The sequence below is a fragment of the Bradyrhizobium sp. sBnM-33 genome (assembly GCF_032917945.1).
Classification (GTDB): domain Bacteria; phylum Pseudomonadota; class Alphaproteobacteria; order Rhizobiales; family Xanthobacteraceae; genus Bradyrhizobium.
The window spans coordinates 2,746,069-2,803,739 of the sequence record NZ_CP136624.1 but is presented as its reverse complement, the minus strand read 5'-3'; the positions used below and the strand labels follow the sequence as shown (position 1 = coordinate 2,803,739).

At 58.9% G+C, this 57,671-nt stretch carries 48 protein-coding genes and 9 pseudogenes (1 of these 57 running past the window's edge); 28 read left to right on the top strand and 29 right to left on the bottom strand.

What is annotated here, in order from left to right:
* The first annotated feature begins 170 nt into the window (after positions 1 to 170).
* Entirely contained in the window at positions 171 to 1,256 is a 1,086-nt protein-coding gene (gmd, locus tag RX328_RS12920) for a GDP-mannose 4,6-dehydratase (RefSeq protein WP_213254894.1), read from the top strand.
* Positions 1,237 to 2,238: a GDP-L-fucose synthase family protein gene (locus RX328_RS12915; protein WP_283772421.1), complete on the top strand. Its 1,002-nt coding sequence runs from the start codon at positions 1,237 to 1,239 to the stop codon at positions 2,236 to 2,238. The genes gmd and RX328_RS12915 overlap by 20 nt, the downstream gene beginning before the upstream one ends.
* A gap of 151 nt (positions 2,239 to 2,389) precedes the next feature.
* Here RX328_RS12915 and RX328_RS12910 read toward each other — a convergent pair.
* Together RX328_RS12910 and RX328_RS12905 are read right to left on the bottom strand one after the other, a co-directional pair.
* A pseudogene (locus tag RX328_RS12910) lies at positions 2,390 to 2,650 on the bottom strand (6-pyruvoyl trahydropterin synthase family protein).
* Positions 2,651 to 3,066: 416 nt separating this feature from the next.
* Entirely contained in the window at positions 3,067 to 4,380 is a 1,314-nt protein-coding gene (locus RX328_RS12905; protein ID WP_213254892.1) for an LLM class flavin-dependent oxidoreductase, read from the bottom strand.
* Between the two features lie 2,215 nt (positions 4,381 to 6,595).
* On the opposite strand from RX328_RS12905, the pseudogene RX328_RS12900 reads away from it, so the two are divergent.
* The 9 genes and pseudogenes from RX328_RS12900 (at position 6,596) to RX328_RS12860 (ending at position 16,162) form a co-directional block, all read left to right on the top strand.
* Positions 6,596 to 7,344: pseudogene (locus RX328_RS12900) on the top strand (hypothetical protein).
* A 60-nt stretch (positions 7,345 to 7,404) separates the two neighbouring features.
* The gene (locus RX328_RS12895; RefSeq protein WP_213254890.1) at positions 7,405 to 8,076 is read left to right on the top strand and encodes a hypothetical protein; all 672 of its coding nucleotides are present in this window, start codon (positions 7,405 to 7,407) and stop codon (positions 8,074 to 8,076) included.
* A 482-nt stretch (positions 8,077 to 8,558) separates the two neighbouring features.
* Positions 8,559 to 10,772, top strand: a complete 2,214-nt coding sequence (locus tag RX328_RS12890; protein ID WP_249727017.1) for a hypothetical protein — start codon at positions 8,559 to 8,561, stop codon at positions 10,770 to 10,772.
* Positions 10,773 to 10,914: 142 nt separating this feature from the next.
* Positions 10,915 to 11,265, top strand: a complete 351-nt coding sequence (locus RX328_RS12885) for a DUF3363 domain-containing protein (protein WP_213254888.1) — start codon at positions 10,915 to 10,917, stop codon at positions 11,263 to 11,265.
* Between the two features lie 336 nt (positions 11,266 to 11,601).
* A pseudogene (locus RX328_RS12880) lies at positions 11,602 to 11,785 on the top strand (hypothetical protein); the annotation flags it as partial.
* A 1,206-nt stretch (positions 11,786 to 12,991) separates the two neighbouring features.
* Entirely contained in the window at positions 12,992 to 13,306 is a 315-nt protein-coding gene (locus RX328_RS12875; RefSeq protein ID WP_317258728.1) for a hypothetical protein, read from the top strand.
* Position 13,307: 1 nt separating this feature from the next.
* Entirely contained in the window at positions 13,308 to 13,997 is a 690-nt protein-coding gene (locus RX328_RS12870) for a response regulator transcription factor (RefSeq protein ID WP_213254886.1), read from the top strand.
* A 73-nt stretch (positions 13,998 to 14,070) separates the two neighbouring features.
* The gene (locus RX328_RS12865) at positions 14,071 to 15,486 is read left to right on the top strand and encodes a type II and III secretion system protein family protein (RefSeq protein WP_309142502.1); all 1,416 of its coding nucleotides are present in this window, start codon (positions 14,071 to 14,073) and stop codon (positions 15,484 to 15,486) included.
* Positions 15,487 to 15,496: 10 nt separating this feature from the next.
* A complete protein-coding gene (locus RX328_RS12860; RefSeq protein WP_213254884.1) occupies positions 15,497 to 16,162 on the top strand; it encodes a CpaD family pilus assembly lipoprotein in 666 nt (221 codons plus the stop codon).
* Positions 16,163 to 16,201: 39 nt separating this feature from the next.
* On the opposite strand, the gene RX328_RS12855 is transcribed toward RX328_RS12860, so the two are convergent.
* From RX328_RS12855 to RX328_RS12805, 11 genes are read right to left on the bottom strand one after another with little or no spacing between them, the layout of a single operon-like run.
* Positions 16,202 to 17,239 (bottom strand): EscU/YscU/HrcU family type III secretion system export apparatus switch protein, encoded by a 1,038-nt coding sequence (locus tag RX328_RS12855; RefSeq protein ID WP_213254882.1) that lies wholly within the window; start codon positions 17,237 to 17,239, stop codon positions 16,202 to 16,204.
* Positions 17,236 to 18,057, bottom strand: a complete 822-nt coding sequence (gene sctT / locus RX328_RS12850) for a type III secretion system export apparatus subunit SctT (protein ID WP_213254880.1) — start codon at positions 18,055 to 18,057, stop codon at positions 17,236 to 17,238. Before sctT ends, RX328_RS12855 begins: the two co-directional genes overlap by 4 nt.
* Positions 18,058 to 18,342, bottom strand: coding sequence for an EscS/YscS/HrcS family type III secretion system export apparatus protein (locus RX328_RS12845; RefSeq protein WP_213254878.1), 285 nt, complete (start codon positions 18,340 to 18,342; stop codon positions 18,058 to 18,060). It lies immediately after the preceding gene.
* A 2-nt stretch (positions 18,343 to 18,344) separates the two neighbouring features.
* Positions 18,345 to 19,010 (bottom strand): type III secretion system export apparatus subunit SctR, encoded by a 666-nt coding sequence (gene sctR / locus RX328_RS12840; protein ID WP_108523099.1) that lies wholly within the window; start codon positions 19,008 to 19,010, stop codon positions 18,345 to 18,347.
* On the bottom strand, positions 19,003 to 20,058 hold the full coding sequence (sctQ, locus tag RX328_RS12835) for a type III secretion system cytoplasmic ring protein SctQ (protein ID WP_213254876.1): 1,056 nt from the start codon (positions 20,056 to 20,058) through the stop codon (positions 19,003 to 19,005). Before sctQ ends, sctR begins: the two co-directional genes overlap by 8 nt.
* A 59-nt stretch (positions 20,059 to 20,117) precedes the next feature.
* The gene (locus RX328_RS12830; protein ID WP_213254866.1) at positions 20,118 to 20,648 is read right to left on the bottom strand and encodes a YscO family type III secretion system apparatus protein; all 531 of its coding nucleotides are present in this window, start codon (positions 20,646 to 20,648) and stop codon (positions 20,118 to 20,120) included.
* The gene (gene sctN, locus RX328_RS12825; RefSeq protein WP_213254864.1) at positions 20,624 to 21,973 is read right to left on the bottom strand and encodes a type III secretion system ATPase SctN; all 1,350 of its coding nucleotides are present in this window, start codon (positions 21,971 to 21,973) and stop codon (positions 20,624 to 20,626) included. Before sctN ends, RX328_RS12830 begins: the two co-directional genes overlap by 25 nt.
* Positions 21,970 to 22,593 carry a type III secretion system stator protein SctL gene (gene sctL, locus RX328_RS12820; RefSeq protein WP_213254856.1) on the bottom strand — a complete coding sequence of 208 codons (624 nt, stop codon included), beginning with the start codon at positions 22,591 to 22,593 and terminating at the stop codon, positions 21,970 to 21,972. Before sctL ends, sctN begins: the two co-directional genes overlap by 4 nt.
* Positions 22,583 to 23,221, bottom strand: coding sequence for a nodulation protein NolU (locus RX328_RS12815; protein ID WP_213254854.1), 639 nt, complete (start codon positions 23,219 to 23,221; stop codon positions 22,583 to 22,585). Before RX328_RS12815 ends, sctL begins: the two co-directional genes overlap by 11 nt.
* 10 nt (positions 23,222 to 23,231) lie before the next feature.
* Positions 23,232 to 24,098, bottom strand: a complete 867-nt coding sequence (gene sctJ / locus RX328_RS12810; RefSeq protein WP_375293226.1) for a type III secretion system inner membrane ring lipoprotein SctJ — start codon at positions 24,096 to 24,098, stop codon at positions 23,232 to 23,234.
* A gap of 5 nt (positions 24,099 to 24,103) precedes the next feature.
* Positions 24,104 to 24,628, bottom strand: coding sequence for a nodulation protein NolB (locus RX328_RS12805; protein WP_213254852.1), 525 nt, complete (start codon positions 24,626 to 24,628; stop codon positions 24,104 to 24,106).
* 177 nt (positions 24,629 to 24,805) lie between these two features.
* Between RX328_RS12805 and RX328_RS12800 the strand changes: the two genes are divergently transcribed.
* Complete coding sequence (locus RX328_RS12800) at positions 24,806 to 25,504, top strand: secretin N-terminal domain-containing protein (RefSeq protein ID WP_213254850.1); 699 nt, start codon at positions 24,806 to 24,808, stop codon at positions 25,502 to 25,504.
* A gap of 1,550 nt (positions 25,505 to 27,054) precedes the next feature.
* Here the strand turns inward: RX328_RS12800 and RX328_RS12795 are convergent.
* The 4 genes and pseudogenes from RX328_RS12795 to RX328_RS12780 form a co-directional block, all read right to left on the bottom strand.
* Complete coding sequence (locus RX328_RS12795; protein WP_312018101.1) at positions 27,055 to 28,479, bottom strand: pitrilysin family protein; 1,425 nt, start codon at positions 28,477 to 28,479, stop codon at positions 27,055 to 27,057.
* Positions 28,476 to 29,951 (bottom strand): M16 family metallopeptidase, encoded by a 1,476-nt coding sequence (locus RX328_RS12790; protein WP_249727016.1) that lies wholly within the window; start codon positions 29,949 to 29,951, stop codon positions 28,476 to 28,478. The genes RX328_RS12795 and RX328_RS12790 overlap by 4 nt, the downstream gene beginning before the upstream one ends.
* A 300-nt stretch (positions 29,952 to 30,251) precedes the next feature.
* Positions 30,252 to 30,404: pseudogene (locus RX328_RS12785) on the bottom strand (NUDIX domain-containing protein); the annotation flags it as partial.
* A 506-nt stretch (positions 30,405 to 30,910) separates the two neighbouring features.
* The gene (locus tag RX328_RS12780; RefSeq protein WP_317258655.1) at positions 30,911 to 31,876 is read right to left on the bottom strand and encodes an IS481 family transposase; all 966 of its coding nucleotides are present in this window, start codon (positions 31,874 to 31,876) and stop codon (positions 30,911 to 30,913) included.
* Between the two features lie 212 nt (positions 31,877 to 32,088).
* Here RX328_RS12780 and RX328_RS12775 point away from each other — a divergent pair, with 212 nt between their 5' ends.
* Positions 32,089 to 32,298 (top strand): hypothetical protein, encoded by a 210-nt coding sequence (locus tag RX328_RS12775; RefSeq protein ID WP_108522968.1) that lies wholly within the window; start codon positions 32,089 to 32,091, stop codon positions 32,296 to 32,298.
* Between the two features lie 747 nt (positions 32,299 to 33,045).
* Here the strand turns inward: RX328_RS12775 and RX328_RS12770 are convergent.
* Positions 33,046 to 34,464 carry a DUF1521 domain-containing protein gene (locus tag RX328_RS12770; RefSeq protein WP_213256169.1) on the bottom strand — a complete coding sequence of 473 codons (1,419 nt, stop codon included), beginning with the start codon at positions 34,462 to 34,464 and terminating at the stop codon, positions 33,046 to 33,048.
* A 636-nt stretch (positions 34,465 to 35,100) separates the two neighbouring features.
* Here RX328_RS12770 and RX328_RS12765 point away from each other — a divergent pair.
* From RX328_RS12765 to RX328_RS12725, 9 genes and pseudogenes are all read left to right on the top strand, one after another.
* The gene (locus RX328_RS12765; protein WP_108522969.1) at positions 35,101 to 35,388 is read left to right on the top strand and encodes a hypothetical protein; all 288 of its coding nucleotides are present in this window, start codon (positions 35,101 to 35,103) and stop codon (positions 35,386 to 35,388) included.
* A 372-nt stretch (positions 35,389 to 35,760) separates the two neighbouring features.
* Complete coding sequence (locus tag RX328_RS12760) at positions 35,761 to 36,648, top strand: hypothetical protein (protein WP_213256167.1); 888 nt, start codon at positions 35,761 to 35,763, stop codon at positions 36,646 to 36,648.
* Positions 36,649 to 36,678: 30 nt separating this feature from the next.
* Positions 36,679 to 37,206 (top strand): hypothetical protein, encoded by a 528-nt coding sequence (locus tag RX328_RS12755; protein WP_108522972.1) that lies wholly within the window; start codon positions 36,679 to 36,681, stop codon positions 37,204 to 37,206.
* A 1-nt stretch (position 37,207) separates the two neighbouring features.
* Positions 37,208 to 37,636 carry a hypothetical protein gene (locus RX328_RS12750; RefSeq protein WP_057850262.1) on the top strand — a complete coding sequence of 143 codons (429 nt, stop codon included), beginning with the start codon at positions 37,208 to 37,210 and terminating at the stop codon, positions 37,634 to 37,636.
* Between the two features lie 11 nt (positions 37,637 to 37,647).
* On the top strand, positions 37,648 to 39,765 hold the full coding sequence (sctV, locus tag RX328_RS12745) for a type III secretion system export apparatus subunit SctV (RefSeq protein ID WP_213256165.1): 2,118 nt from the start codon (positions 37,648 to 37,650) through the stop codon (positions 39,763 to 39,765).
* 32 nt (positions 39,766 to 39,797) lie between these two features.
* Positions 39,798 to 40,388, top strand: a complete 591-nt coding sequence (locus tag RX328_RS12740) for a tetratricopeptide repeat protein (RefSeq protein WP_213256163.1) — start codon at positions 39,798 to 39,800, stop codon at positions 40,386 to 40,388.
* A 146-nt stretch (positions 40,389 to 40,534) separates the two neighbouring features.
* Positions 40,535 to 41,401: an Effector protein NopP gene (locus RX328_RS12735; RefSeq protein WP_249727168.1), complete on the top strand. Its 867-nt coding sequence runs from the start codon at positions 40,535 to 40,537 to the stop codon at positions 41,399 to 41,401.
* 379 nt (positions 41,402 to 41,780) lie between these two features.
* Positions 41,781 to 41,927, top strand: a pseudogene (locus tag RX328_RS12730) (IS256 family transposase); the annotation flags it as partial.
* Between the two features lie 127 nt (positions 41,928 to 42,054).
* Entirely contained in the window at positions 42,055 to 43,443 is a 1,389-nt protein-coding gene (locus RX328_RS12725) for an IS1380 family transposase (RefSeq protein ID WP_213256161.1), read from the top strand.
* A gap of 298 nt (positions 43,444 to 43,741) precedes the next feature.
* On the opposite strand, the pseudogene RX328_RS12720 reads toward RX328_RS12725, so the two are convergent.
* Together RX328_RS12720 and RX328_RS12715 are read right to left on the bottom strand one after the other, a co-directional pair.
* Positions 43,742 to 44,024: pseudogene (locus RX328_RS12720) on the bottom strand (transposase); the annotation flags it as partial.
* Positions 44,025 to 44,044: 20 nt separating this feature from the next.
* Positions 44,045 to 44,410 (bottom strand): hypothetical protein, encoded by a 366-nt coding sequence (locus RX328_RS12715; protein WP_312018131.1) that lies wholly within the window; start codon positions 44,408 to 44,410, stop codon positions 44,045 to 44,047.
* A 105-nt stretch (positions 44,411 to 44,515) separates the two neighbouring features.
* On the opposite strand from RX328_RS12715, the gene RX328_RS12710 reads away from it, so the two are divergent.
* A complete protein-coding gene (locus RX328_RS12710) occupies positions 44,516 to 45,580 on the top strand; it encodes an IS630 family transposase (protein WP_213256157.1) in 1,065 nt (354 codons plus the stop codon).
* A gap of 331 nt (positions 45,581 to 45,911) precedes the next feature.
* Positions 45,912 to 48,188: a hypothetical protein gene (locus tag RX328_RS12705; RefSeq protein WP_213256173.1), complete on the top strand. Its 2,277-nt coding sequence runs from the start codon at positions 45,912 to 45,914 to the stop codon at positions 48,186 to 48,188.
* A gap of 474 nt (positions 48,189 to 48,662) precedes the next feature.
* On the opposite strand, the gene RX328_RS12700 is transcribed toward RX328_RS12705, so the two are convergent.
* The 9 genes and pseudogenes from RX328_RS12700 to RX328_RS12660 form a co-directional block, all read right to left on the bottom strand.
* Positions 48,663 to 49,103, bottom strand: a complete 441-nt coding sequence (locus RX328_RS12700; RefSeq protein ID WP_213256155.1) for a hypothetical protein — start codon at positions 49,101 to 49,103, stop codon at positions 48,663 to 48,665.
* Positions 49,104 to 49,580: 477 nt separating this feature from the next.
* Positions 49,581 to 49,862, bottom strand: a complete 282-nt coding sequence (locus RX328_RS12695; protein WP_249727167.1) for a DUF3141 domain-containing protein — start codon at positions 49,860 to 49,862, stop codon at positions 49,581 to 49,583.
* Between the two features lie 317 nt (positions 49,863 to 50,179).
* The gene (locus tag RX328_RS12690) at positions 50,180 to 50,389 is read right to left on the bottom strand and encodes a hypothetical protein (RefSeq protein WP_190242198.1); all 210 of its coding nucleotides are present in this window, start codon (positions 50,387 to 50,389) and stop codon (positions 50,180 to 50,182) included.
* A 14-nt stretch (positions 50,390 to 50,403) separates the two neighbouring features.
* The gene (locus tag RX328_RS12685) at positions 50,404 to 50,649 is read right to left on the bottom strand and encodes a hypothetical protein (protein WP_249727166.1); all 246 of its coding nucleotides are present in this window, start codon (positions 50,647 to 50,649) and stop codon (positions 50,404 to 50,406) included.
* Positions 50,650 to 50,944: 295 nt separating this feature from the next.
* A complete protein-coding gene (locus tag RX328_RS43550; RefSeq protein WP_375293252.1) occupies positions 50,945 to 51,553 on the bottom strand; it encodes a recombinase family protein in 609 nt (202 codons plus the stop codon).
* On the bottom strand, positions 51,550 to 51,759 hold the full coding sequence (locus RX328_RS43545) for a recombinase family protein (protein WP_375293251.1): 210 nt from the start codon (positions 51,757 to 51,759) through the stop codon (positions 51,550 to 51,552). Before RX328_RS43545 ends, RX328_RS43550 begins: the two co-directional genes overlap by 4 nt.
* Before the next feature lie 407 nt (positions 51,760 to 52,166).
* Positions 52,167 to 52,476, bottom strand: a pseudogene (locus RX328_RS12670) (HigA family addiction module antitoxin).
* Between the two features lie 31 nt (positions 52,477 to 52,507).
* Positions 52,508 to 52,783, bottom strand: a pseudogene (locus tag RX328_RS12665) (type II toxin-antitoxin system RelE/ParE family toxin); the annotation flags it as partial.
* Positions 52,784 to 53,137: 354 nt separating this feature from the next.
* The gene (locus tag RX328_RS12660; protein ID WP_213256153.1) at positions 53,138 to 53,365 is read right to left on the bottom strand and encodes a DUF3363 domain-containing protein; all 228 of its coding nucleotides are present in this window, start codon (positions 53,363 to 53,365) and stop codon (positions 53,138 to 53,140) included.
* 23 nt (positions 53,366 to 53,388) lie between these two features.
* Here RX328_RS12660 and RX328_RS12655 point away from each other — a divergent pair, with 23 nt between their 5' ends.
* The 4 genes and pseudogenes from RX328_RS12655 to RX328_RS12640 all read left to right on the top strand — a co-directional run.
* Positions 53,389 to 53,646: a hypothetical protein gene (locus RX328_RS12655; RefSeq protein ID WP_213256151.1), complete on the top strand. Its 258-nt coding sequence runs from the start codon at positions 53,389 to 53,391 to the stop codon at positions 53,644 to 53,646.
* Positions 53,647 to 53,855: 209 nt separating this feature from the next.
* A complete protein-coding gene (nodS, locus tag RX328_RS12650; protein ID WP_057850273.1) occupies positions 53,856 to 54,455 on the top strand; it encodes a nodulation methyltransferase NodS in 600 nt (199 codons plus the stop codon).
* Between the two features lie 145 nt (positions 54,456 to 54,600).
* Positions 54,601 to 54,883, top strand: a pseudogene (locus tag RX328_RS12645) (transposase); the annotation flags it as partial.
* 2,661 nt (positions 54,884 to 57,544) lie between these two features.
* Positions 57,545 to 57,671: the 5' portion of a hypothetical protein gene (locus tag RX328_RS12640; RefSeq protein ID WP_213256177.1), read on the top strand. Its footprint extends 53 nt past the window's final position; 127 of the gene's 180 nt are visible here — the first part of the coding sequence; its start codon is at positions 57,545 to 57,547; its stop codon lies beyond the right edge, outside the window.

Sequence of the window (57,671 nt, the reverse complement as noted above, 5' to 3'; positions counted from 1 at the left end):
GAATTGCAAAGTAGCTCGTCACAATCGCACCACAGCACAAGGCAAAGGGCGGGCTCCAGCTTTCATTGCCCCGGCCGATGCTGACTCGGCGGCCTAACCGCCTGATTTGAATCGACTTTCAGTTAGACTTCGCAAATGACGGCCTTCCCTTGCGCATAACCGGAGAGAGAATGACGGCTCAGGATTCACAGCGGCGCGTGGCGCTGATCACGGGCGTCACCGGCCAGGACGGTGCCTATCTGGCCGAATATCTGCTTGGCCTCGGCTATGAGGTCCACGGCATCAAGCGGCGGTCGTCCTCGTTCAACACGGCGCGGATCGATCACCTCTACCAGGACCCGCATGCCCGCAACGTGCCGTTCCTGCTGCATTACGGCGACATGACCGACTCGACCAACCTGATCCGGCTGATGCAGCAGATCAGGCCGACCGAGATCTACAACCTCGCTGCCCAGAGCCATGTCGGCGTCAGCTTCGAAAGCCCGGAATACACCGCCAACGCCGACGCGGTCGGCGTTCTGCGCCTGCTCGAGGCGATCCGCATTCTCGGCATGGAAAAGGAGACGCGCTTCTACCAGGCCTCTACGTCGGAATTGTACGGCCTGGTCCAGGAGGTGCCGCAGAAGGAGACCACGCCGTTCTATCCGCGTTCGCCCTACGGGGTCGCAAAACTGTACGGCTACTGGATTACGGTGAATTATCGCGAAGCCTACGGCATGTTCGCTTGCAACGGCATCCTGTTCAACCATGAGAGCCCGATCCGCGGCGAGACCTTTGTCACCCGCAAGATCACGCGCGGCGTTGCCCGCCTCGAGGTGGGGCTTGAGGACACGCTCTATCTCGGCAATCTCGAGGCCAAGCGCGACTGGGGGCATGCGAAGGACTATATCGAGGGCATGCATGCGATCCTGCAGGCGGATCAGCCTGACGATTTCGTGCTCGCCACCGGCGAGACGCGCTCGGTGCGCGAACTGATCGAAGTCGCCTTTGCCGAAGTCGGCCGCAGCATCGAATGGCACGGCAAGGGCGTCGAGGAGACCGGTGTCGACAAGAAGTCCGGCAAGACCGTGGTGCGCATCGATCCGGAGTATTTCCGGCCCACGGAGGTCGACCTTCTGATTGGCGACGCCAGCAAGGCGCGGGAGAAACTGGGCTGGAAGCCCAAGACGCCCTTTGCCCAGCTGGTCAAGGAGATGGTCGCGAGCGACCTCGAAGACGCGCGACGGGAGGCGGCTCATGGTAAGCATTCCCTTTGAGCTGAAGGGCAAGACCGTCTACGTCGCCGGCCATCGCGGCATGGTCGGTTCCGCACTGGCGCGCCGGCTGGGGCGTGAAGATGTCGAACTGCTGACAACGACCCGCAATGAGGTCGATCTGCGTGATCAGGGGGCGGTCAACCGGTGGTTCGCCGCCCACCGACCGCAGGTCGTATTTCTGGCGGCAGGCAAGGTCGGCGGCATCGTCGCCAACAACACGCTGCGCGCAGAATTCCTCTACGACAATCTGGCGATTGCGGCGAACGTGATCCATGCCGCGCATGTCCATGGCGCCGAGAAACTGATGTTTCTCGGCTCCTCCTGCATCTACCCCAAGCTGGCGCCGCAGCCGCTGCGCGGGGATTCCATGTTGACCGGCCCACTGGAGCCGACCAACGAGCCATATGCGATTGCGAAGATCGCCGGTATCAAGATGGTGGAGGCCTATCGGAGCCAGTATGGCACCGACTTCATCAATGTGATGCCGACCAATCTCTATGGCCCCGGAGACAATTATCATCCCGAATATAGCCACGTCGTGGCTGCGTTGATCCGCCGTTTCCATGAGGCGAAGGCATCCGGCGCCAGCGAGGTCGCGGTCTGGGGCACCGGCACGCCACGGCGCGAATTCCTCTATGTCGACGACCTCGCGGACGCCTGCATCCATTTGATGAAGACCTATTCGGATGACGAACTAGTCAATATCGGCACCGGCGAGGACACCACGATTGCCGAATTCGCCCGTGTCGCGGCCGCAACTGTCGGCTATACCGGCGAGATCAGCTTTGACACCTCGCGCCCCGACGGCACGCCGCGCAAGCTGCTCGATGTCTGCCATCTCACCGCGCTCGGCTGGCGAGCCCGCACCTCGCTGAGGGAGGGCATTGCGTTGGCGTACCGGGCATATCTAAACGAGAGCCACAGGTCGCGGCAGAGTAGTCCTCCGCGTGCCGAACAAGCGAGCGTGATCCGGGACCCATAAGCAATCGGCCTGTGAAGACTCTCCTAGCGCTTGAGCGGGAATCGATCGTTCGGGCAGAAGGGGTTTTAGATGCACGCTTTTTTCAAGCTATAGGGCTCGAAGGATTGCAAATTCGACGACGAGAAGCAGGCCAAACAAGGTGCTTTTCTTGTCATCGTCCCTCATATTCAGCCCAACAATCGGAGGTTTCGTAGGCTCGAACGGATAATATTTGATGAAGCTTGTGCTTCAATCTCTCCAAGATCAAAACGGCAATGTTCTCTGCCGTAGGATTCTCCAATCCCTCGACTTCGTTTAGGCATCAATGATCAAGTGCACTGATGATCTAGGTCAGAAAAGTCTACGACGAATCCGGTGACAGGATCCCTGGTCCATCGAGTTGCACCTCGACCCTATAGGAATGGCCGTGCACGCGGCTGCACCTATGTGTGGGCGGCACGTTCGGGAGCCGGTGAGCCGTTTCAAAAGGCTTGGGATATCTTCATCGAATGCGCAGATGCTTATAGGATTTCAATGCTCAGCCCAGTTCGGATAACTGAGTAGTACCCATGATTTCGCGTATGGATTGGGGCATCCATCAGCTAAAGGGGCAATTGGATTCAGGGGGTGAGGCATTCGGCATCTACCCCGATCAACGTAGTCACCCAGAAAACTTAGACGCATAGCTTTGGGTTCCCAGCTTCGCAGAGAAATCACTTGTAGGATTGGCGCGGCCAGCACACAAGCTTCTTAGGACTGTGAGCGATGCGTGGCCGATTTCCTCGGCCGTTGCCGGCCACTGAGGGCACCCGCCCATGAACTCGGCCAGATCCCATCGCGGCCCTCGCGTCAGTCGACCTTGGCCGACTTGGCGAAGGACTCGCGTGAAGCCATCGGAATGGCGCCTCCGCGGGTCGGGTCCGCGAAGGTGCCACCGGCCGAGGCGTAGTCCTTACCTGTACAACGCTCAAGGACGATGCCAATCGCCTCGACATTCGGGATGTCCGACTCGTGCAGCTCGGGCATCGAGGACTTGCGGGCAAGTGCCGCCTCTACGTAGGGAGCCAGCTCCTCTTCTTTACGTCGGACGCGCTCGTCTTCCCGCTCTTTCAGAGCAGGCATGACCTCTTTGGCGAACAGCTCAAGTGCCTCACAGATATGCTCGTGCTTATTCATGCCGCACTGCTGGATAAAGATCATCTGGTCGATACCGGCATCAGCATACCCCATGAGATGCTCGCGAACACTCCTGGGCTGTCCGATGCTGCCTGAGCCTGGCGTCTCCTTCATCTCGTCCTTGATCGCTTGGAAGCGCCGCCACAAATTCGTGCGCCCAGGACGGTGTTCGCCATATACCGCATAATGCGCGATCGAATAACCGAAGAACTTGAAACCATCGAGTCCTCGACGCATCGCTTCTTCGGCGTTCTCATGAACCATCATACCGTTGAGAGTGGCGATATTGGCGTTTACCGAATGCCCAATGGGCACGCACTCATTGGACTTGATGATCTGATAATACTCGTCGCGCCACACTTTCGCTTGCGACGCCTCCACAAATCCAAAAACCAGCGCCCCTACCCCGTAACGCGCGGCACGCAAAATACTGTCGCGCCGGGAACACGCCATCCAGATCGGTGGGTGCGGCTTCTGGACCGGCTTTGGCACGATGTTACGGGTCGGCATTGAGAAGAATTGCCCGTCGTACCCGGGATACGGCCGCATCGTCATCATATTGGCGGTCTGCTCGACCCCTTCCCGCCACATGGCATTTTTCTGCTCGGGCTCGATCCCAAAGCCATGCATCTCGATCAGCGACGCGGATTCTCCGGTCCCCCACTCGGCGCGCCCCCCAGAGATCAGATCGAGCGTCGCCAGGCGCTCCGCCACCCGCGCCGGATGGTTGTAATTCGGGGAGGACAGGCAAATGCCGTGACCAATGCGAATAGTCTTTGTACGCTGGGAGACGGCACCCAGAAAGACCTCGGGTGCGGATGAGTGGGAGTACTCCTCGAGGAAATGATGCTCAACCGCCCACATGTGATCGAATCGAAGCCGATCGGCCAGTTCGATCTGCTCCAGCGCATCACTGAACAATTTTCGCTCGCTGCCGTCCTCCCAAGGACGCGGCAACTGGTGTTCATAAAACAGTCCAAGCTTCATCCTTTTTCTCCTGGGGCACGATGGTCACCGAGCCGCTTCAAACATGGCGCCCAGCCCACTGTCGCAGGGTGGTTCTGCGCCGCGGCCAGCAAATGTACTTCGTTCTCTCGGTTCAAAGCTCTTGCGCGCCAATCGAGCTCTCTATCTTAACTCCAGCCGCCGATCTGCTGGAACGGCTCGCCGCCCCCTCCACGAAGGTAGTGCACTGCGCCTCATTCACGACCATTTCCGAAGCCACTGAAGGGCAGGCTCTCCCAGTTCGCCGCGACCGAGGCGCGATCTGGATGTGCCTCTCTGCCGACGATCAGACGCGACAGGACCAATGCCGCTGCTGGCCGAATGACAGCGGCACCACGACGGATGTGGCTTCAATCGGCGCTCCAGCACTCAACAGTACAGCAGTTATGGCATTGATTTGGATCAACTGAGCAAGCCTCATCTAAACTCCCGGGCCGGTGCCTGCGATACCGCCATTGTCGTGACGGATTCTTCACCGTCTCCCAGCAATCGGCGTGCCACAAGACCTTTTGTGCGAGGCTGCTTGAAGAAGACACACCATGTGCTTCGCGTCAACTACTAGCTGCGTAGTGTCGGGCCTGGAAATTACGTCTTCAACCGGACACGGCTGACCACGACAACACGTGCGTTAAACGACGACCCTGGGTCTCGTGCCGAACTCGAATGCCTGCTCGGGGATCATCTTGCCTCTGGCGACTTCACGGCCAGGGCGCTCGGCATCGCAGCATGATCTGGTATCTGGCAATTTGCGGCGGGGGCATCCAGTGGTGCTGGCGTTGGCCGTACAGGCTGCCGCATCACCGATGCTTGCCGGTTGCCGTCTCCAAGTTTGTTGGCGGCGAGTCCTCAAACGCGCTCTGAGCGAGCCCTACACGTCGGATCCGACGACGATGTCATGGGGCGCGGTCGCCGAGTGAGATTCCGACCTGACGGCGTTCGCATGTTGAGGACCGCGGTCATCGTCGCGCTCTGGGCATCCGCGCTGATGAAGAGAGCCGAAGGTGAGCCGTAAGCGGCCGGCCAGTCCTGCTGATCAAAGTGGGAGAGCCGGTCGCCGGGGCGAAGGACGTCACCCGCGATTGCGATCGTGGCTTGGCGAGAGGCCGCCTCTTCCGGCCACTTGCTGAAACCATTCACCAGCGATGCTAGACTTTGGCTGTTCAACTCCTGAAGCGCTCCGCTTTCATCGCCCGAACATGCGGCTATTCTGATCGTTGCATTACGGTATTCGGCCATCGTTGAAGTGTCGACCGAATGATGATGCGAAGAACGAAAGGGCTCTGAGCCCGACTTCCTTAATCAGAGGGTTATCAAGCCGCGACATACATGCAGCTATGCGCTCGCACGCTTCGATACCTGCCTGACCTCAGGCCTGCTGGCTCACCGCATTGCATGTCGTGGCGCACCCCCACGATATCCCGGCGCGGATGTCTTCTTCGAAGCATGGCACGAATCTCAGTTAGTATCTGCGGCGGCCTTTTACAGGAACGTTGCCTGGTCCACGCCGGCACCCCGGCCGGACACGACTGCCTATGCAGCGGGAGCGCGTCTCTTCGCGAGATTCTGGTAGCTTGATCGCAGCGCGGGCGGTGCGCGACCTGCGCAATTGCAACTTACATCACCAAGCATTCAGCATTCGTATCATCCGACACTCCCCAGGCCACATGCGACTTTGCCAGCTTTCAGTATCATTCCAATAACCGGCGAGAGCGCTTCCCATCCTTGTACAAGATGTACCCGAATGATCGGTCATCATCCGCAAGCGAGAAGGTCGACCTCGCAAGGCATGCCGCTCGAATTGATTGCTCAAATGAGCCATAGACGCCTGCGTGGTAGCCTTGGTCATCGTTCTTCCAAGCCTACAACCTGACGCTACGTGAGATTCAAGCTGTTTGATGCTCATCTATATACGGCGATGTACCGCTGATGGTGGTCGCGGTCATAATCGCCGCAGTCGGCTTTTTCCGAGAACGGCTCGTTCGCATGTTCACAAACCTGACGTGGAACACCGCACACAGCAACTAGTCGTCCGTATCCCACCGTCACTGATGGCCTCGCATCAAGAAATCCCCACCACGCGTTGGTGACGCGTCAAAGATTCCACTATCCCTTGTTTCTGCCATCTTCGCATCCAAAGCAGAGATTTGCTGATTGCACACGTCGCGGTCGGCGGTAGCGAGTGCTTTAAGGGGATTCCGTGACAAAGCCAGTTGTGATTGTGGTGGGTGCGGACAAGGGTGGGGTTGGCAAAACGACCGTATCCCGAACGCTTCTGGACTATTTCAATACCAATAACGTGCAGACACGCGCATTCGATACTGAGTCGCCGCGAGGAACGTTGAAGCGCTTCCATCCCGAGATGACCGAGATCGTCGACATGACCACGACTGCGGATCAGATGAAGATCTTCGACACACTTAACTCAGGGTTATCCATCACGGTGATCGACGCCCGCGCAGGCTTGCTGTCTCCGGCGCTGGCATCCTTGCGCGACATCGGCTTTTTGGATGCCGCGCGGTCCGGCCAGATCACCTTTGCCGTATTCCACATCTTGGGATCATCCATCGCTTCCCGGGACGAGATCGCCGAGACCGCCAGTTCCATGACTGGTGCAATGTATTTTCTGTTCAAGAACTTCATCAACGACACTCAATTCTTCCAGTGGGACGAGTCGACCTACAACTCCTATACCACCGTATCAAGAACGCGACCGAGCTGACGATCCCTAAGCTCAACGAGATGGCCTATGAGCAGGTCGAAGTTGCTTCCGTCCCGTTCGTCAACTTCGTAGCCAACAAGGATCGGCACGACGATGCCGCGAACCACTCCTTCGTGCTGCGCGGCTATGTTCGGCACTGGCTCGCGAATGTCTGGCGCGAATATGATCGCATTAACTTGACCGACTTGGCCGGCGCCAAGTCACTGACCCGCGGCGGCGAAAAATAGTCGCTCGTTCGGCGATTGAAGGACTGAACCACATACGAAGTTAGCTTGATATTACTGGCAATGTTAGCCACGCCCGTTTACATCATCTGCTCTCCTATCCCGCAGGTCGGCAATACCCTCGTCTCTCGCCTCATGAGCGAGTTCTCGCTGCTGAAGAACGGCACTGCGCTCTCGTTCGACATCAACCTGAAGGAGCCGTCACTGGTCGATTACCTGCCTAACATCACTGAGACGGCGGATGTGATCGACACCTACGGCAAGATGCAGCTGATGGACCGGCTTATCCTGCACGACCGGGTGGCCAAGGTAATCGACCTCGGCTTCCATGCCTTTGATGAATTCTTCAAGATGTGCGAGGAGATCGGCTTCATCAAGGAGGCGCTCCGCCGCCGTGTCGCCCCCGTCATCCTATTCGTCGCCGGCACCGACCGCGCCTCCTCGCGCAGCTATGAGATGCTGCGGTGGCGGATTCCGCCGTGGGCGCTAATCACCGTCCACAATGAATTCATGCTGCGCGGCGAGTTACCTGAAGCCATGCATGGCGCGCGCGTACTCCGCTTTTCAGCGCTACCGGCATTTCTAAAGACCTACATCGATCGACTGAGCTTTTCGTTCACCGGATATCTGCGCAAAGAGAAGGATACCTCCATCGAGTTGCATCAGTGGATCCGGCGGAACTACATCATGCTACGCGATCTCGAATTGATGGTGATGCCACAGCCGTCGTCTTGAGTCGGGCTCCACAGGTGGAGAATTCCCGCGATACAAGAATTCTTCAAGTCTGATCGTCTTGCTTTCAGACGTAATGTCCGAGCGCTTGGCAAGGCTGTTTGCCCGCTTCGTGTCGGGACGGCATCGTGCGTGGCTTGGTCCAAAAATCACGTGGCGAGTACGCGACAGAGTTCTGGAGAAATCAACGCGGTCGCCATTAGCTCGTTGTGACCTTCTGAGACTCGTCAGCTTCTCATCAGGTAACTCTCCTAGCATGAGAACCTCGATATCTAGACGGCGACGTCATCAGTAAATGAACACCCGATTGCTTGATCTCGGAATCGGAGGGGCGTGGCGAGCGGTCTCGGTCGCGGCAAACGATTGTTGGTTGTCAGTTGTCTTCAGGCTTCGACAGTCGGAATCTCGGCCGAAGGCTCCACCGCTTTCACTCGATCACCCTACCGTACGCCAGATACGAGCTTTGCTGTGGGATGTGAGGTGCCATGGAGCGAACGAATAACAATTTTAACCTGTTTGATTTTGATGTGGAAGGATTCGCACAAGCGTACTATCAACAGTCGCGCGCGGGGCAGCAATCGGGCAACACGAGGGAGCAAGCTAGCTTTGAGCAGCAGATGAACGAGTTACAACTCAACTCGTCTGATGAGAGCTCCGCAACGTCTAGTTCGCCTGATGAGAGTCCCGCAAAAGGCGATGGAGGACTCCGGCGCACTGACTTCGGCGGTTCGGTGCGGATGCCGCCACACTCCCGGCTGAGGGACACCTCGTTCAGCAGCACGCGCCACAGCGTAGACATCCCCCGAGCTCACTTTCGAGATTCGGCCCAAGTACCGCCGCAGTCCAATTTGCGGGATGATTTGTTCAGCAGTGCGCGCTACACTTTGCCATCTGAGGAGCAGCCCGCGATTCAGACGAAGAACAGCAAGGATCGCGGACTGTGGTCGCGTATCAAGTCAGGTGTCGGAAAGGCGTTTGGGACGAGTCGCAGCGAAAAGCCGTCCGGCTCCACGGCTCAGCAAGAGGTCTTTTCAACGAAGTTTCGCGTGGATTACGCCAAGCAGCCCGGCCGAACACGCGGGGTCCCTGAGGAGGACGAGGAGCTGTTTGAGGACTTCAAAAGCAAAGCCAAGGTCACCCGGGACGACGGCACCGGCAAAGTACTGGGCGACGGCACCATCAAAAATGCGATAGCCGATCTGCGCCATTTGAGCGGCCGACTTAGCCAGAACAGGAGGCCATCAATCGCGGATCGAATTGGCAACCCTGAGCTGGAAGCTGGGTTGGATGATGATGTGGAAACCTATGCGAAGGATCGCAGCGGGCGCATCAAAGCGGCATTGAAAAAGCTCCGGGACGTCGGCGCCGGAAAGGCCTTGTCAGCCGATATCCGGCGCTCGGCTCCTTATCCGGCAGACGCAACCCTCATCGACATGTGGGCCGCGGCGGAAAAGGCGACACGCAGGATTGAGCCGGAGACTGTCGATAGACAGGCTCGCCGCCTTTCCAGGTTGAGTGATTGGCTGCAAACGCGCGAAAAAGGGGCCATGGCTGGCCGACTGAATGACAATGGGCTGGCCCAAGATGTTGAGGAGTATAGGAACCAAACCGCGGACACCAAAATTAACGCCGATTTGCTCAGGCTTCGGCGCTACCAGCAAGTCCTCGAGGCGAACAGAGCGCTGGGGTTGCCTCCTCCTGAGAGCGCGCGTCCGCTCGCCGGGGAAGGCGCTCGGCAGCCCGGGTCGCCGCAGGAGCTTCCCGCAACGCCAGCTACCCCGAGCGAGGGAGCTTGGGATTGGTTTAGGAATCAGATGCAAGAACCCGCGTCGTCCACATTCACACCGCACCATGGCCCGCAGCCGAGCTCGCTTCAGGAGCTTCCGGCAACGCCAGCCACCCCGAGCGCGGGAGCTTGGGACTGGTTTAGGGAGCAGATGCAAGAACCCGCGTCATCCTCGTTCACACCGCACCGCGGCCCGCAACCGCGCTCGCTTCAGGAGCTTCCGGCAACGCCAGCCACCCCGAGCGCGGGCGCTTGGGATTGGTTTAGAGAGCAGATGCAAGAACCCTCGTCACTATCATCTGCGAGGCGTCCCTCGTCAGACGTCTACGGCGGTCTTGAGCCGCTAGTTAATTTGAATCCGCCCACACCGGATGAATTGCGTGACGACGCTCACTCTGTGCCGGCGCCTGACCTCGCCAGACCGCCGTCGTTCGTTGGGTCATCAGGGGCCCCTCAGGAGCGGCTGGATATCGGATCTATCGTCGGCGAGGGTTGGCACCACGGCTCCCAACCGGCCTCGGACGTCCTGATCGATGTACTGAGTAACATCAATCTCATGCCGAACCAGTTCGGCCCAAGCCAGTTCGCGATCAACGGTGAGCATTACTCGGCCACGTTTGGGCCGGGAGAGCACAGGGACGTTCGTCTCATCCATCATCCTCGCGCGAGGCCGATGAATGAAGCTGGGCCATCGCGGCAGCCCATAGCTGATCTTGGGTTTCTTATCCGCGGGGGATGGCAGCACCGCGAACGCTGGCTTCCGCCTTACCTTGTCCGTGCACTAGAGGGGGAGCACCTCTTGCCGGAAGCCGGGCGCCCGACGTATATCAACATCCGCGGCGTGCCTTACAGGGCCGAGTTGCTGGAAACGGACGGCGGCTCACGCGTTCGTGTTTATCCTGAAGCTGGTTGAAGAACGCGCTTGGGCTGCAATCTCGGGTCAGCGGGGCGGCGCATGGGGGGAAGTTTTACCGCACACCCAGCGGCATAGGCTTGCTCGCACCAGGGGCACCCACGGGAAATGCGCTGCGCAATATGAGTTTGGATAAAAGGAAATGGCGATCGCGAAATTCAACTTACTTATTGCCGAGGTCCGCGCGGCACTCGAGCGGCTGATCGATGGGCTGGCAGACCTTGGACTTGCCCACCGCCACGGCTACAAGGTTGAGCGCCCGCGCCGCCGTGAGCTCGACACCGGAAGCCGTCTCGCCGAGGATATGGGCCTTGCGTATTGCCCGCTGATGCAGGTGGGTAGATTGCGGGGGATCTATCGCCGAAGATTGTCGATCGCCTCGGGGCGCTTTGCCATGATGGCATCATTCTCGGTTCAGCTCGTGCCCCGCCCCTTCGCTCGAGCACGAATTGAGCAACTACGTGAGCGGCATAGCCGGTCCCGGCAGCGTTGACTGGACCCTTGGGCACAAACGCGGCCTTTCGCTCTGACCCGCCGATCTCTGGGCTGGGACGCGCGCGACTGCGATGCGCGGGCTGCGCCGTTGGTTGTACCCGCGTCGATGGACCTAAACCCGTGTCACTCTACCTCATTGTGGCGCCCATCGTTCGCAACCACCCTCGCCAGAAACTCATTGTGATGACTTTAATGAGCTCGCAGCACCTTGGCCGCTCTTCTTGAGAGGCGGCCTGCCTTCATGGCTGGCTCTGACATCCGCTGCTTCCGAATCAGCCCGGACCCTGAATCAGCTCGAACGGGCCTAGGGGCGGAACCACGATCCTCGACAATTGCCACCGATGACGAGCGCACCGTCAAGCGCGTAACCGACGCGCTTTGGGAAATGCGCCAAGTTGCGAGCCATGAAGAACTATGCCGGGCACCGATTGAGCCCATAGCTCGGACACATGGTGGTGAGCTGTCAGGAAACGTCGCGCCCCTTGCTTATCTCGGGTGAAGTGATGCAACTCTCACCCATGCGAAGGAGCTTATCAATTTTCGTCGGTGCACGAACGACGTCACCGGATATAAGACGGCAAACGTCGGACGAGAGTATGAATCGAGCGTCAGGGGGGTTGGCCGCTTATCTTCACGCAACGAGCTCTCGGAGGACTTAAATCGTATGCAGCGTAAGATTGTAGTGTTTCCGACACAGCTCGCGACAATACGTCCTGACAGATAGCAAAAAGCGCGAAATGTCTCAAACCCGCATGAGAGGCATCGATTTTCCGTCCAGATAACCACGAATGATGAGTCTCGGCGCCAGCGAAGGCCCTCTGGTTCGCGTAAGATGATTTGCTGTTTTGATGCGTCGCGGTGCTTTTTATCCAATTTCCCATGGTGGCTGCTTCAGCAAGCCTGCGATTTTTAGAATATTCATGCAACGAGCTCTCGAAGGGACTTGAATCGCACGTAGCGTCAGATTGTAGGGTTTCAGACACCAGTCGCGACAATGCGTCGCGCGCAACACTTCCTGACAAGGTAACAAGAATTGCGAATGTCTCCAACCCGTAGGGCCACACCGCTCGACCCCGTCACGCTCCTCGATCAGTCCACTCGAAAGCCTGTTGGCAACGTAGCCTACGCGCCGGACGGGGTACCCGCGCCGGCCAAGTTGAGGCTGCAACAGCACGAGGAGCTCAAGAGCAGTACTCGCTGTCGTCGCGTTCCCGTTGTCAGAGGGGAAATGAAGTTGAGTCCAAGTTCGGTATCCGCCGCCGTTCGTCCCGAGAGGTGGAATGCAGGCGGCGGAACCACCCGAACCACATGCCTGATTACGCCGCTGCGGGGACGGACTCGCCATTCTTCGGTGTGCCAGATGGGCCGCAGCCAAGCGGGCGCGTTGGATCTGTCTAAATGCCGGGTTTTCTCGCGCTCCCGATGCACGTCACCGCCCACCGAGACAATCTTTCATAGCCCGCGGCGCATTGGTTGTTTCGTCCCATGTTAGCGGCATCTAGAGCATCGGCCCGCTGCGGGGGTGCGATCTGTCTTCACGCGTTCAAGGTTGCATTTGCTATGACCAAACGACCTCACAGGTCGATGGCATATCAAGACTCACCGCAGAGTCAGGGCAACATGGGGAGATTCGAAATGTCTCGTTCAGTTCGGATGCCAATCCAGCCATTCTCTCTTGTGCTTTGGTTTCGATTGCGCGTGCTGGCAATGCGCTCGCCGAGCCGATGACCGGAAGCACTGCCGAGATTGGCGCGAAGATGCACGAGGGTCCTGCCACAGCGCTCAATGCTCTGACTAATTCTGACCTAGTTCCCGACATCAAGACCACGGTGACTGTCAAGGACGCATGCGATCCACAGCAAACGGCCGAAATTGCTAATCGGCTCTCAATGGGCGGAGCGATGTTGGCCGTTGGCAACATTGCTCTTCTTAGTCGGTACCGACTCCCGACGTTTACGTTGAAGCTGGAGAACTCAATTTCGCCCGACTTCATGGTCGACGGTGATCTGCTTGGTAGTTTTGGCATGAAGAGGCAATGAAATGCGAACGCTACTGGTTGATCATGATGCGGACCTTGCGCGCGCTGTGCAAGGAGCGCTCTCGGATTGCGGTTTCGCCGTTGATGTGGCGGGCACGCTGGATGAGGCGGCGACCGCTCTCGACTACGCCAAGTACGACGTTCTCCTGCTCGAGTTGGCCCTACCGGATGGAAACGGCCTGGACTGGCTGAAGCGGTTGAGACGCGACGGACATTTGATGCCTGCCATGGTGATGAGCAGCCGCAATGATCTCGATAGGCGGATCGCCATTTTCAATGGTGGTGCAGACGATTTTCTGCCCAAGCCCGTGTCTACTGATGAACTCATCGCTCGGATGCGAGCCATTCTGAGGCGATCAACGCAAATGACAGCCCCCGTCGTTGTGTTTGGCAATCTAAAATTCGATCCGATCGCCCGGCAAGTTTCAGTTGGTGGTCGGCCGCTAAAGATTGCACGCCGCGAAGTGTGCATTCTTGAGCATCTGCTCAGCCGCGCAGGCCGCGCCGTGCCACGCGCGTCGCTGGAGGATAGCCTCTATGCGTTTGACAACGAGGTCTCTACCAATGCACTTGAAGTCGCAATCTATCGCTTGCGCGGTCATTTGAATCAGTCTGGTGCGACGCTACGGATCACAACCGCACGCGGCGTCGGCTATATCCTTGAATTGAACAGCGCGGCATCGGCCGCGTAGTCGATCGAACTTGAAAGCAAAGACTACCTTGAAGATCGCTCTTGATAATGAGGGTGGCAGCGATCGACGCTCGATCGTCGCTAGCGCCCTGTGGTCTGCCGTTTGTCCTTCTCTTTCCCACCTCCTGTGCGCGGTCGCTTTGCTATCGCCACTAACTTCCGCAGCTCAGACGACGCGGGACGCTAGAGGGGGGCCGCCGCGCGCGGCTCCTAGCAGCATCAATGGGACGCTGGTCCTTTCCTCCTCGCTCGGCAAGACAATTCATCTGCCCGGGCCGGCGGCGAGCATCTTTGTTGCCGACCCGACGATCGCGGATTATCAAGCGCCATCGAACACGACCATCTTCGTCTTTGGCAAGAAGTCAGGACGGACCAGCCTGTTCGCTTTGAACGACAATGGGGAAGCTCTCGCCGAGTTTCGTGTTATCGTCAAGGACCCGATCGAGGATCTGCGTGCCATGCTGAAGGCCCAGGTCGGCGACTATCCGATCCAAGTCAGCTATACCCCCCGCGGCGCGATCCTTAACGGTACGGCTCCCAATGCCGATGTCGTCGCCACTGCCGTGAGGGTCACAGAGCAGTTTCTCGGTCCGGGTGCGCTGGTCTTCAATAAAATTCAGGTCGCCGGATCGTTACAGGTCAATCTGAGCGTTCGCGTAGCGGAGGTCTCACGCAGCGCCATGAAGGAGCTCGGCATCAACCTCTCCGCTTTGGGTCAGAATGGCACTTTTTTCTTTAGCAGCGGCAAAGGTGCTGGTTCCGGCACGGCTAGCGGCGGCGGCAAGGCAGGTATCGGCTTCAGCGCCGGTAGTATCAACGTCGGCGCTGTTCTCGACGCGCTCGCCAGCGAGCACCTCGCTTCCGTACTGGCTGAACCGAATCTCACCGCAATGTCCGGTGAGTCCGCGCGCTTCCTGGCGGGCGGCGAATTTCCAATTCCGGTCATGCAGGACAACCGACAGGTTTCGATCGAATTTCGTCACTATGGAGTGAGCCTCGACTTCGTCCCGACTGTTCTTAACAACAATCAAATCAATGTCCGCGTGAAACCTGAGGTCAGCGAGATTTCGAAAGTAGGTGAGGTCAAAGTGAACGGTATGGCCGTGCCTGCCCTCTCTACGAGGCGTGCGGAGACCGTTATCGAGCTTGGGAGCGGACAAAGCTTCGTAATAGGCGGGCTAATCAGGCGTAACTTCAGCACGGATATCAGTACTTTTCCTTGGTTAGGCGACCTGCCCATTCTCGGTGCACTGTTTCGCTCTTCGTCCTTTCAGAAGCAGGAGACGGAGCTCGTTATTATTGTCACGCCTTACATCGTGCGGCCAGCATCGAACCCGAACCGGATGAGCGCCCCCGCCGACCGCATCGGACCGCCCTCAGATATGGGGCGCGCCTTGACGAACACGTTGGCAAGCCCGCCGCGAGGCCGCGACGCTCCGCGCACCAGTGTACCAGGCGCGACAGGCGGCGCCGGCTTTATTATCGAATGAGGATCGTCGAATGACTTTACGAGCCCTGCCCCATCTGTTCGTTCTGATGGCGAGCCTAGGCGGCTGCACAAGCACTGCTCTGATCAACACGGGGCCGGCTGAACAACCAAGCATGGTGCAGCAGCAGAACAGTGTCTTGGTGCTGCAGAGCCTTCGTGGCCTCGAGCGGTATCGACTGAGGGATTTCATTGCCGGCGCCAGTCGCGGTCGGTTTGATGCGCTCCATCTCGATATCACCGGCTCGCCCCGGCTCGCCGCGCAGGTAGCCAGCGAGGCCCGCGCAATGGGCGTCGCGCCTTACAACGTCCGCCTGTTCGGCCCTGGCATCGACCGGCCTGTCGGCTTCGCGGTGCGAATCGAGGCCATTGTCTATGAAGCACGTCCTCCCGTATGTCCGTCCCTTTCGATCATTGGTCCTTCGGTTAACGATAATTCGTTCGACCAGACGCTAGGCTGCTCAACCCGTAACAATCTGGGCGTCATGGTCAACGATCCGAGCGACCTGCTGGACAATAGAGCTGTTATGGCAACAAAAGGTGATCGTGCCGCCACTCCTGTTGCCACATATGGGTCCATGGGGCGACGCAACAAGAGCGACTTGGAAGATGGAATTGGCAACAGGTCCTCGCCAGAAGCCGGGTCAACGGCGACGAGGGATATACAGTCGCCTCGATAGCGCGCCGGATGGCGCAATCATTGCTGCCATAAGCAATGTCTAGACCAGCCCGGCGGAATAGAGCGCTCTCGCAACTCCTTCAAAGCACTTCCCAGGAACGACGTTGCCCAGCCTGGCATTCCGGATGAGCTGCCGCGCCAAGGCTGGATCCTGGACAATGCTGAGGCGCAGCGACTGCGCCTCAGAAAGCAGTCGTGAGGCAAGTTCGCCCTCACCACGGCAAACCACGATCGGCACGCCGGTCTCGCCACGAATGTAGCGAAGCCCAATCAAGATCGCTTGTCCTGTCACTATCAATGTAGCGCGATGCACGCCAAGCGGAGGCTCGTTCGCCGTCTCCTGACGAAGGCGACGGTGTTCTCGTTTGACCTGCGGATTGCCCTGCTGTTCTTTGGACTCGCGTTTGGCCTCGGTCTCCGTCATGCGCATGTCCTGTAAAAACAACCAGCGCTGGATAAGAAGATCGGCCAATCCGGCGATCAGAAAAGCACCGGCAGCAATTTCGGTCAGCAATTTGATCTCAGTGAACACGAAGTTGAGACATCCCCTACCGCAGGTTGGCAAGTATACCAGCGCCTTCCAACTTGCGATAACCGTGAATAGCAAGCTTGCGCCGAGAACGCACACCTTAAGAAGCGACTTCGAGAGTTCAATGAGCGACCGCTTAGACGCAATCCGCTTGAGCCCCTTCATGGGATCCAATTTCTCGAATTTCGGCTTTAAGGACTCGAAAGAGACGTTTAATCCACCGTTGGCCAGGACTCCCGCTAGAATACCAGCGGCAACACCGGCCCCGAGGAATGGACCAACGGCCGCAAGAAACAGTTCGATCAAGCCGCCCAGCGCCTGCTGGACCGCGCTTGTGAACGGCTGCCCCTGCAGTTTGTCGATTAGCCGTACCGTTTCATACCACTTGGTCTCAATGAGGCCCGCTCTTAACCAGAGGCAGCCGAAACCGGCGCAAACACTGACTGCGCTGACCAAATCGGTGCTGCGCGGACTCTGCCCTTTCTTGCGCGCATCTTTTAGCTTCTTGGGAGTGGGGGGGAGCTTCTTCTCTTCGCTCGAGCCACTCATTTAAGGAGGTTCTTGAACAACTCGAGCACGGTGTTGGACTGACTGATCTCCGATCCCATATATTCGACGAGGAAGGTGGCGTAACTTACCATGATTATCCCATACGCCAGATTCTTCATGGTGGGAGAGACATCGTTCAGTTTGAGTTGCGGCGCAAACCGCCCGAGTATCATGACCGATACATCGAGTAGCAGCAGGAATGCCAACACGGGGCCAGAGACCAGTAGCGCCGTATACATGATGTGACCGAGAAGCCCCAGAAATGCCATCGCGCCTTGCACGGTCAAGCTAGGCATCAGCCGATACACGGGCCAGATCAAATAGCTGCCATAAAGGCCCCTAATCATATTCTCCAATCCCCCGGCTAGAACGAAAATCGAAATCGCAGTGGTACCGAGTAAAACCGCCGTCGCCGAAGCCTGGCCACGCGTGGCTGGATCATCGGAAGCAACAGGGTTCGTAATCCCCCTTTGGGTATCGATGATCTCACCCACTGCCTGGATGCTCCATAACGGAATACTGAGCAAAAAGCCGATGAGCAGGCCGACGAACACCTCCTTCAAACCGAGCAGCGTGAGACTGATCAGTCGTGAGCCCTCATCCAGCGACTGCAAGCCGTGCCTGATCTGCAACAGGCATGGCAGTCCCATCGCAAAGGTCACGCAGCCGCGGATCAGCCCCCTAATGCGCGGCAGCGTAAACACGGGAAGGACCAACATAATGCCAAGGGCGCGGGCTGCCGCGAGCCCGGCTGCGAGCACGAGTTCGATCGCCTCCTGGATCAGAGTTTGCGTCTCGGTGAATGAGGGGACGTTCATCTAACGTCGGCTAATACTTGCTGTGAGTGCGGGAAAGTCGGTAAATACCTGCTCTGCTTCCTTGATCAGCGCGGCGCTGAGCACTGGAGAGAACAAAGCGATCACCGCGACAACGACAAGAAGCTTCACAGTCAGTGGCAAAGTTTGATCCTGAAGCTGCGTTGCCGCCTGGATGATGCCGACGACCAAGCCGACAACGACCGCCGCGATAAGCGGTGGCAGAACCCAGATCATGAAGATCACAAGTGACCGGCTCATATGAGTGAGAATACTCGCCTCATCCATGCTCAGCCTCCCGGTGTTGTGTAGCTGAGCACCAGCCCGTGCATGAGCCGCGACCAGCCGTCGATTGAGACGAATAGAAACAGCTTAAACGGCACGGATATCACCGTTGGCGAAACCATCGACATACCCATGGCCATCAAGATGGTCGTTACAATCAGATCGATGGTGATAAAGGGCAGATAGAGAAGAAAACCAATTTCGAAGCCACGCTTGAGTTCTGAAATTAGGAAAGATGGCACCAGAATGACCAGGTCATCGGCGCTCACGTTGCCGCGCATGTCCTCGGGCCAGACCTGTTCGGTTGAAGCCAAGAAGAAGCGGCGCTGCTCGTCAGCGGTGAACTTCTTCAGATGCCCGCGCAGCGGCTCCTGCGCCTCCTTTGCGGCGCTCAGCCAATCATCGACCGTTTGGTAGCGGAGTTGTGGCGCAGAAAGGCGATTATAGGTCTGTTCAATCACTGGCGCGCTAATGAAAACTGTCAGGATCAGCGCCGCGCCATATAGAACGAGGTTCGGTGGGATAGATTGAGTCCCGAGCGCGTTGCGAACGAGGAAGAGCACGACGGACACCTTTATGAACGCTGTGCTTGTTACGACTAGGAACGCCAGCAGGCCAAGGCCGGCCGTGAGCGCAAGGAGTCCAAGAATTCCCGGTTGAATGTCAGTCATTGACGGCCAACCTGCCCCGCAACCTGACGCCAAGCTCCCCGCCGATGCTTACGATGTCCCCGCGGCCTATGCGGCGGCCGTTAGCAAGGATATCAACCGGTCCGTCGAGCGGCCGGCCAAGTTCGAACACATGTCCCTCGCTGATATCCCTCAAGGCTCCGAGTGCGACAGTCCAGCGGCCGCATTCGAAAACAAGAGTAATCTCGATGTTGTCGAGATCACTTTCAGAGGGCGGCCGGGGTTTTTCGGATTGAGTCATCATATGTGCACACTCCAGGGGATGTGGTTGGAGGCGGAATGCCCCTCGCACGATCAAGCGATCCTCTGCAACATGTGCCGGAGCCCATAAGGTTCCCGCGTTGAGGATGGCTTGGCCACGGGCCAAGGGTATTACGTCCGGCAATAGAGCGTCTCCTGCATTTGCTTTCCCTAGCAGCGCAACCGTCGCACGGAGCGAACCGATCTCTCCCTTAACGATGACAGGCAATTCTGGGGGAAGCTGGCGTGCCTCTCGCGGCAGCTGCCTGAGCAGTCCGCCTAACGCCCGAAACGCGGGTGGAACTGACCCATCGAGAGGTGAGAACAGGAGCAGGCGCGCTTTTCCCTTGAATGGGCGGTAGGTGATTTCGAGCTCCAGATAAGGACCCCGAGCCGTTGCTTCGCTCAAACAGATCAGCTGCAACTTCTGTTGTGTCAGACCCTCTAGTTGATCGAGCAACGGATCGAGTGCAAATTCGACGAGGAGCGAACGAGTGGGCTCGGCAGGTAGGCCAAGCTCACTTTGCACCGTCGCGATCAGCCCTTCTACAACCGGACGGGCCAACGATAAGATGATTGTTTCATGTCCGATGGCCCAAACGCAGTCGAGCATCGATACGGCACACGGCTCCGGCTCCCAGACCAGCCGTTCCATCCGTACGGATAGCGGCTTATCGCGGAGACGGCTTTGCAGAGGCTTGCGGGCAGCCGCGATCTCGTTGAGCCAAGAGACGACCGCAGGGGACAGGGTTAGCGCCGGTTTAAATCCCGATTGTTCACCCGTAGCCATGGTCACAGGCGCGTCTACAAGACAAGGCGCCTTCCCTAGCATAGAAGAAGCCATCAGATTCAGTAGCTAGCCGTGTGAGTACGCGAACCACTGCGATACCGAAGCAAAACCTCATCATCGGCCTCCATCTCGGCTTCCGCCTCTGAATGGGCATCACTCGCGCGCTGAACGTCGCCTTCAATTTTCTGCCATTTGTGACTCGCCGCCGAGCACTTGGTCAAAGTGGTCCGCGCATCGAAGACCGCCGTCTCGGCACGCTCTTGAGCGGCGCGCGCTTCCTCAAGCGTTCGGCGTGCTCCTGCGATCTCAGTTTTGAGCCGTCCAATGACGATGTGACAGCGACGATCGAGCTCTTCGACAGATAGCGAATCAAAAGATGCCAGTTCTCGGTAAAGCTCCGCTTCTAGCGCCGCTTGGTTTTTCTCGGCCGTTGCAAGATCCCGGACAGCTTGTTCCACCGCTTGAAGCGCGGTGCGGCGCTTGGCCTCCATGTTGTACACCTCACGAAGGGCGCTCCGCTGTCTCATGTCCTTCACTAGCCGCAATTTCGAGGCATGGACGCGATTCACGCGGTCAGACGTGACATCCATGTGACCGTCTCCTCAAAGCTTGACGCCTCGTCTCCGCCCTGACGCAGGAATTTCCGCAACTCCTCGATCGAATTGATTGCCCGGTCTGTCAGAGGATCACTGCCTTGTTTATATTCGCCAACCTTCACCAAGAACTCGGCCTCGCCGTAGCGGGAGAGCAGATCACGGAAGAAGGAAGCCGCCTTTCGATGCGACACAGAGACGACCGCATTCATCACGCGGCTGCGGCTTGACAATACGTCAATAGCTGGAAAATGCTCGCGCGCAGCCAAAAGGCGTGAGAGAACAACGTGGCCATCAAGAATGCCTCGTGATTCTTCGGCGATTGGATCACCCGAGCCGTCGCCTTCGACAAGCACAGTATAGAAGGCCGTGATCGAGCCGCGCTCGGCCATGCCGGCACGCTCCAACAGGCCAGGAAGCATCGCAAAAACCGATGGCGGAAAGCCGCGCCGCGTCGGCGGCTCTCCTGCCGCAAGGCCAATTTCGCGCATGGCGCGGCTAAAGCGCGTCAATGAGTCCATCATCAGGACGACGCGAAGTCCTTCATCACGAAAATATTCGGCGACTGCCGTCGCCATGTGAGCGCATTGCGCTCGTTCCATTGCCGAGCGATCGGAGGTCTCAACGACAACGACGGTGCGGCGAAGCGCTGCCTCACCAAGGTGCTGCTCGATGAATTCCCGCACTTCACGACCGCGCTCACCGATCAACGCGACTATGGTGGCGTCGGCAGCCGCGCCTTTTACGATCTGCGACAGGAGCGTCGACTTACCGCACCCTGGGTCTCCGTAGATGCCGATCCGCTGCCCCTCGCCACATGTTAGAAGCCCATCCAAGACACGGACGCCGAGTGGCAATGTTCGCTCGATACCGCGCCTTGTCATGGGGTTGGGGGCCTTGCCGCGCAGCGGGCGAGTTTGAGCGGCGTTGATTGGACCCTTTCCGTCGATCGGACGGCCGAAGCTGTCGATCACCCGGCCAAGCAAATCGGGGCCGACCGGAACTTCATGCATTCGTCCGGTCGCGACCACTTCTGCTCGGCTGGATAAGCCCGCCATGTCACCAATGGGAGTGAGCAATACCCCATCTTGCGATAGGCCGATCACCTCGGCCTCGAGCGACCATCCGGTGCGGGGATCCTGCAACAGGCAAAGCTCCCCTATACGCGCCTCTGGCAAGACGGCATGGAGCAAGGTGCCGACCGCCCGTGTGATCCGCCCTCGTACAGCACGCGTGTCGATATGCTTTGCTGTAGATTTCAGAGACGACAGCGCGGCGTGCAGATTCCTCTCTCCCGCCGCATCGGTGGCTGATGTGGTCATGGCCCGTCTTCCTTTGATGGCAAACCCAGGCCAAGACGTAGAGCCCGCAGCTGCGCGGCAACTCCAATGTCTACATTGCCAAATTCGCTCCACAACACGCACTGCTCTGTCGTTAGAGCCGGATCCGGAGCAACCCGCACTTTCGGCCGGCCCTCCTGTCCATCGCACGTAGCGAACTCGCGCGCTAGCGCATCGGCTTTCAGAGGAGAGACATGAAGGCAAATTTCCGCGCTACCATATTTTTGCTCGATCGCGTTACGAACGGTCCTCACCAACATCTCGCCTGGATCAAACGCGCCCAGAAGATCGCTCACGATCTCCATGACGAGCTGCGGCAACTCCTGCTCCAGAATGGCTTTTCGCTGCGCAAGTGCGGAAGCAGCCTGTGCAATCAGCCGAGACATTTCCTCGGCGCCGCTCTTGAAGCCATCCGCACAGCCGCGCGCCCGCTCCCGCTTATAAGCTGTCCGTCCCCAGCCGCGAACGCGTTGCAGATGCCGCTCGGCAGCCGCGCGCGCCTCTACGGCATCGCACCAGATCCCGATCTCGGCCGCCGATATGAGAGGCCCGAGCGGCCGTATCTCGGGGGCCACCGGCGGCGCTGGGTCATCAGCTGTCATGCCGTGGCGTCTCCCTCGACAAATGGGCTATCACCAAGGAAAGCACTGGGCCCGCGGCATTGCGGTGTTCGGCCGCTGGATTCTCGGCAGCAGTGCCCATGGGCAAGCGTAACAGCACGCGCGTGCGATCAAGTGCCGAGGCTTCGTCGAGCCAAGCACCTAGGCAGGCATGGCCATCGTGTTCAATCTGTTGCGAAAGTTGCTCCGGATCAGCGGTAGCGGTGATTGCGACCGCGCTGGCCAAGTTCCGGATACCGAAAGCGTGCGCTTCTGCCCCGATACGCCCGAGCAGAATCGCGAGATGCTGCTTTGAGACGAGCTTTAGGAGCGAGCCAGCATGCCAGATACTGCCGGCAAGCAAAGCAGCCCTATTCGGATCATGGCCGAGCAGAAGATCAGTTCCCCAGTTACGGCCGTTGGAGTCCATTTCATTACCAAGCAGCATTTCAGCAAGTCTTACCTGCAGCCTTGAGCTCTTCTGTAGCCGGACCAAAGTCGAAGCCGACAGCCGCCCGTCAAGACGGGCAGCAAATCGGGTCAGATGGGTCGAGGCAGCAAGCTCGCGCAGCCCCTCAGAGGTCGATTCGGACATCGTATGAGAACCGGAGCATGGCAGCGGTATGGGCATCTGCGCACTCCTATGCCTTGTCGGAGGTGATCTTTTTACCGGGAGGCGGGATAGCGGGCGTGTTCGAACGGTTGCCAAGTCTGGATCGCGCGCGCGACTGCTGGGCGCGCTGATGCATACGAGAGCCCAGGAATATGTAGCACAGAAGGCCAATCGCAGCGCCGCCCCCTCCGATACCGGCCGCAAGTAGCGGGTCTGAAATGGATTTGGTCGACTGAGCGGACGCAGCTCGCGGGGCAGGCTGCTCAAGCGGAGCCCGCTCAACCGGCACAAAGACCACCACCACCTTGTCATAGGATAGGCCCTCGATGCTGTTGGTGACCAGCATCTTGATCTGCGGTTGCAGGAGCGAGAGCTTTGCATTGGAGTTATGTCGAATGAACACCGACGCTGAGGACGGCATCGTGTCCTGGCGCAATAGATCATTTTTTGGCAAAACAACGTGGACACGCGCGGATATGACGCCGTCGATATCGCTAATCGTGCGCGACAATTCTTCGCTCAGGGCATAAACGTAGCGGGCGCGCTCCTCGATCGGCGAGGCAACCAGGCCCGATCCTTTGAACACCTCGCCGAGGTTCTTGAAAGGGTGGCGCGGCAACCCTTCGAGATTTAGCAGCTCAATCGAAAAGGCTAGCTGCTTCTCTTCGACCTGGATCGTGCTGGTCCCGTCCTTGGCAGTAACACGGACCGCATCGACTCCCTTGCTAAGCAGGAGAGCAAGCATCTCATTGGCCTCGCGCTCCTGCACTTTGGTGTAGAGATCGGCCTTACAGCCAATCAAGGGGAGGAGAAGCGATAGCACGGCAAAAACACGCAACCACTGACCGGATAGGCGGGCATGGCCGTTTTGTCCATAGATGAAAGCAGACGTCAACGAACTCAGCCCGCCGATAGCAATTTGTTCAAAGATGAGCTGACGGCGCTGGTGCTCTTGGACACAAGCGAAACCTCGACGACACCCTTGTAAACGTCCCGCAGACCCGCAACCATCGCGTCGAAGTCGAGCACCCCTTCCGGCTTGCCCGCGGGGCTCGCCCCGACTAGCTGCGACCGTGAAAGCGGCTGAGCGGCCGGCCCAGGTTGAACGGTCTTCGAAATGGCGGTCACACCGCCGCTCGTTGCAGAAGGAATGGGATTGCTCCGATACATCGAAGAGAGAGCCTGGAGCACGCGCTCGCCAGGCGGGCTCGCCTGCACTGCTGCACGCTGAACCTCTGACACCGCAGGAACGGACGCTGCTCTATCGGTAACTGAGGAGGCAGCGTCTGATGTCGAAGCGACATGCAGAAGAGTCTGCTGAAACTGGCACTGCTGGCCGATGGCTGCCGGCTGGCAGAGCCCGGACAGACCGTCGTTAGGCTTCAGAGAGATCGGCGTAGCGCCTAGCGTGATCGAAGGTGTCATTGGTTTGGGCTGCGATGAGACATCGCCCTTGTTAAGAATTGATGGTCAATACCGTAAAGAGGCCAGCTGACCGCAAGCTGACGAACATGCGAGCCATAAGGCCATTTTAAAGATCACGCTTGGCTTCCAATTTGGGCGAAGTCTTAATACTTGTTCTCAGGCCGAAGGGACTTGGGAATGCTAAGCCGACGCACGATCCTGAACATTTTGAACCGAGTTGCGGGCGCAGGAGTTTTCCTTTGCTCCGGGGTACTCACGGCGTTTGGGGCTCCGCTCTCGCTGCCTTCGGCACCTTATAGCTACACGGTTCTGGATCAGGACCTGTCTGCCGCACTGCTGGAATTCGGTAACAACCTCAATATCAGAGTGAACGTCAGCGCGGAGGTGAGGGGTCGGATTCGCGGGCGCATGCCAGATCTGCCACCGCGCGAGTTCCTGGACCGTTTGACCAATCTCTACAATCTTCAATGGTACTACGATGGGCTCGTGCTGTATGTATCTGCTGCAAATGAGGCGCAAAGTCGTCTGCTTGTGTTGAAGCCGATCAGCTTCGATGCATTCAAAGCGGCCCTCGATGCACTCAATATCTCCGACGAGCGCTATCTTGTGAGACCGGCACCAGGAGATGGCCTCGTCCTAGTTTCTGGTCCACCACGCTTCATCGCGCTCTTAGACCAAACGCTCAACGGCCTTGTAGCGGAGGCGCAGGCGCGGCCGCACGCTGCCGTCGAAAAGCAGTCGCGGGAATCGGTGCTGAAGTTATTTCGTGGCTCCTCAACCACGGTCGTTCGCGATGGACGACCGGAAGCCCCCTATTCTTCCGACGCGCCGCGTCAGGACAGCATCGTGCGCGAGCCTGCGCCGGGCCAGAGATGAAATTTAGAATGCGCGGCAGCTTTCGGCGAAAGTCAATGCCGTCTCCATTGGCTCATTTTGAATCCTTCTGATGCTCGTCAGCTTCTCGAAAGCTCACCCTCCTAGCATGAGAGCGCGGATGTCTCGGCGGCGATGCCGTCTATCCACCTCATGCAACGTCGGGGCACCCGATGCTCGGAATAGCCGTAAACCTGGTTGGCGCCATTGTTGCTGGCAGATTGGAGGCTACAGCTCAAGGCGAGAGTTCTCAGCTGTTCTCCGTAGTCGCGATGCAAGTGGCCTTCTTCAAAGAAGGGCTCGAGCCGCTCCCTGTATCAAAGGAGGAACAGGATGGATTTCAACTCAATCGACCCACTGAACACGGACCCACAGCCCGCCTCACTGCCAACGCCCGCGGATCCAACGGGCTTTGAGCACCAGCTGAGCGAGTTGCAAGACAGTCCCCCGCCATATGCTGCGTGGTCGCCAGTGCCGCAGGGGGAAGCCTATTCGCCATATTTGGAGGCCGAGCATCCCTATTCGTCACATTTGAGTTGGGACGATGATCTGCATACGCCGGCTGCGGCCCCCCTGGGCCATTATCGGCCGCCGGCGAAAGTTTGCTGCGGCCCAGCTCGCAGCAGACGATTGCTCAATCGCTGGCGGAAGCCCCAGATTTCGATCAGGATCTGATTTGGCAGAATGTCGAACCCGGTCCAATGCAAGCCGAGCCATCCTCGGCCGCCGGCGACCGGTTTCTGCAGCCCAGCTCGCAGCAGCCGCCTGCTCAGTCGCTCGCGGAAGCCCCCGATAAGGACCCGGTTTGGGAGGAGCTCGAACCCAGGCTGTTACAGGCCGGGCCATCGCATGCCGCGCCATCACAAGCCGGGCCATCGTCGTCCACGGGGGATGCGCCACTGGAACTCGGAAACTTCGTCATGGAAAACGGACGTCGCGCCTACGAGTACTGGGTCTTCTGTCCCCAAACGGCATCGAACGCCCAGCTCAACATGCTAAGAACCGTCGGACTCATGCCGAGCAAGGACTCACCGACAACTTTCTCTATCCTAGGTGTGCCCCACACAGCCGAATGGCGAGAAGAGGATTTTGTTCGTCTCAACCCGTCGCTTGACCCTAGCCTCTGGCCTGGATACTCGGGTGAGGATTCCCCCACCGGGTAGGCGTTTCCACAGCCCAGCTTGCGGCAGAGCCATGCCCTCCCCGCTAAAACGGACCTTTGGGATGCCGCCGATGGCAGGAGCACTTGGCGGTGTCCCTTTTGTGCCGGCGTCGATTATCTTGGCTATGTTGGCCTCGCGCCAAGATGATTGTACGCGGTCAATTAATTATGTGTCACTTTAAGAGATCTGGTCAGGCAGTCGGCGCGGCCAGGACATCCTGGCTGAGACGACGCAGATATCCCCGCAAGCTTCCGGTTCTCAACCGGCAGAGGTTTTTGAAAACACCTCCTGCGTACGTTCCGTCGCATTGACGGCATCGCTTGCCGCGACCGCAGCTGTCTCGGCCGCAAAAAAGAAGTTCAGAGCGCATGTCACCTCACGAATACAAAATTAATTGGGTGTTGCCGGCGTTGCGGCGGATGGCGCGGCGCCTGGCTGTACTGCCGCTGGCGGCGGCGTCGTGGCCGATGGCGCGATGGTCGACTGGGCTGGGGCCGGTGGGGAGCGGCCGACGATGACGCTGAGCAGACCCCGGCCCCACAGCCGCTGCGCCGCCTTCCTGGCATCCTCCAGCGTCACCGCATCGACGAGCGCGCTGTGCTTCTCGATATAGTCGATCGGCAGCTTATCGAGCTGATACTGCAGCAGCGCCCGCGCAAGCTTTGACGAGGTATCGAGCGCCAACATCTGCGAGCCCTTCAGGTACGACTTGGCATTATCGAGTTCCTGCTGGGTCGGGCCTTCCTCAGCCATGCGACGAACCTGCTTTTCGATCTCTTCCACCGTCTCGCCGGCGCGATCGGCGCGGGTGCCGGTATTGCCGACGAACAGTGCGGAATGATCCATCCACAAGAGCGTCTCATGGACGGAATAGGCGAGCCCGCGCTTGTCGCGGACTTCGCGGAACAGCCGCGACGATAGTCCGAATCCGCCGAGGATGTGGTTGACGACATAGGCCGCCATGAAATCCGGCTCGCTGCGGCGGACGCCGGGACCGCCGAAGGTCACGACGGTCTGCGGCACGTCGAGCGGAATGAAGACGCGCTGCGGCGGCTTTGCCGCGACCACGTCGGCTACCTGTGTCAACTCCGCCTTGGCCGGCAGGCTGCCAAAGGCCTTGTCGAGCAATTTTCCGAGGCTCTCTGGATCGAGGTCACCGACCATCGCGATCTTGAGCGTGTCCTTCGCGATCACGCGGCGGACATAGTCCTTCAGATCGGCGACGTCGATTTTCGGCACGCTCTCGACCGTGCCTCCGGCCTGGCGAGCATAAGGATGATCGTTAAAGGCGACTTCAAGGAACTTGCGATTGGCGAGCGTTGAAGGATTCGTGGAGTCACGCCGAAGCTTCGCGAGCACCGCGGTACGGATCCGTTCGACATCGGCCGCATCGAGACGCGGCGAGGTCAGCGCCATTCGCAGCAGGTCGAAGGCCTCGTCCCTGTTGTCCTTGAGCATGCGCAAGGAGCCGCGAAACTGATCGCGAGTCGAGTCAAAGCTCAGCTCAATGGCGCGGCGGTCGAGCCGCTCGTGAAAGGTCTTGAAGTCGAGATCGCCGGACCCTTCATCGAGCAGGCCGGCAACCATGTGGCCGACACCGGGCTTGTCGTTGGGGTCCTGGGTCGCTCCGCCGCCGAAGGCGCATTCCATCGCGATCAGCGGGACGGTGGCGTCGTGCATGAACCAGGCTTCGATGCCGCCGGGGGAGACCAGGCGCTGAACTTTCGTGGCGGCAAGCGATGGTGCAGAGCCGGGCGTCGCGATCGCGAGCGAGGCTCCACCGAGGACGGCACGCCGTGTGAAGGAACAGGTCACGAGCGCTTCTCCTCGCGTTTGTGCGCAGAATCCTTGATCAGATAGCCGGTCACCGAGCGTTTCTTGTCGAGCCATGTTTGCGCGGCCTCGCGCACCTGCTCGGGGGTGACGCCCCGGATGCGGTCCGGCCAGCTTCGGATATCGTCAACGCTGAGCCCGGTGGTGAGCGCGCTTCCATACCAGCCCGCAAGCGTCGCCTGGTCATCCTGGGCGTAGATGGCTTCCGCAATCAATTGGGTCTTGACGCGCTCGAGATCCTCGGCGCGCGCGGGATTTTGCGCGAGGTCGGCGATCACCTTGTCGATCGCGTCCTCGATCTGGGCGAATTCGACACCAGGTTTCGGCGTGACAGAGATCATGAATCGCGAGGGATCGAGCGAGGTGCGCTGGTAGTTCGCGCCCGTGCTGCTCGCGAGCTGCTTGTCGATCACCAGCGAACGATAGAGATGGGAATTGGCGCCGCCGCCCATCAATCGCGCGAGCACGTCAAGCGCAGGACTCTCGCCGGCGGCCGCGGTGTGAGCCGACGGCACGAGATAATAGCGGTGTAGGGTCGGCTGCTCGACTCGCGGATCGGATAACGTCACCGTGCGCGGGGCCGCCGCCGTCGGCTCCTGCGGCCGCAGGCGTTTTGCAGGAATCAAAGGATCTGCAGGGATGTCGCCAAAATTTTTCTCCACCATCGTGCGGATGTCCTTGGGATCGACGTCGCCGGCGATGATCAGGATCGCGTTACTCGGCGTGTAGAAGCGCCTGTAGAAGGCGAGCGCGTCCTCGCGGTCGAGCTTTTCGATCTCCTGCCGCCAGCCGATAATGGGGCGGCCGTAGGGGTGGTTGAGGTAAAGCGCCGCCATCATCTGCTCGGTGAGCCGCGCATCGGGATTGTTGGCGACGCGCATGTTGAATTCTTCGAGCACAACATCGCGTTCGGACAGCACGTCCTCATCTTGGAGAACGAGACCGGTCATGCGGTCGGCCTCAAATTCCATCATCTTCGTCAGCTGCTCGCGCGGCACGCGTTGGTAATAGCTGGTGTAGTCCATCGAGGTGAAGGCGTTCTGGTTGCCGCCGACGCGCAGCACGGTCTGGGAGAACTCGCCGGGCGGATGCTTCGCTGTGCCCTTTTTCATCAAGTGTTCGAAGAAATGCGCAAGCCCCGATTTGCCCGGCGTCTCATCGGCGGAGCCGACCTTATACCAAATCATATGAGTCACGACCGGGTTGCGATGATCGGGGATCACCACCACCTGCAGGCCGTTCGCAAGCGTGAAGCTTGCTGGTCGTTCCGAGGTGACTGTGATCTGGGTAAGCACGCTGCTGTTTTCAGGAACGTCCCGGAGGCTAGGATTGCTGCTATTATCCCTTTTGTATTCGACTTTGTATTCGACCGCCAGCGCGGTGGGTGTCGTCAAGGCCATTGCAACAGTGGCCGTGCCTAGCACCTTGGTTGTCACGGAACTCCAATTCTTCATGGCATCGCCTTTGGTCACATCGAGATACACATTCTGCAACGGCCGATCCCGACAAAGCAGAGAGCCGCACGCCGTTGGCAAACAAGGGAGCAAAAGCCGGGCCAATCGCGCCTAATGCTCCCGCGCACGGACCGCTGCGCGGGCAGCTGGACGCAAAACGAAGCGTGGCGCGTGCTTTCTCTTCCGAAAGCCAAAGCCGCACTTGTTTGGTATCCGCCAACATGTTGCGAACACGACGTTGCACACGAAAACGCACAATAACTCGCCGCCTCGCGCTTGCCTAAATCCTGCGACGCCACATAATGGCGCCTTGATCTCGCGCCAGAGGCACTGCTCCGCCGTTTCGTGGCCGCGCCGGCGCCCGCCAGGAGACATACAAAGCTTGTCGCGGCGCCGCCGCACCAGGAGTACCCGGCCGCGCTTCGACGCGACGAGCTTTGACGATCTTGCCATTTCTTCGATCCGAATGACCCGAAATGTCCTAGCGTATACGCGACAAGATCATGTGGAAGGTTTCAGGCCCGGCGAATTTTGTCCTGCACCTCGCACCGCACCTTGAGTTCAATCAGCTCGCCCTCCAGCACCAGCCGCTGCGCCGTTCAAGCGCTACTTTAGCGACCTGCGAGATCAGGTGCTCGGATTGCATCGAGTTTCACGTCCCTCCTCGGCATCACAAACTATTGGCTCCGGCAATGATGACGATCACGTAGTTCATTCTTTGCCCGACCGTGCTCCACCGGTTCACGCAGCGTGTCGGCCGCCATCGTCTTCTTCCCCCACAACTTACGTAGGTGCTTGAGCGCCTCAGCCAATTCGGACGCACCCTCTTGGCGGCCACTGCCGAGAGCTGCCGTCCTGCAGGAGGAGCTCTTCTAAACGAAACAGGCTTTTCGGATTGCCGGCGTGCTAGCGTCCACCGAGACCGTCTTGCCCCACCTCAAACTCTTCTCCGGCCAGCACTAGGTGTTTAGTCCCGGCATTTTCTGGAGCGGATTAAGTTTGAATCGTTCTGGCTGGGAAGTCCAGCATTTGCAGATGTATTCGTAGGGCGTGAGACCCTTCAGGGTCTTCAGCCGCCGAGCGCAGTTGTAGGCGTTAATGAAGTCGGCAAGGTGTGCTTCGAGCTGATCGTGTCGATCGTAATGGTAGCGTTGGACGGTCGCTTCCTTGATCGTGCGGTTCATGCGCTCGACCTGGCCATTGGTCCAGGGATGCTTGATCTTGGTTAGCCGATGTTCGATGCCATTCTCTTGGCAGCGCATATCGAACATATGTGTCACGTATCTTGCCGTCGGGCCGTCTGCGTAGCGCGGCGGGAAAGTGAACTGGATCCCATTGTCGGTGAGAACCGTGTGGATCTTGTAGGGGACAGCCGCAATCAGAGCTTCGAGGAAGGCCGCGGCGGAGGTCCTTCCCGTCTTCCTGACCAGTTGCACGAAGGCGAACTTGCTGGTGCGATCGATGGCGACGTAGAGGTAGAGCTTGCCTTCAGCGGTCTGGAGCTCAGCAATGTCGATGTGGAAATAACCGATCGGGTAAGCCTTGAACTTTTTCTTCGGAGGCTTGCTGCCTTCGACCTCCGGCAATCGGCTGATGCCGTGGCGCTGGAGACAGCGATGCAGGGATGATCGCGTCAGATGCGGGATGGTCGGCTGGAGCGCATAGAGGCAATCATCGAGCGGCAATAGCGTATGCCGCCGGAAAGCGACGATGATCGCCTCCTCCTCGATGGAAAGCACGGTCGATTTGGCTTCCTTCGGGCCTGTCGGGAGATCGGCGACAGTCTCGCGCTCCTTCCACTTCGCGACGGTCTTCTGGTTGATCCCGTAGCGCTTGGCGAGCGCCCTCAGGCTCTCTTGACTATTCTGTATTGCTCGACGGACTGCCTCCGTCGTGGTGGCGCAGCCGTGTAAAACTTGTCCCATAGCGCATCCTTCGAATCGTGCGATAAGAATGCACCATCAAAGCTCGGGACTAAACACCTAGCTCTTCTTTGGCAGACCCCGACGCCTCACCTGACGGAAGCATCGATGTGGTCTCCAATGGCTCATCATGAAACGCACTGAGCCTCGTCAGCTTCTCGAAAGCTAACGTTGCTAGGATGAGAGAGTGGTTATCTACAGGCGGTGTTACGAACATGAACGCAGGTGCACCCGATATCGGAGCAACGGGAAGCAATAACGGTGCGAATTTTGACGGAACCGAAGGGGCCGATGACGCCAACTCGCAGGCCGCGCAACAACGCAAAGCTTTCGAATCGGCACTTGGCATGATCGCAATGCGAATTGTCAGCGATGCGCAGGCCGATCTAGACTCTGTCATGGACGACACAGAAGAGGATGTTTGACTCCGCCCCGTCGAGTCGGGAACAACGAGCGGCACACGGCACATCCAAGCAACGGTGAGAAGAGAGAAAGGAGAGGAGCTTCTCCGCAGCTGGAGGATCCGCACCACAATAGTGTCTGATCGTTCTGATCGGTTGCGGTAAGCTTGGCGTGACAGTCCTTAGGGTTCTTGTCGCTCCGGGCCACTCCGGTCATCCGCATCTCGGTAGCCCAAGACGTCTGGCTCACATACCTAACGGACGCGCCTCGCTTCAGGCAATCGCGCATTTACAAACTTGCACGTCATAAGGTGTCTTATACGGGTGAGAGACCGAACAGGATCTTCCTCTCCTCGCGCGCTGCGTAGCGGCTGGACGCGCCTAACGACTCGGCGCGTCGCTCTTGGCCGTAAACCCGATAAATCGCGCATTCCTGCCGCCTGGCGTTCGCCGCCATAGCGCATCCGGCCGCCGAGGCCCTCTTGTCAATCAATCGACCTTGCAATGGAACTACTGGTAGAATCCTGTGCATCGTCGACTTGAGGTTGGACCAACTCTCGCTGGTTGAGACGCCCCCACTCGTCCAGTCGTGCCTTCGTTGCAGACTGTTACCGGCAGAGATATGACAGCCAGATCATCGATAGCGTGAGAGCGCGGAATACGCATGAGTATCCCGAAGCGAGGCGCTTCCCTGCGCACTCGCGCTGAGGAGCATGGGAGAGCGGGCGACAGCGCCCGCTCCCGTTATTTTGAACTGTGCTCAGATCGGCCTTACCCGGCAGCCCGCTCATTGGCGTCAATGCTCGCCTGGTTGACCCGCCATCCGGACCTATCGACCCACCCTTGACCTTGCTCATATATCGTCTGTGCACCATCCGCCGTAAGCTGATCGAGGGTTCGGCCAGCATTGGACTGCGTCACCTTCAGATTGTTGGCACCGTCCCTCTTGTCACCGAGTCCCTCGACAACCATAGCGTTGTCGCCATTCGTGATGGTGAGCTTGGACGAAATGGTTCCCTTGCCGTAGTCGACCGTATCCACGGTGATCTTCGTGCCATCATCGAGTTGCAGGGTCATGCCTTTCTTGAAATCAAAGTCGTCCTTGCCGTCTCCATTAGCATCGACATGAGGGTCGCCATGAATCTTCGAGACATGGCCGGTTTCTTTGTTGCGAACACTCCAGGTGCCGTCCTTCTCGTCGGCCGTGATTGTATACTTGTCGCCAAGGTGTATCGTTGCCTTGCCGTCATGGACCTCATGCGACCACACCGGATTAGTTTTAGGTGGCGGGCTCTGGTTCACCGCAACTGGGGTCATCGACGCAGGCGGGGGAGGAGGAACGAAAACTGGCGTGTAGTAGTACAATGGAGTAGCGAGCGGCGGAGGAGTGTACTGGGATTGGGAGCCGGCGCCCGGGGCGCGCCCCTCTTCACCAGCATCGATACTCGCCTGGTCCACCTCACGCCCGGCGCCGTCGACCCAACCCTGACCTTGCTCATGGATCGTTTGTGAACCATCGGCTGTCAGCTCATCGAGAGTGAGGCCAGCATTAGACTGCGTCACCTTCAGATTGTTGGCACCATCCTTGTCGTCACCGAGGCCCTCGACAACCATGGCGTTGCTGCCATTCGTGATGGTGAGCTTCGATGAAATGCTCTTGCCGTTGCCGTAGTCGGCCGTATCCACGGTGATCTTCGTACCATCATCGAGTTTCAGGGTCATGCCCTTCTTGAAATCGAAATCGTCCTTCCCGTCCCCATCAGCATCGAAGTGAGGATCGCCGTGGATCTTCGTGACATGCCCGGTCTCGTTATTGCGGACAGTCCAGGTCCCGTCCTTCTCGTCCGCCGTGATTGTATACTTATCGCCAAGGTGGATCGTGGCCTTGCCGTCATGGACCTCATGCGTCCACACCGGATCAATTGAGGACGACGAGCTTTGGTTCTGCGCGACCGGCGCGAACGAAGGAGGCGGCGGCAGGGCGAGAACGGAAACGTGGGCCCGACTGCGTACGGCGTGAGCGACGACGGCCGGACCATTTACCGGCAGGTACTGGTAGGCCCCAACCGGGACGCCGGCAGTGCCGGCGTACTGCCCCATCACCACGTTGAACATTGGAGCGGCGGGCACGCCTTCAGGCACTAGCCCTACCGCCGGATTGAAGCCGCCCACCACGGGAAGATACGCCATTTTCATTCACTCCTATTGCATTGAAGGAAGCGACAGACTGCGAGGACCACCCGCACAATCAACTTGGCACGTTGCGCCGAGGCCATTCAAAAACCAATCCCACGTCATGACCAGCAGCAGGCCGCCCTCGCGTTTCTTGTTGCAGGTGACAACAGCCTTGATCGGCGGACCACTTCTCTTACCCTTGCCTTCGGCAATGCGGGCCTCTCACGTCGAGCGCATCCAAGTCGCAGGAAGTTTATCCTGAGTACCTGTCGAAAAGCTGACGATAAGATAATCGCCCACCAGCACATCAGCTTTCGGATCATCTGAATGTTGAGAGCATGTGATCGCGACGAATCGCTCTTCGTGATGGGCGTCGGAACAACGACATCTTGGGACGCGCGGCCAGCAAGCGTCCACGCTCTCTAAAGAACGTCGGCCGAGCCTCTCGCGTGAATGCTCCAGGCGGTCTTTCGGTGCCTTAGAGAACCGACACATTTCCGTGAGAGAAAAAGTTGGGCCACCACGACTCATTCCGCGGCCTTTCTGAGACTCGTCAGCTTCTCGAAAGGTAATCCTCTTAGGATGAGAGCGCTGATCTCTAGGCGACGAGTCGTCTATTGATCTTAGTGGAGATGAACACAGGAGAATGCGATGATTGGAGAAATGATCGGAAGCGCGGCTGGTGGATGGCTCGGTGGACCGTCGGGAGCGGCAATTGGTTCCGCTGTCGGTGGAGTACTCGACCAAGCCTTCGAGAAGGTTATTCACAGCTTGGAGCCTGAGAAGGCTGATGCTGACAAGGTCGCCAAGGACAATGGCCCTGCCGCAGGAAGCACCCCCCAGTGTAACCACGGCAACGGCGAATTGACTCTCTTGAATGGCCCGCCAGGCGCGCATGTAATGATTTCATTTCCTGCCGTCGTCACGCCAGTTGGTTAGGCGTGAGGCAGGTCATCAGTAGCAGTAACTTCCAAACAGAAAGGTGAGTCGATATGGTTTCTCCCGTTGGCCGTTTCCCCACTCCGTCTGAAGTCCCTACGAATCAGCAAACCGGGGCTGGCGATTTCGCGGCGCAGCTCGCCGAGCTCGAGCGTGTTAGCAAAGAAGCTCAGGCCAATAGCATCGTGATGCGCAGAATTACGACTGAGCTCTCGTCCGAAAAGAAGGTTGCCGACGAGCGCGTGAGTTAGCGCTGCAAGAGGGGCTCACGGCCGCTTTTTTCGCGTGCTGGATGCTCTCTACAGCCTGACGAATTCGGAACCAGCCGTACGGCAACGCCGTACGGCTTCTCGTTGCTCAGGGAGCCTCTCCGTGAACGAACCGGCCTCCGTTGATTTCGAAGTGCTATCAGGGCTCTATTCCGGGGTGACCGGTGAAGCGCCCGTCGGAACGAGCCTTATCGGAAGTGGCCTCGATGCCGATATCGTCTTCGTCGACCAGGGGCTCGAGCCGAATCACTTCCGTCTCACCCCCCTGCACGATTCGATGGAGATCGAGGCTCTAGCAGCCGGAGTCAGCATAGAAGGAAACGGAGATATTGCCGTAGGCAAGCGGGTTGTTATTTCTCTTCCTGCCGTCGTTCATGCGGGCACGATGTCCATTCGCTGCACACAGGATTCGGAGCAAGGATCAATCGGCCTGTCGCGTGTCTCGATAATAGCAGCCGCCTTGGTCTTGCTGAGCTCTGTCGGGATCGCCACTCTTGCAGTCAGCTTCCTCTTTGACGGCAGTGCCGGTGCACTGAGCCCCGATGCGCCCCCTGTCGCCGCATTTCCACCGAAGCTGACGCTCAACGGTCCTGATGATCGCCCCCTCCATGCGGCCGCCGAACAGCTGCAAGAGGAGGTCAACAAAGCGGGACTTCTCAATATCAAGATCGGTCCTGGGCCAGGTGTGGTCAGCGCCGAGGGCACCGTGACGCCTGCGTCAGTCAGTAGATGGCAGAAGGTTCAGCAATGGTTCGATCAGCATACGAACGGATCGCTGACACTCGTAAATGGAGTGGTCGTGAAGGAGGATAAGCCGCCCTCCTCAATTGCTGTCCAGGCGGTGTGGCGCGGAGCCCACCCCTATCTTCTTATTGGTGGCCAAAAGTACTTCGTGGGCGCGCTGTTGAACGATGGATGGACGGTCGATCGTATCGAGACGGGACGCGTACTGCTCAGCCGGAATGGACGGCTTGCTGCTCTTCCCTATTAGAGCTCCACCGCCGCAGGAAAGGAGAACGTCATGACCAAGCTGCCCCAGCATCCTGTCGGACTTGGCACCTCTTCGCAAAGGCTCAACACGCACGACCATGAGCCAGCGAACAAGCCGGCCCTCCCTCAAGTCCATAATTTAGGGATCCATGGCACCGATGGCGGTGGCGAGAAGAGGCACGGGTCGGTTTGGCCGGATACCGAGGCGCCGGATCTGCCAATCGAGGCCGCGCTTGAGGTAAACGATATCAATGCCGTCTCGCGCGTCAGTCTCAACGAGAGGCGCGTACGGATAGCTGAGATCGATCCCCGTGCAGCACTCGCTTCACTTTATGGCCGCAATCTCGCAACTGGCCTGCTCTCCTTCGTGACACCACGCCTGCGTGACCCGGACGTGCTGCGAGCAGAGAAGCATGGTGTTCTTCTCGAGCGCTTGGCCGATAGGCTATGCGCCGAACCGGAGGCTTCGGCGGCGCGTGAAGGGACCGAAGCCCTGCAGCAGGAGCTCCGGCGGCTCATCCTGCTCCGGCAGAACCAGAACAGTTTGATTGGGGGCTAGCATGATCGACTCGGGCGGAGCGCAGTTCGCCAGTCCACCGCCGCCGGCCGATGCTTCCAAAACCGGCGATGTCTTGCCAATCTCAGGGCAGGAGCGTGATTTGGTCTGCGCAATATCCTTCGTCCACCTTGCGTGTGGACAGAGCGCACAAGCTCTCGCTCTGTTGCGGCTCATTGCCCATGACGATTCGCAAGACGTCGACCTGCTTCGCATTCTTACCTATGCTCTCATCTCGGAGGGCTTTGGCAATGAAGCACTTGCCGTGCTGGATAGACTAGACACGCTTGATGACGAGCCCTCTTCGCGTCTGCCTTTGACGCTTCTCCGCAGTCACGCGCTACGACGGGCCGGCCGTATGGACGAGGCGCGGGCAGTCTTCCAAGACTATGTGTCCCTGCGTGGCAGGACAGCCCCAACGGAACAACAATAAGAATCGTCTCCATGGCAAACCTCCTTCGTAAGCTTATCGTGCGCGCGCCATTCCACCCGGATTTCATGGTCGCGTTCATGCTGCTTCTGGCAATCGCAATGATGATCATGCCGATGCCGATCGTCGTGGTCGACATGCTGATCGGCTTCAATCTGGGTTTTGCCGTATTGCTGCTGATGGTTGCACTGTATCTCAGTACGCCACTGGATTTCTCGTCCTTGCCCGGCGTCATCCTGATCTCTACCGTTTTTCGTCTGGCGCTGACCATCGCGACAACCCGGCTGATTCTCGCTGAAGGAGACGCCGGCAGCATCATTCACACCTTCGGTGAGTTCGTGATATCAGGGAACATCGCGGTCGGCATTGTTATATTTTTGATCGTGACCATGGTGCAGTTCATGGTTCTCGCCAAGGGCGCCGAGCGCGTTGCTGAAGTCTCGGCACGATTCACGCTCGACGCTCTGCCGGGCAAGCAGATGGCTATCGACGCGGAGCTACGCAACGGTCATATCGATCAGCACGAGGCACGCAGCCGGCGAGCCTCACTGGAGCGAGAAAGCCAACTTCACGGTGCGATGGATGGCGCCATGAAGTTCGTGAAAGGGGATGCCATTGCCGGACTCATAGTCATTTGCATCAACATGCTGGGAGGAATCAGCATCGGACTGCTCTCCAAGGGCATGTCCGTCGATGAGGCGTTGCACCAATATACGCTGCTCACCATCGGCGATGCGTTGATTTCTCAGATTCCGGCGCTCCTGCTGTCGGTTACGGCCGCAACCATCGTCACACGTGTGAATGGGCCTTCCAAGCTCAAGCTTGGTGCCGATATCATCAACCAACTCACGGCCAGTACCCAGGCACTGCGGCTAGCGGCCGGCGTCTTACTTCTCATGGGGCTCATACCAGGTTTCCCTTTGCCCCCGTTTCTCATGCTGGCCGCACTTTTTGCCGGGACGAGCTATGTCAAAGGCGGTGTGCAAGGCGCGAACACGGGCTCCAAGACGAGCGCTAACGTTAGTACTCCGACTTCAAATCCAGCGCAGGCTCAACGGCAAACCATACCTGCGGAGGCGCTTCCGGTCGCGGTATTCTTTGCACCTAACCTGGTAAACGCGATTGACAGAGAGGAAGTTGAGCAGCACATCGCTCGCATTTCGGCACTGGTCTCAGCCGATCTTGGCATCACGATTCCCCGCATTCCAGTCCAGGTCGATCAACGTTTGGCCCAATCCGAGTTTAGGCTAGATGTGGAAGGAGTACCGGTTGAACGGGATCGGGTGGATCCGACGCAGCTCGCGCTCACCGACGACCGAGCGAACATTGAATTGAGCGGCATCCCGCATCGGCAAGATCCAGACACCGACCGGATCTGGATCGAACAGAGCCATGCACCGGCTCTCAAAGCGGCCGGGATCGGGCATCACCGTCCGAGCGAAATCATAGCCCTGCGCGTCAGTTCCGTACTGACGCGATATGCGCAGCGCTTGGTAGGCATTCAAGAGACGCGACAATTGCTCGCCCGGATGGAGCAGGAATATGCCGACCTGGTGAAGGAAGTGCTACGCACGACTCCAGTTCCCCGGATCGCCGATGTCCTGCGTCGCCTGCTCGACGAGGGCATCCCGATTCGTAACACCCGGCTGGTCTTGGAAGCGTTCGCCGAATGGAGCGAACGCGAGCAGAACGCCGTCCTGCTCACCGAATATGTCCGCTCCGGCCTAAGACGGCAAATCTGCTATCGCCATGCCAACGCTCACCGTGTTCTGCCCGCCTTTATCGTCGAACGTGAAACTGAGGATGTGATTCGCAGTGCGGTCCGAGAGACCGCCGTCGGGCCGTACCTCGCGCTGGAGGACCGGCATAGCGAGATGTTGCTGTCGCAACTGCGCCAGATTCATTCAGGCATGCCACCAGGTCAGAGCCAGCCCGTCATCCTGAGTTCGCTGGATATCAGGCGCTTCGTCCGCGGCTTTCTCACCCGCAACGGGTTCGATCTTCCTGTTCTGTCTTATCAGGATCTCGCCTCCGATTTCACGGTCCAGCCGGTGGGGTCGCTCAAGCTTACAGGTCCCAAGGAAAAAGCTCCGGCAGGAGAACAACGCAACCTGCATGCCACAAACGGCTAACAGAGTGCAGCAGTCGGTCGTGAGAGGATGGCATGAATTCACCTACAACAAGGTTCGCTGCTCGATTGTATGCGTTCCATCCGCCCTCGGGCTTTACTCTCCTCGCTTTATTCGCCACTCTTGTGCTTGGTGGTTGCGCCAGTCTGGATCAGCAAGCTAGCTCAGTTCAAGAGACGCCGCGGCCAGAGTTGCTGGGCGCCAAGGACATCGATCCTGCTATGCGCGAGCGCATTGCACACGCCCTCCTGCGGGTTTCCGACGAGGAGAGTTTGCGTGAGGCTCTGAAGCAAAAGCCAGACAATGTCGATGCGGCAATCTCGCTTACGCAGGCCCTTCTGGCACAGAAACGCGCGGGCGAAGCACTTGAGGTAGCCGACAAGATCTTGCTTACAGTTCCTGGTAATTTGCGTGCCCTGAATGCAAAAGGGGTGGTCCTCGACGCCGAGGGGCGTCATGATGAAGCACAAGCGCTATATCGCGAGGCTCTCGCAGCGGCCCCAGGCAATCAGATGTTGCGCAACAATCTCGGCCTATCGCTCGCACTTGCTGGGAATGCCGATACTGGAAACGCCAGCCTGCAACCGCTTTCGCACGAGCCGGGTGCGCTGGCCCGTTCGCCATAGCGTGGCCTTCGCGTAGAACGCCGGATCGTACACGCTTAGCGCCTGCGCGTCAGCTCGTCGTCAGCTGGGCTGACTATCAAATTCGCGGTGCCCGACGAGTCTGAACTCAGTGGGAGAATACTTCACGGATAGGAAACCCAATCACCATGTATGGCCGAATCAATAGCTTACCCGGTGCTTCCGACACTGATGAAATGAGACAATCCGCCACCAACCACACGCAATCTGATGCAGACAGCCAGCGCTTTGCGGACATGTTTGCTGGGATGCACATAGCGGCGCCGAGCGCTAGCTCGTCTTCGGGAGCAACACCCTCGTACTCCCTCGTTCGGCGACCTCCTGTGGTGGAGATCACAAGGTCTTCATTCGAGGAGAACGTGAAGGACTGTTTTGGCGATGAAATCCAGCATATCGCCGCGAAACCACAGCGATACTCGCTTCCCATATCCTCGAAAGCCGAACGCACGGCACAAGTTGCTTATGACCACGGCAGGAAATCTGGTTCGGAAAACGCACGCTATTTCAGCTATCAGCTAGGCAACAAGAGTGTTGGACTTCTGCGAACGGAAGGCGGAGCTAGCATGAGTGATGTGTTCAAAGAGGAAAAGGCACGCGCGCGCTGGCGGGAACAGTTTCCCGGACGGACCGAACTCACATCCACGGTGGATTTTCGGGTTACTCATCCCCTTGTCGAGAACGCAGGCGATATTCTGTTGGAACATCAGCTTCGGCTCGACGGCGAACGGCCTTTGCTCCTCTCTCATGCTGTCAACGACGACGCGAAAGCCCGCGCAGCGGCGTTGGGTTTTGTTGAGGTGAGTGACTCGATGATGGTGCTTGACCCTACCCGGCATTCCGACAAGTGGACGAAGAATGATGACGGCGAATGGCAGCGGAAAAACAAGCCTCAATTGTATCTTTCTAAAGCTGAACCCAGTGACGGCAGTGAAACCAGGGGGGCCCAGCGTGCCCCAGATACCATGCCGGATTGGGACGACGATGACTTTATGTAGACTGGTCCGAAGAAGATAGATCATGCGAAGCGAGACCGGATTTGCCAGTGGGTCAGAATACCCGTCTTTGGTGTCCGTCGCCATGCAGCAACTTCAGGATACTCAAGAAGACTCATCGCCTACACGGGCCTCACGCGCGGTAAGCGCTGGTTGTGCTGGTTGGACAAAAGAGCGCGCCGGCTATTCTCATCGAGAGCCGGCAAATCGAGCGGCTATGGTCCAGCGCGAAATCGTCTCAGGGCAGCTCACCACAGGTTCGGTGAGTGCCGCTCCTGATGCGCCCAGAGGCTGTCAAAAGAATGTGTAAGTAGGTTTCTGTGAGTTTACCTTACCGAGGAGACTCACATGAGGACCGAGACGACGATTACACCCTGAACTATTGGATCAACTGCTTGCTAAGTATGAGAAGCCTGAAGACCTCACAGGTGCAGACGGGCTTTTCAAGCAGCTGAAGAAGGCGCTGATTGGGCGGGCGCTTGGTGCGGAGCTAAGTGATCATCTTGGCTACGAGAAGGGGGACCCGGTGCCTTGACAGAGCTTGCTGCCCGGCCACTGTTAGTCCGCATTTCTCACAGAGTTAGGCGCATCGGGGCGCCGAATCAGCGAAGGTTCTTTTGCGAGAAGGACTTTGCGATGATTCGAGGAGCGCCCCGATGCCGACAGAGTGTAGCGCAGACCGGTTTGATTTTGGAAGGGTGGAAGGACGCCTCGTGGAAGCGGCCTTTGACGCTGGACTGGTGACGTCGGATGCCGGCGCGCTGCTTCTGGGCGCGGCCGATCGGGCGATCGATCTGGTGGGGCGTTTTGCGGATTGCTTTCGCGATCATCGCCGGCAGGACCTGATCGAGCACACGGTGGCGACACTGATCGGGCAGCGGGTATTTGGCATCGCGCTCGGCTATGAAGATCTCAACGACCACGACGAGTTGCGGCACGATCCGCTGATGGCGGTGCTTTCGGGCAAGCTTTCGGCCCGGCGCGAGGACTGCGCACCGGTGGCCGGCAAGTCGACGCTGAACCGGCTGGAACTGAGCCGAAACGAGCCTTCGCGCTATCACAAGATCGCTTACGACGCGGCGGCGATCGAGGCGTTGCCGGTGACGCTGTTCCTGGAGGCGCACAAGCAGCCGCCGCGCCAGATCATCCTCGATCTCGACGCCACCGACGACCCGTTGCACGGGCAGCAGGAGGGGCGCTTCTTCCACGGCTATTACGACTGCTACTGCTATCTGCCGCTATACGTGTTCTGCGGCCGGCATTTGTTGGCAGCCAAACTGCGCCCCTCCGACATCGACGCCAGCGCGGGCAGCGTCGCGGAGGTCGAGCGGATCGTCCGGCAGATCCGTGCCCGCTGGCCGTTCGTGCGCATCCTGCTACGGGCGGACTCAGGCTTTGCGCGCGAGGCGCTGATGGCATGGTGCGAGCAGAACCGCGTGGATTACCTGTTCGGGCTCGCTCGCAACACGCGCCTGGTAGCCATGATCGAAGAGGAGCTTGCCACGGCAAGAGCCGCGGCCGAGAAGACCGGCCGCCCGGCGCGCCGCTTCAGGGACTTCCAGTGGACGACGCTTGATAGCTGGAGCCAGGAGCGCCGCGTCGTCGCCAAGGCGGAGTGGACGCACGGCGAGGCCAACCCGCGCTTCGTCGTAACCTCGCTCAAGCGCAGCGAGGCGGGCGCGCGGCAGCTCTATGAGGACATTTACTGCGCCCGCGGCGACATGGAGAACCGGATCAAGGAATGCCAGCTCGATCTCTACGCTGACCGCACCTCGGCTCAGACCATGCGGGCCAACCAGCTCAGGCTGTGGTTCGCCGCGATGGCCTACGTGCTGATCTGTGCGCTGCGGCGCATCGGCCTTGCCGACACCGCCTTTGCCGACGCCACCTGCGGCACCATCCGCCTCAAGCTGCTGAAGATCGGGGCACTGGTGCGCATCTCCTGCCGCCGCATCAAGATCGCCATGGCCTCGGCCTGCCCAGCCGCCGAACAATGGGGCCGTGCTGCCCGTCGCCTGGCCGAAGCCGCCAAGGCCCGCGCCTAGCCGGCCTGACACGCGCCGCCGCGCCCAATCCGCGGCATCATTAAGAAGCCCCAGCGGAGACACACAAACCAAATCGCCCCAGCGCCTTCGGCGCCACGGTCCTCGTCGCCTTCGCGCCGATCCACCAATGGCCGTCGCAAATCAATTGGCCCTGTGAGAAATGCGGGTTAGCCACCATGGGATCGATGACAATGTCCGGCTGATGCAAGAAACGACTACAATTCAACCTTCACAGAGGCCTCTTACACGAAATATCTGACATTCCCCTTTCAAACGGCCGATGGCCTGTCTTTGTTTTTTTTGCGCCCCGTCCGTGGCGATGGACCTTGACGATCGTGGCGTCGACCATGGCGTATAACATGTCCGGCTCGTCCGAGATCGCGCCGAACAGGCGTCCACACGTCCGCCTTCACCCAGTCGCGGAAACGCGTGTACACGCTATTTCATTGGCCGAAAGCGCGCGGCAAATCGCGCCAGGGACTGCCCGGGCGCGCGATCCATAACACCGCCTCAACAAACAGCCGGTTGTCCTTGCCGCTGCGTCCGGGATCGCCCGGTTTGCCGAGACACAGCGGTTCCATCTTCGTCCATTGGGCGTCAGTCAAAAACGAATCGTTCCACCCGAAGCTTGAATCACAACCGAGCCCCGATGAGTATTCCAACAGGCCCAGCGCCTGGATTTGGGACTTTTCATCCACACGGCGCCGAGACGTAGGCTCGCCAGATGCCTTGCACCGTCGACACCGACAGGCCGTTGGCGTTCGCCATGTCGCGCGAACTCCAATGGGTGGCGTTCTCGGGGGCATTTCTCCAGCGTCCGCACGACCACCGCTTCGATGCGAGCGTCGTCACTCGTGCGCGGCGCCCCGGAACGCGGCTCGTCGTGCAGCCCGGCCACGCGCCGCTTCACAAAACGACGCTGCCATTTGCCTACCGTCTGCGTGTCCAGGCCCAACTTGGCCGCCACTTCCTCGTTCTCACCGCTCTCCGCGCAGGTCAGCACAATCCGAGCTCTCAGAGCCAGCGCTAGTACCCACTTTTCATAGAGCGTGAGTCGTGATTCAACATCGGGATGATACCCGAAGCAAGAGAAGTCCAGCTTTCGAAGAAAGATCGCAAGGTGCTTGAGGCATGTTGCCGCTCACCGGTGACATTGCAGCGCGATTTAAAGCGGGCTCGGATCGTTCTGTTGGCGGCGGCCGGGCGCAGCACCCGGTCGATCGCCAAGGAGGTTGGGGTCCAGCCGCGGATTGTCAGCCTTTGGCGGCATCGCTATGCCGATCATGGCCTTGAAGGGCTGCAAGACAAGCCGCGGCCAGGCAAGCAGCCGATCTATACGAAGGCCACCGATAAGCGGATTCTGAAGCTGCTGGATAAGCCGCCGCCGGAAGGGTTCGCACGCTGGACCGGGCCGCTGCTGGCCGGGGCGCTGGGCGACGTTGACGTCCAATATGTCTGGCGGTTCCTGCGCAACCACAAGATCGACCTTGTGGTTCGCAAATCCTGGTGCGAGAGCAACGATCCGAACTTTACCGCCAAAGCCGCCGATGTCGTTGGCCTCTACATCGCCCCGCCCGAGAAGGCCATTGTGCTATGCGTGGACGAGAAGCCTTCGATCCAGGCTTTGGAGCGAGCGCAGGGCTATCTGAAGTTACCCAATGGCCGCGCCTTGACAGGCCAGAGCCACGATTACAAGCGGCATGGCACGACTACGCTGTTTGCGGCGCTTGAAGTCGCCACCGGAAAGATCATCGCGACTCATTCGAAGCGCCGTCGCCGCGTCGAGTTTCTCGACTTCATGAACAGCGTCACCGCGGCTTTTCCGAAACGCCAGCTTCACGTCATCCTCGACAACCTCAACACCCACAAGAAGAACGAGCACTGGCTCAAGGCCCATCCCAATGTGCAATTTCATTTCACGCCGACAAGCGCGTCCTGGCTCAATCAGGTCGAGGTATGGTTCTCGATCCTGCAGGGACAGTCGCTCAGCGGCGCTTCCTTCACAAGCCTTAGGCAGCTCCAGGAGCACATCGATGCCTACATCGACGCATACAACGAAAGGGCTGAGCCCTTCGCCTGGACCAAGAAAAAGGTCCGTCAACGCAGGTTCGAAGGCCGCCGTATCACTCAGCTATGATTCCGGGTACTAGCGCCTTCTTTCGCCGCATTGTCAGCGACTTCAGTTCGGCACGCTCGTCATCGCTCTATATCAGGGGCGCAAGTTGCTGGACCGCGATCAGATCCGCCGTCGCTGTTGCCAGCACGCCATCTTTGGCACAGCGACGCGAAGCTACGATTGCGAACTTGTGACTCGGGACACTAGCACCACGGCATCTTCCATGGAATTGGAGCCACGGTGATTCGGATTTTCTTTGTGCATCCGTGAGAATGCTCTTCGTCAGCTAATTGTCAGCCGGGCCTTCTATCTAGACAGGCTGCGCATTCTCGCCTGTATCGGAGATTGGAATATGACGGGCATTGGCCGACCTGGCAAATCGCACGTTGGGGTTGCTGGAGCCGACAGCACGTGGGGATTGAGCAGTTCGCGCTCGGAGTCTAGTCTTGCCCCTAGGGAAGGCAGCCAACGGTTCGCTTCCGTCGTGGAGCGGATGCGCTCTGGGCCTCAAGATAGAACGGCGCCGGTCGCCAGCCAGCCGCGAACTTCGGGTATGGCAGTTCCCATTTCCTCGACAGGCGACGAGATCAAGGCAACAAAGCGACAAATGGACCGCCTGGTTGAGGAACTTGACGCTTGCCGTAATGCAGCCATGCAAGCGCAGAACTCGTCGGAGGCGCAAGAGCTGATCGACCAGCTCGTCAAGGCAAGCTCAAAAGTTCTGGACTACCGCGCAAGCCTGCCCCCGCATGTAGCGCGTAGCATTCTGTCCGATGATCAGGCTCGCGGACTCCGCGACGAGGCGCTCCATGCGGCGGACCAATGCAACACACTGGCCACCCCGACTATCTACGCCTTGGAGCAGAGCAGGAAGAGTGCGGCCACCGTGCTCGACCGGATGCTCCGATCCAACGCTCCCCCCGACCAGCTGAGCCGAGCGGTTTCCAGTGTGGCGAACCGCTATGCGGCCTGCATGGAGTGGTGGGGAAAGAAGGCATTGCGCTCGGAACGGATGCAGTCCGTCTGCGCCGCCACTGCCAAATTACCAAGTACAACGGCCGAGATGCGGCAGGCCGAAGAGGCCGCACTGCGGCTACACACCGGCTGGGCACTTAATATGAAGTGCATGCATCTGCAATCGCGGGTCGCTCTCGCGCAGGTCATGATTGAGCCGCAGGCGAGCACGTTCGAACCAGCCATGAGGGAAATCCTCATGGGTGAGAACGGGCGGGTGCGTCTGTTGGGAACATTCATCGAGGACGTTTTTCCGGCATTCCGCTCGACGGCCGACGCTGTTCTAAACAGTAAAGGACGCGCGCTCGACGCAGAGCACTGCGCCGTTCTGGAAGGAGTCATGGAGCGGCTTTCGGAATTTGCGTTGGCGTTGCACGACATCATTGCCAAGCTAGGCGATGTCGGAACAGGTGCCGACCTCCCATTGGAACTGTTGGGCCAGATCGTGGAAGGCACGTGGGTCACTGCGCATGAGGTCATGCGCCTCCTGTCACTGCAGCCGAAGACGCCAGCCATCATTGCACCGCCGGCCGACGCTGGGGCTGCGATACCGGCCAACACTACCGGCAGGGATGTAGTGGCCGAAGGCACTACAGCGCGGAGGAAGGGGAAAGGCAAGCGCGCGCCGGCCGCTGGCGCTGGGAGTTCGGCGGCCGGGCGGACGCAGCCTCAGGTCGCTACGGCCGACAACGCCACAGTGCCAGCAGCCAAGGTTCTCGTGCTCTCGGATCTAGGTACGAAGAGCCTCGTGAGCGCGGAGGAGGCGCATGCGAGGGCGTCATCGTCGGCGACGGCACGCTTGGCGATCTGGCAGGCCCCGCCGTCGATCGAGGCACTGACGCAACTCCTCAAGCGGTTGGACGAACTTTTGCAATTCGATCTGTCTGGTCACCAAAGGGCCGTCTCGCAAGCGCGCCAGATGAAACCCGAGGACGCCGACCACGTCGTGGACACCGTAGTTGAGCGCTTGCAGACGCAGGCCGCCGAGATGCAGGCCTGTGTGGCCGCGTTGGAGGAGCCTCGCCGAAGCGGCCTACTCACGCCTGCGCAAGTGCCCGAAGTGCACGACAAGACAGTCCGGCTCAAGATGATGTTGTCCCAGGCGCAGGGGCTGGCCAAGGCTTTGAACGAGCGAAAGGCCACGACCAGGATCGATTGCATGAAAACCTACGCCTTTCCGTCGCAGAAGTACCTTGAACACTTGCGGGCGGCCGAGGAGTTGGCGCCTGCGGATCTACCGCGCGCGTTAAAGGGCGAGCCAGGGACGCTGTTCGAGATCAAGCTGCAACCCAAGGCGCTGCGCAATGGTGCAATGCCGAGTCCGATGTGGGTGCACATCCATACGAAGCGGCCGGTACTTGCGCGGCAATTGGCGACGCTGGATGACGTGGACTTCGCCGCTTGCCACGTCAAGTCCAATGAACAGCGCGGCTACAATCGGCAGTGGCAGAACGCCCGGGCTGCGACGGGTCACGAGAGCGTCGTGGTCCACCGCGGCAAGCTTACGCCTGCGTTCTGTAAGTCCTTGTTGAGCACAGTGCTTGGCGGCCACCCACGCTATCCGCTTGCCGAGGCGGAGCACCGGTCGACGCAGGCCGCTCGACACGGGATGTAGTCGGGGGCGTCTCGCGGTAGAGTGCCGATTGTGGTGACACCATCAGCCAGACCTCCGAAATCCGGAGCCAGCAGGCTGTGATCAGATCATGGGTCTTCAGCAGGCCGGTAGACTGAAAGCTTCCGCTTCGGTTTATAACGCTCGTACCATGCGGCAATCAGCGCACTCGTATCGATGCAGTAAATCTTCTTGGCCATTCCGGTTTAGGGCGCCATGCCAAAGGCCGCCTTTTTCCATTGGAGCAACGGTCGTAACCTTCATATTTAAGAGATCCGCGACATCGCGCAGTGTGAAATATCGATCGTGATAGCCCTGGAAATAAGCTGGGTAAACGTGCGACCGAGCTGACTCAGCACCACGTAATGATACTTGGGGCCGCCTTCGGACGGTTCTTTCTGTTCGTCAAGCTGGGCGTAGATCTTCTGGAAATCAGCGCGCTTGCTGTCATAGAAGGCCTGGTGGTGCGACCGAGCGTCAGCAGCCGCCGCAGCACGGCTTCCTGGCCGACGCCAAAGCGCTGGGCCAACGCTTCAGCGTCTCCGAATTCCGCTTAATAGCCGTTCGCAACATTGGCGTGAGCGGGGCCATTCCCCGCCGCAGGTGTACCATATCCTCGGTAATCCCCGGGCTCAGGAACTGCGCCATGATTTCGTCCAGCGCCTCCTCGTCTTGTTGCACGCCGGGAGGCAGCCACAGGGCCGCGGCGCGAATCCCTCCCGTGACGTACGCTGTGCCATGCTCGAATGCTCGTCCGCCACAGGCGTTGATGAACTGAGGCATGCTCTGAAGATATCGCCTTGCGTCAGGCCAACTCCACCGCATCAACGAATCGGCGGCAAAGCCGAGCACAATTGTCCAGACGGTGCTTGTGCGATTGTTTGCGTTCGCAGATTTGATGTCCGACTCCGCTGGCATAATGTGATTTCCGGGTCTCAATCTAGGCGTCACAGTTACAAGGGTGCAGGACAAATGGCTCTGAACGAGAGCAGAGAAAGGATACACCGACAGAGGCTTTCGTCGGATGCATCGGGCGTCCAGGTTAGCAAATGTCGCACGTTGAGGTCGCAGATGACTAACGATCTTTCACACGATCTTATAACGGATCACCTCGTCCCCCCATTGAGCTGTTCTGGTAAGGTCGGACATTCAAAGCACGTGCCAACTGCGAAGCCGCATATACTATTGCCCTCAGTCGGATGGTGCCATCGTTCGAAGCGGACGGCGCGCCTCATCTTCTCGCCCGCGATGCCGACACCATGATCTCCGTCGTAACTCGGTCCATTCATCCAATGGATGAAGTCGACGTATTAACTTACCGGCTTTCCTCTTCGTCTCTGAACTTTCGGAGCGCGTCGAGAAAGAAACACAACCAAAGGAATCGATAAAGTTGTGTCATTCTCGGTGCGGCCAATGCTTGCTTGGCCCCAGATATTGTCTCCGGTCGGCCGCTGGGGTGGTGTGATAGATCTGTGCCTGAAGTTGAGATGTGCGGTCGACGGCGCCGAAAGGAAACTCGTCTTTATAGTTGTCGTTAAATGCACGGATGTCCTTGAAGCTGCGTCTGACCAGTTCAACACTGAAACACTTTCGTCCATCATGTTCCTGAATGTCCTTGACGCACATTTCGTAGAGCCCGGGCATCAACGCTTCGATCGCCTCCAGAGTGCGGGTCAAGCGCAGCTGCGAAGCCCACGATGCATCGCGTGTCTTGTGCGAAATCTCCGTGCCCCAATTCTAGCGGATCATGGAAAGCGAGTTCCGCGATTGACAGCCCAGACGCTTGCCCCCCGAATGCACGTGTCAAACCAGTTGGTGCAAAAAAAAGAGTTTTGAGAGGTCGTAATTCAACGACTTGCGAGAGCGTTATGCCGTCGCTTCACATTTGCAACAAATGCGCGCAAGTACTGCGAGATGCACGCGTAGCTCAGCTGGATAGAGCGCGACCCTCCAAGGTGGAGGCCACCCGTGCGAATCGCGTCGGCTGCGCCATTTCAGTACAGAACCGCGAACGCCGAGAGCCGCCGATTTTTCGCTTGAGGCGGCGACCAGGGTCGCAGCAGTTCTGACTTCGATCCCATGATGCGGACTTCTTTTTCCGCCACCTCAATGCGCTGAGCGAGCGCGCGCAGGTGATCGCGGCGATAGCCGCCGTCGCGAAGCCGGAGCCGCTCACGGGCCACGTCTGCGAACGTCTTGACCATATCGGGCTGACAGCCTAATTGCCGACGCTGTCGAGCGCGGCCTGGGCGCGCTCGGCGTCAGCCGTGGCCTGATCCCGAATCGCGTTGAGGCCCGCGATGCCCTCTTTCAGACCTGGGGCGTCCAGTACGGCTACGCCCGGTTCGATCGCGTCGTAGAGCCGGTTGAGCCGCTGGTCGGTTTCAGTGATCCGCTTGTTGAGCTCGGCGATGTGTTCGGCGGCGCGCTGAGCGCTCCTGGCGACGGTCAAGGACGCTGGCAAGCACTTCCTCCAGCCGGTCGGGATGGAGCAGACGGCTCTCAAGGTGACCGGCGACAAGATCGTCGAGCTTGTCCATGGGAATCGAACGGCCCTTGCATCCGGTCTCCCCCTGCCGGGCCTTGGTCGAGCAGGTGTACTAGCGATACATGCCGCCTGCGCTGCCCTTGCCGCTCCGCAGCGTCATCGCTCCCCCGCACTTGGCGCAAAAGCAAATGCCGGTAAGGAGGGTGGGACCGCTGGTGACGCGGGTCGGCGTCACCATGGGGTGACGAGATTTCAGACCGGCCTGCACCGGTCACGACCTCGCTCTCGGGTTTGCGCTACCGTCCTTGTGCGAGCGCTTGTTGAACTTGTGCTCGCCGATATAGGTCGTGCGGGTCAGGATGCTGTGGATTTGAGCCAAACCCCAGCGCCCGCCATCGCGGGTGAAGGTGCGGCGTTCATTGAGATAGTAGGTAATGGACTTCACGCCCATCGGGCCGGATACGCCGTCCCCCTCCAGAAACAGACGATAGATCATTCGCACCGTGTCGGCGTGCAGTCGGTCGATCTCCAGTTTCTTCTTGGTCTTGGCGCCACGCTGCTCGGCCGCGACGATGCGATAGCCGATTGGCGGTAGGGCGCCATTCCAGAAGCCCCGCCGTGCATTCTCGCTCATCGCGCGCAGCACGTGCTTGGCGTTCTCCTTGGATTGATATTTATCGAACAGCGCCATGATCTGGCGCATCATGACGTGCATCAGGTCATCGCCCATCTCCTGCGTGATGGAGACGAGCTTGACGCCGTTCGTCGCCAGCTTGCGGACGTAGAACTCAAGCTCGAAATGGTCGCGGAGGAAACGGCTGAACGAATGAACCACGACGATGTCGAAGGGTGCGGGCTTGCATGTGCCCGCCTCGATCATGCGCTGAAACTCAGGGCGGCGGTCGTTGGTCGCGGAGGCTCCGGCTCCACGTAGGTCTCGACGATCGCATAGCCGCGCGCCGAGCAATAAGCCTCACCTTGCCGCTTCTGATCAGGAATGGAGACATCATGCTCGGCCTCCCGCGCCTTCGAGACGCGCAGATAGAGGGCGGCGCGCGCCCCTTTCGAACATTGGGGCACGGTCATGGCGGGCGTCTCCTTGTCAGATCATCGGCATGGCCCGAACAGTCGTCGAAGAGATCGGCGAACCACGCCTCGAATACGTCCACCTCGGTGTCCGTGACCGCGACGCGGTCGAGCCAATCGATTGTGACGGTCCAGTCAGCAAGATCATGCTTTGGCGGCCTGCCGGCACGCGGCCACGGCTCGATGCTGGCATAGTCGAAAAGATCATCCGGCAGGATGCCGGGATGCGACGGTCTTTGCTGGGTTTGGCGCGCGCTCGGGACATCCCGCCAGGATCGCGCGATCTGTCGAAAGCAAGAAGTAGCGTAATTTTACGCCACGATACGCTAAGCTGCGCGATAAGCCGCGCAGCTTGAAAATACTTGCGTGGCGCGGGACCAGAGCTATTCATCGCAATTCATCGTCGACTACGCGGCGCGTTTCAGCGGACGAGCGCGTTCGATCCGCTGACGCTCCTTGGGGCTGTTCATCGCTTCCCAGAGATCGCTGCGCCGCTGCACGTTGAGCCAGAAGTCCGGGCTGTTGCCGAACACGCGGGCGAGGATCAGCGCGGTCGCCGCCGTCACGTTCCTGCGGTTGTTGCACAACTCGTTGACGTGCTTGCGCTGAACGCCCATCGCCTCGGCAAGCGCGCCCTGGGTCAAGCCCATCGGCTCCATGAACTCCTCGGTCAGTATCTCGGCGACCGGTGGCCGGCTTGCGCTTTGTCGTCAGCATGGTTTGCCTCGCTCTCATCGGTAGCAGTGATCAGATAGACGCCCGCCGCTTCGCCTCGCTTGCCGTCCCAGCGGAAGATCAACCGCCATTGCTGGTTGACGCGGATCGAATGGAACCCTGCCAGATTGCCGCGCAGCTTCTCGAAGTGATTGCTGGGCGGCACGCGTAAGTCCTGATCGGTCGTCGCATCGTCGATCATCTGAAGCTTGCGGCATAACCGGGCTTCATGATCGGGCGGGACGTTCCGCGAGCGGACATCATCCACAAAGAAGGCGCGTAGCCATTCATCCCGAAAGCCAACGATCATTCCAAGGCCCCAACATAGAGCCTATGTACCACCCTATGGGTCATATTATAAGCCGCAACCTACCACTGCGAACCCCTTCCACCTCGGGCATTGGAGCGCTCGCGCCCTCAATTAGCCTTACTTGCTTGGAGAGCCCAAGCCGGGGCGGCGACGGCTGGTCCAGGCCGTCAGCCGCGAAGAGGAGGCGCGACAGCGGCCCTTGAAGAGTCGTCGTTGATCCGGCCCACTCGCGCCAAGCACGCAAGGCTTTCCGCTGCTTCACAAGCCTAACGTGTTTGCGTCCGAAGCTCCACTCGATGCCGCCGCTATCGCGCATCACACCGCTGATGCTGGCCTGCGCTTGTCGAGCACAGGCTACTGCCAGGGGACGAACTGGAAGCCGAGGCCGTCGTCGATCATGGCAAAGCGCCCGCTGGCGAGCGTGGCGATGCCCGCAAGCTTGTCGGCGACGAACTCACCCGGCTTGCTCGGTGTGTAACTGACGCGATCATCGGAGGAGCCGCCGCTGGCCTTCATCAAACAGTGGCATCGGCTTGAACGTTCGCCGCGAGCAGTGTTCGAGCGCGTCCAGCTCTGCGTCATGACGTGAGCTTTCGAGGCATTCGATGTCCGGCGAGGATCTTCGCCGGACCAACGTCGTGGGGGCCGTTCAGCATGTGCTGCTACGTCAAGGCGGCCGGATCATCATGCGCTTAACGCCAATGCGTTCTTCGCGGACCATTACCGGACTGGATATGTTCCATCCAAACAATAGATTTTACCAATTTTGCCGCAATCCCCATAGTCAGACGCTGGCTAACTCAAGCATCAATCAGGAAAATGCGTGTGAAATGACTGTTGGTTTCAACACAGTTGCTGGATGATAGGCAAGCGCGAACGGATGATTGCCCAGCTGCGTCCTGGTGTGCGCCGTACTGGATTGAGCATGAGGTCTGCGAAAGCTGGACTGGAGGCTCTTCAATGGTCGGTAGACCCGCGGAGGCGGAGCTTTCCCGTAGTTCGTCGAGGCTGGTCTCGTTTGACAGCATCCGCACGGGCACCCGATCGTGCATTCTCAGTAGGTAGGTGACTCATGAGTTCGGACAGCAAGCATCAATCGCTAGAGCAGGAACTAGCCGCCGACGATCCGTGGAGGCTCGACGGTAATCCATTCGAACGCGAGCGTCACTCGCAAATGCTCCGGCTATCGCTTTCGCAAGGCGTGATTTCGCACGCCCTCGAGGTCGGGTGCGCGGCCGGCGCATTTACGGAAATACTAGCACCTCATTGCAAACGGCTCACAGTCATCGACGTTATGCCGCAAGCGATTCGTCGAGCTAGCCTGCGGACGAAACGGTGGTCGCACATAACCTGGATGGCTTCGGACGTTCAGCAGTTTTCGACCGCCGAGCGGTTTGATTTGATCGTACTGGCCGAAGTCCTCTACTACCTTGGAGGCGTGGCCGAGATGCGCGCGACTATCCGCAAGTTGGTGCAGATGCTGGCGCCAGATGGACAGCTGGTTTTTGGGTCAGCCCGAGATACCAACTGCAGGCGTTGGGGCCATGCCGCTGGAGCTGAGACTTGCATGCTCATGTTGAAGGAATCTTTGGTCGAAGTGGAGCGAGTGAGTTGCCAAGGTCAGTCGGCTAACGAAGACTGCTTGATCTCCTGCTTTCGGAAGCCGAATTGATGCCGGCTCAAGAGGGTGCCAGAAAGAATGTGTAAGCAGGCTTCTGTGAGTTTACCTTACCGAGGAGACTCACATGACGACCGAGACGACGTTTACACCTGAACTACTGGAACAACTGCTTGCTAACTATGAGACGCCTGAAGACCTCACAGGTACGGACGGGCTTTTCAAGCAGCTGAAGAAGGCGCTGATTGAGCGGGCGCTTGGTGCGGAGCTGAGCGATCATCTTGGCTACGAGAAGGGGACCGGGCCGGCCGCGGCAGCGGCAATAGCCGTAACGGGACCAGCGCGAAGACGATCCTGACCGAGGACGGCGAGATCGACATAGCTTTGCCACGCGACCGGGCCGGCAGGTTCGAGCCGCTATTGATCGCCAAGGGCCAGACCCGTTCGACGGCTTCGACGACAAAATCCTGAGCCTCTACGCGCGCGTTAGCTTGCGCAAGATCATTAAGACCCGCGGCAGTTTCCCAACGACGACGACGCGTTGAAGCTGCTTTATCTCGCACAAGAACGCCGGATAGGTGGCGGCGAGGTGTCGAGTGGACTGCCGCCATGGGCCAGTTCGCCATTCACTTCGGCTCGCGTTTTCCGGGATCAGCGCGATGACCAAAATGTCCGCCTTATCCGGCGGACCGAGTTTGGCCGATCAGCAAGCTCTGAAAAGGCGGGCCTGCGGGCCCCGCCTGCGACGGCTGCGGCTTTGACAGAGCTTGCTGCCCGGCCACTGTTTAGCCACCATAGGATCAAATGACAATGTCCGGCTAATGCCAGAAACGACTGCAATCCAGCTTCACAGAGGCCCCTTACACAAATATCTGACATTCCCTGCGCGCCCTTGTTCCTGCTTCCTTAAGCCCTTGAACGAGCTGCTCTCCGCCCATCATTCTCCCTGGTTACTTCGAAGCGGCGGTGCGCGATCAGATATCAACCAGCTCCGTCTCAAGCTCAGACCGCCACGAGGCGTGGCTGATCTATGCATGAATCCCTAAGACGATCCGCCCTGTGGATTCCTGCCACCCTTCTTACCGACACCGGCGTAAGAACATATGTATCCTCAATCGTGTAGTCAGCGCCCGCGAGGCAGCCACGCGCTAGCTCATTGACCGTATGCCGGATTGAGCTTGTGTCACGGTACTCAGTGTTGAGGCACGCTGCGATGAGTATACTCTCTGCTTTGAGAGGCGCTACCCTGCTCAGGCGCGCCTCATTGATGCAGTGCAACGGCATCGGCTGACCTCCGGTGCCGTCCAGAGGCTCGAACCCGTTTCCCCGTTCTTGCAAGTTGAAACTATGACAGGAGCGCATCTCATGTGGCGCGATCTGCTGTTTTCAGGCGGTCGACTACTGCGGGTTCTACTCGATCGTATCTCCTGAGGCTGCGGGTCGAGTTTGTGTGCGCCACCCAACCACTTCTTGGTGCGGTCCGACATGCTTCTCATTTTTGGCTCGAAAGCGATCTGGTTCACCTTCCACAATAGACGTTGCGATTTGCACACACCGAGCCCGCCGCCTCAGATGAAGCAAAAGCAGTACGCCGCCAAAAAGGCTCGTCATTATTATAACGGCCGTCATCACAAGGCACGCCACACAGCACAATGCGGCTATATCCAAGGCCGATCGCAACCAGAACGGCACCCAATCCAGACGTGCCGTGTCCTCCGTAGGGCCAGACATGCTCGCTATAACCCGCTGCTCTTCTCGATGCGTGATAAGGCTCATCGTTCACCGCCTATTGACGGATCGGCACCCTAAGGATGCGAGCTGACGCCAAGCTGACGAGTTTCCCCACGGCAACGATATCGTCTGGCGGGAGTCCCAGCCCTTGTTGATCAGCCGAAGGGATCTGAAAACTCCCCGAACAAACATCAACAAGCATCTTAGATGTATTGAAGGGAGTTGTTCGTCTATCGCAGCTGTCGTTCCTACCGGAATAGATGCGGCGGCGCCCCTGTTGGGGCCCTCAAATCGTTGTAGATACGGGTCTCATGATAGCCCCCCAATCTGTGCAAGCAACATTGCCGTTTCAGATGGATCAAGCCCGACGACGCCTACGAAGCTAGCCGGTGGCATTGGAATGTCCCGACGAGTCGGCTTCCAGAGATGCAGGCAATACCGGCTGTTATTCACGTATTGCGAATGAGGAGGATGCAGCTGCATCACGCACTCCTCTTCATCCCAAAACAGGTCTTTGACGAAGCACATCTCTTTCCAGTTCGGACAACGTCGCGGCGTAGAGACGGAGACATGCTCCCAACCTGGGCGAACAAGTCCGATTATCCTGAGCTTGCAGCCACAAGGCCCCTGGACAAAAAAGAGGCCGCAAGGACCTGACTCCGGCGCGCTGGCGAATTGGCCATATCGTACGCGGCCAGCCTCGAGCTTTTCTAGAACTTGTGCTCTCACGTCACCTCCTTTGCCTCGCTTGATTTCGAACAAACTGCTGAGCAAACCGTAGTGTAGATCATCTCTCTTCTTCCGCTTCCAATGCCGGCAAGCACATGCAACCGGGCGCTCGCTTCTCCTTGAACCGGTAAAGAACCTCCATCGAGAGGCCGGTACAAACTTTCGCTATCTCCTTCACCTTTACTGAGAAGAACGCGTACTTTTCCTCACGGATATGGTCACAATGGTGCTTTTCAGCTTGCGAGTTTGGTTCAGAGCACCAGATTTTCCTTTTTCACCTCACCACATCAACGCACCGCGGGAAACAGCTGCTCTTCCAGTTCAGTCACGGCCGGCCGACGGAATGAGCTCCCTTGAATGCCGGGATCATAAGGCGACCGTTTCCAAGCTTGATCCCGCCGTCGAAGGCGCAGCGGTGCCCGTCGAACCTGGTGAACGGTCTCGGCAAGTGGCCGGACGAGCCAGGCTTCCCCCAAGCCTCAGTCGCAATCGCTCGTGATGTTCTTCGAGCCGACGAGCTCGCTGCTTACACTTACCAAGCGCTAAACAGCTGGTGAAGTGATCCAGCGAGCGGCCGCGCCAACGCACAGTCGGGTCGGCTGTAACATGTAACGGCAATTGACGGCCAACCCTTGCGCTTCCGCAGGATGCTCACCTCAGACCCTTTATCGACGAACAGACCAATGTTCAAATTGCCCTTTGATACAGTTCTAAATGCTACTCGTGATGAGATCGCAGTGCGCATCATTGAAACACTGCGCAAGCTTGGTTTGGCGCTGCGCTCACTCGCGCCGTCTTCCAACATACTCA

Excerpts from the sequence above, each read along its gene's own strand:
- RX328_RS12775 (WP_108522968.1), top strand. The coding sequence starts at position 32,089 with ATGAACGCAGGTGCACCCGATATCGGAGCAACGGGAAGCAATAACGGT.
- RX328_RS12800 (WP_213254850.1), top strand. The coding sequence starts at position 24,806 with ATGCTAAGCCGACGCACGATCCTGAACATTTTGAACCGAGTTGCGGGC.
- RX328_RS12875 (WP_317258728.1), top strand. The coding sequence starts at position 12,992 with ATGACCGGAAGCACTGCCGAGATTGGCGCGAAGATGCACGAGGGTCCT.
- RX328_RS12740 (WP_213256163.1), top strand. The coding sequence starts at position 39,798 with ATGAATTCACCTACAACAAGGTTCGCTGCTCGATTGTATGCGTTCCAT.
- RX328_RS12705 (WP_213256173.1), top strand. The coding sequence starts at position 45,912 with ATGACGGGCATTGGCCGACCTGGCAAATCGCACGTTGGGGTTGCTGGA.
- RX328_RS12855 (WP_213254882.1), bottom strand. The coding sequence starts at position 17,239 with ATGAGTGGCTCGAGCGAAGAGAAGAAGCTCCCCCCCACTCCCAAGAAG.
- RX328_RS12915 (WP_283772421.1), top strand. The coding sequence starts at position 1,237 with ATGGTAAGCATTCCCTTTGAGCTGAAGGGCAAGACCGTCTACGTCGCC.
- RX328_RS12845 (WP_213254878.1), bottom strand. The coding sequence starts at position 18,342 with ATGGATGAGGCGAGTATTCTCACTCATATGAGCCGGTCACTTGTGATC.
- RX328_RS12660 (WP_213256153.1), bottom strand. The coding sequence starts at position 53,365 with ATGACGCAGAGCTGGACGCGCTCGAACACTGCTCGCGGCGAACGTTCA.
- nodS (WP_057850273.1), top strand. The coding sequence starts at position 53,856 with ATGAGTTCGGACAGCAAGCATCAATCGCTAGAGCAGGAACTAGCCGCC.
- RX328_RS12895 (WP_213254890.1), top strand. The coding sequence starts at position 7,405 with ATGTTAGCCACGCCCGTTTACATCATCTGCTCTCCTATCCCGCAGGTC.
- sctV (WP_213256165.1), top strand. The coding sequence starts at position 37,648 with ATGGCAAACCTCCTTCGTAAGCTTATCGTGCGCGCGCCATTCCACCCG.
- gmd (WP_213254894.1), top strand. The coding sequence starts at position 171 with ATGACGGCTCAGGATTCACAGCGGCGCGTGGCGCTGATCACGGGCGTC.
- RX328_RS43550 (WP_375293252.1), bottom strand. The coding sequence starts at position 51,553 with ATGATCGAGGCGGGCACATGCAAGCCCGCACCCTTCGACATCGTCGTG.
- RX328_RS12710 (WP_213256157.1), top strand. The coding sequence starts at position 44,516 with ATGATACCCGAAGCAAGAGAAGTCCAGCTTTCGAAGAAAGATCGCAAG.
- RX328_RS12725 (WP_213256161.1), top strand. The coding sequence starts at position 42,055 with ATGCCGACAGAGTGTAGCGCAGACCGGTTTGATTTTGGAAGGGTGGAA.
- RX328_RS12765 (WP_108522969.1), top strand. The coding sequence starts at position 35,101 with ATGATTGGAGAAATGATCGGAAGCGCGGCTGGTGGATGGCTCGGTGGA.
- RX328_RS12700 (WP_213256155.1), bottom strand. The coding sequence starts at position 49,103 with ATGCCAGCGGAGTCGGACATCAAATCTGCGAACGCAAACAATCGCACA.
- RX328_RS12790 (WP_249727016.1), bottom strand. The coding sequence starts at position 29,951 with ATGAAGAATTGGAGTTCCGTGACAACCAAGGTGCTAGGCACGGCCACT.
- RX328_RS12860 (WP_213254884.1), top strand. The coding sequence starts at position 15,497 with ATGACTTTACGAGCCCTGCCCCATCTGTTCGTTCTGATGGCGAGCCTA.
- RX328_RS12870 (WP_213254886.1), top strand. The coding sequence starts at position 13,308 with ATGCGAACGCTACTGGTTGATCATGATGCGGACCTTGCGCGCGCTGTG.
- RX328_RS12755 (WP_108522972.1), top strand. The coding sequence starts at position 36,679 with ATGACCAAGCTGCCCCAGCATCCTGTCGGACTTGGCACCTCTTCGCAA.
- RX328_RS12805 (WP_213254852.1), bottom strand. The coding sequence starts at position 24,628 with ATGACACCTTCGATCACGCTAGGCGCTACGCCGATCTCTCTGAAGCCT.
- RX328_RS12735 (WP_249727168.1), top strand. The coding sequence starts at position 40,535 with ATGTATGGCCGAATCAATAGCTTACCCGGTGCTTCCGACACTGATGAA.
- sctQ (WP_213254876.1), bottom strand. The coding sequence starts at position 20,058 with ATGGCTACGGGTGAACAATCGGGATTTAAACCGGCGCTAACCCTGTCC.
- sctL (WP_213254856.1), bottom strand. The coding sequence starts at position 22,593 with ATGACAGCTGATGACCCAGCGCCGCCGGTGGCCCCCGAGATACGGCCG.
- RX328_RS12655 (WP_213256151.1), top strand. The coding sequence starts at position 53,389 with ATGTCCGGCGAGGATCTTCGCCGGACCAACGTCGTGGGGGCCGTTCAG.
- RX328_RS12905 (WP_213254892.1), bottom strand. The coding sequence starts at position 4,380 with ATGAAGCTTGGACTGTTTTATGAACACCAGTTGCCGCGTCCTTGGGAG.
- sctN (WP_213254864.1), bottom strand. The coding sequence starts at position 21,973 with ATGACCACATCAGCCACCGATGCGGCGGGAGAGAGGAATCTGCACGCC.
- RX328_RS12690 (WP_190242198.1), bottom strand. The coding sequence starts at position 50,389 with ATGGTCAAGACGTTCGCAGACGTGGCCCGTGAGCGGCTCCGGCTTCGC.
- RX328_RS12885 (WP_213254888.1), top strand. The coding sequence starts at position 10,915 with ATGGCGATCGCGAAATTCAACTTACTTATTGCCGAGGTCCGCGCGGCA.
- RX328_RS43545 (WP_375293251.1), bottom strand. The coding sequence starts at position 51,759 with ATGACCGTGCCCCAATGTTCGAAAGGGGCGCGCGCCGCCCTCTATCTG.
- RX328_RS12780 (WP_317258655.1), bottom strand. The coding sequence starts at position 31,876 with ATGGGACAAGTTTTACACGGCTGCGCCACCACGACGGAGGCAGTCCGT.
- RX328_RS12750 (WP_057850262.1), top strand. The coding sequence starts at position 37,208 with ATGATCGACTCGGGCGGAGCGCAGTTCGCCAGTCCACCGCCGCCGGCC.
- RX328_RS12815 (WP_213254854.1), bottom strand. The coding sequence starts at position 23,221 with ATGCCCATACCGCTGCCATGCTCCGGTTCTCATACGATGTCCGAATCG.
- RX328_RS12890 (WP_249727017.1), top strand. The coding sequence starts at position 8,559 with ATGGAGCGAACGAATAACAATTTTAACCTGTTTGATTTTGATGTGGAA.
- sctT (WP_213254880.1), bottom strand. The coding sequence starts at position 18,057 with ATGAACGTCCCCTCATTCACCGAGACGCAAACTCTGATCCAGGAGGCG.
- RX328_RS12830 (WP_213254866.1), bottom strand. The coding sequence starts at position 20,648 with ATGGATGTCACGTCTGACCGCGTGAATCGCGTCCATGCCTCGAAATTG.
- sctR (WP_108523099.1), bottom strand. The coding sequence starts at position 19,010 with ATGACTGACATTCAACCGGGAATTCTTGGACTCCTTGCGCTCACGGCC.
- RX328_RS12770 (WP_213256169.1), bottom strand. The coding sequence starts at position 34,464 with ATGGCGTATCTTCCCGTGGTGGGCGGCTTCAATCCGGCGGTAGGGCTA.